The sequence below is a fragment of the Streptomyces sp. NPDC048504 genome (assembly GCF_043200035.1).
Lineage (GTDB): Bacteria > Actinomycetota > Actinomycetes > Streptomycetales > Streptomycetaceae > Streptomyces.
Map to the genome: position 1 here is coordinate 115,073 of NZ_JBICXA010000024.1, position 57,671 is coordinate 172,743.

The 57,671-nt window shown below is 70.4% G+C and carries 45 protein-coding genes (2 of these 45 running past the window's edge); 7 read left to right on the plus strand and 38 right to left on the minus strand.

The features are described from left to right. The 15 genes from ACGFY9_RS43975 to ACGFY9_RS44045 form a co-directional block, all read right to left on the minus strand. Positions 1-616, minus strand: partial view of an LLM class flavin-dependent oxidoreductase gene (locus ACGFY9_RS43975; RefSeq protein WP_393763985.1) — the 5' portion only. Its footprint begins 605 nt before the window's first position; 616 of the gene's 1,221 nt are visible here — the first part of the coding sequence; it begins with the start codon at positions 614-616; its stop codon lies beyond the left edge, outside the window. A 74-nt stretch (positions 617-690) separates the two neighbouring features. Next, positions 691-810 (minus strand): putative leader peptide, encoded by a 120-nt coding sequence (locus ACGFY9_RS43980; RefSeq protein WP_366433536.1) that lies wholly within the window; start codon positions 808-810, stop codon positions 691-693. A gap of 17 nt (positions 811-827) precedes the next feature. Continuing rightward, positions 828-1,571 (minus strand): GNAT family N-acetyltransferase, encoded by a 744-nt coding sequence (locus tag ACGFY9_RS43985; protein ID WP_393763987.1) that lies wholly within the window; start codon positions 1,569-1,571, stop codon positions 828-830. Between the two features lie 79 nt (positions 1,572-1,650). Continuing rightward, positions 1,651-2,679 (minus strand): ABC transporter substrate-binding protein, encoded by a 1,029-nt coding sequence (locus ACGFY9_RS43990; protein ID WP_393763989.1) that lies wholly within the window; start codon positions 2,677-2,679, stop codon positions 1,651-1,653. A gap of 79 nt (positions 2,680-2,758) precedes the next feature. Further along, positions 2,759-3,556: an amino acid ABC transporter ATP-binding protein gene (locus ACGFY9_RS43995; RefSeq protein WP_393763991.1), complete on the minus strand. Its 798-nt coding sequence runs from the start codon at positions 3,554-3,556 to the stop codon at positions 2,759-2,761. Beyond that, positions 3,553-4,533: an amino acid ABC transporter permease gene (locus ACGFY9_RS44000; RefSeq protein ID WP_393763993.1), complete on the minus strand. Its 981-nt coding sequence runs from the start codon at positions 4,531-4,533 to the stop codon at positions 3,553-3,555. Before ACGFY9_RS44000 ends, ACGFY9_RS43995 begins: the two co-directional genes overlap by 4 nt. A gap of 405 nt (positions 4,534-4,938) precedes the next feature. Further along, positions 4,939-5,823: a glutathione S-transferase family protein gene (locus ACGFY9_RS44005; protein ID WP_393763995.1), complete on the minus strand. Its 885-nt coding sequence runs from the start codon at positions 5,821-5,823 to the stop codon at positions 4,939-4,941. A 68-nt stretch (positions 5,824-5,891) separates the two neighbouring features. Continuing rightward, positions 5,892-6,002, minus strand: a complete 111-nt coding sequence (locus ACGFY9_RS44010) for a putative leader peptide (protein ID WP_393763997.1) — start codon at positions 6,000-6,002, stop codon at positions 5,892-5,894. A 118-nt stretch (positions 6,003-6,120) separates the two neighbouring features. Beyond that, a complete protein-coding gene (locus tag ACGFY9_RS44015; RefSeq protein WP_393763999.1) occupies positions 6,121-7,371 on the minus strand; it encodes an alginate lyase family protein in 1,251 nt (416 codons plus the stop codon). A 27-nt stretch (positions 7,372-7,398) separates the two neighbouring features. Continuing rightward, entirely contained in the window at positions 7,399-10,641 is a 3,243-nt protein-coding gene (locus ACGFY9_RS44020; protein WP_393764001.1) for an alginate lyase family protein, read from the minus strand. A gap of 218 nt (positions 10,642-10,859) precedes the next feature. Then, positions 10,860-12,389, minus strand: a complete 1,530-nt coding sequence (locus ACGFY9_RS44025) for a glycosyl hydrolase family 28 protein (RefSeq protein WP_393764003.1) — start codon at positions 12,387-12,389, stop codon at positions 10,860-10,862. A gap of 34 nt (positions 12,390-12,423) precedes the next feature. Then, positions 12,424-13,281 (minus strand): carbohydrate ABC transporter permease, encoded by an 858-nt coding sequence (locus tag ACGFY9_RS44030; protein WP_393764005.1) that lies wholly within the window; start codon positions 13,279-13,281, stop codon positions 12,424-12,426. Then, the gene (locus ACGFY9_RS44035; protein ID WP_393764006.1) at positions 13,278-14,276 is read right to left on the minus strand and encodes a carbohydrate ABC transporter permease; all 999 of its coding nucleotides are present in this window, start codon (positions 14,274-14,276) and stop codon (positions 13,278-13,280) included. Before ACGFY9_RS44035 ends, ACGFY9_RS44030 begins: the two co-directional genes overlap by 4 nt. Continuing rightward, positions 14,273-15,622 carry an extracellular solute-binding protein gene (locus tag ACGFY9_RS44040; RefSeq protein WP_393764008.1) on the minus strand — a complete coding sequence of 450 codons (1,350 nt, stop codon included), beginning with the start codon at positions 15,620-15,622 and terminating at the stop codon, positions 14,273-14,275. The genes ACGFY9_RS44035 and ACGFY9_RS44040 overlap by 4 nt, the downstream gene beginning before the upstream one ends. A 225-nt stretch (positions 15,623-15,847) precedes the next feature. Next, positions 15,848-17,665, minus strand: a complete 1,818-nt coding sequence (locus tag ACGFY9_RS44045) for an ABC transporter ATP-binding protein (RefSeq protein ID WP_393764010.1) — start codon at positions 17,663-17,665, stop codon at positions 15,848-15,850. A gap of 142 nt (positions 17,666-17,807) precedes the next feature. Between ACGFY9_RS44045 and ACGFY9_RS44050 the strand changes: the two genes are divergently transcribed. Further along, positions 17,808-18,836 (plus strand): glycoside hydrolase family 43 protein, encoded by a 1,029-nt coding sequence (locus ACGFY9_RS44050; RefSeq protein ID WP_393764012.1) that lies wholly within the window; start codon positions 17,808-17,810, stop codon positions 18,834-18,836. 42 nt (positions 18,837-18,878) lie between these two features. Here ACGFY9_RS44050 and ACGFY9_RS44055 read toward each other — a convergent pair whose 3' ends face one another. The 3 genes from ACGFY9_RS44055 to ACGFY9_RS44065 all read right to left on the minus strand — a co-directional run bounded on the left by ACGFY9_RS44055 (position 18,879) and on the right by ACGFY9_RS44065 (position 22,393). Continuing rightward, positions 18,879-19,748, minus strand: a complete 870-nt coding sequence (locus ACGFY9_RS44055) for a carbohydrate ABC transporter permease (RefSeq protein ID WP_393764014.1) — start codon at positions 19,746-19,748, stop codon at positions 18,879-18,881. Positions 19,749-19,903: 155 nt separating this feature from the next. Further along, on the minus strand, positions 19,904-20,893 hold the full coding sequence (locus ACGFY9_RS44060; RefSeq protein WP_393764016.1) for a carbohydrate ABC transporter permease: 990 nt from the start codon (positions 20,891-20,893) through the stop codon (positions 19,904-19,906). 9 nt (positions 20,894-20,902) lie between these two features. Continuing rightward, positions 20,903-22,393, minus strand: a complete 1,491-nt coding sequence (locus ACGFY9_RS44065) for an ABC transporter substrate-binding protein (RefSeq protein ID WP_393764017.1) — start codon at positions 22,391-22,393, stop codon at positions 20,903-20,905. A 312-nt stretch (positions 22,394-22,705) separates the two neighbouring features. Between ACGFY9_RS44065 and ACGFY9_RS44070 the strand changes: the two genes are divergently transcribed. Both ACGFY9_RS44070 and ACGFY9_RS44075 read left to right on the plus strand, forming a co-directional pair. Next, the gene (locus tag ACGFY9_RS44070) at positions 22,706-23,743 is read left to right on the plus strand and encodes a LacI family DNA-binding transcriptional regulator (protein WP_393764018.1); all 1,038 of its coding nucleotides are present in this window, start codon (positions 22,706-22,708) and stop codon (positions 23,741-23,743) included. Beyond that, positions 23,740-25,701, plus strand: a complete 1,962-nt coding sequence (locus ACGFY9_RS44075) for a DUF2264 domain-containing protein (RefSeq protein ID WP_393764019.1) — start codon at positions 23,740-23,742, stop codon at positions 25,699-25,701. Before ACGFY9_RS44070 ends, ACGFY9_RS44075 begins: the two co-directional genes overlap by 4 nt. A gap of 54 nt (positions 25,702-25,755) precedes the next feature. Here the strand turns inward: ACGFY9_RS44075 and ACGFY9_RS44080 are convergent, their stop codons facing one another. Together ACGFY9_RS44080 and ACGFY9_RS44085 are read right to left on the minus strand one after the other, a co-directional pair. Beyond that, the gene (locus ACGFY9_RS44080; protein WP_393764021.1) at positions 25,756-26,745 is read right to left on the minus strand and encodes a glycoside hydrolase family 6 protein; all 990 of its coding nucleotides are present in this window, start codon (positions 26,743-26,745) and stop codon (positions 25,756-25,758) included. 116 nt (positions 26,746-26,861) lie between these two features. Continuing rightward, positions 26,862-29,123 (minus strand): glycoside hydrolase family 9 protein, encoded by a 2,262-nt coding sequence (locus ACGFY9_RS44085; protein WP_393764023.1) that lies wholly within the window; start codon positions 29,121-29,123, stop codon positions 26,862-26,864. 353 nt (positions 29,124-29,476) lie between these two features. Here ACGFY9_RS44085 and ACGFY9_RS44090 point away from each other — a divergent pair, with 353 nt between their 5' ends. The 4 genes from ACGFY9_RS44090 (at position 29,477) to ACGFY9_RS44105 (ending at position 35,170) form a co-directional block, all read left to right on the plus strand. Further along, the gene (locus ACGFY9_RS44090; RefSeq protein WP_393764025.1) at positions 29,477-30,820 is read left to right on the plus strand and encodes a GH1 family beta-glucosidase; all 1,344 of its coding nucleotides are present in this window, start codon (positions 29,477-29,479) and stop codon (positions 30,818-30,820) included. 69 nt (positions 30,821-30,889) lie between these two features. Beyond that, positions 30,890-31,891 (plus strand): LacI family DNA-binding transcriptional regulator, encoded by a 1,002-nt coding sequence (locus ACGFY9_RS44095; RefSeq protein WP_393764027.1) that lies wholly within the window; start codon positions 30,890-30,892, stop codon positions 31,889-31,891. A 122-nt stretch (positions 31,892-32,013) separates the two neighbouring features. Continuing rightward, positions 32,014-33,687 carry a glycosyltransferase gene (locus ACGFY9_RS44100; RefSeq protein WP_393764029.1) on the plus strand — a complete coding sequence of 558 codons (1,674 nt, stop codon included), beginning with the start codon at positions 32,014-32,016 and terminating at the stop codon, positions 33,685-33,687. An 808-nt stretch (positions 33,688-34,495) separates the two neighbouring features. Beyond that, positions 34,496-35,170 (plus strand): phosphatase PAP2 family protein, encoded by a 675-nt coding sequence (locus ACGFY9_RS44105; RefSeq protein ID WP_393764030.1) that lies wholly within the window; start codon positions 34,496-34,498, stop codon positions 35,168-35,170. A gap of 7 nt (positions 35,171-35,177) precedes the next feature. On the opposite strand, the gene ACGFY9_RS44110 is transcribed toward ACGFY9_RS44105, so the two are convergent. The 18 genes in view from ACGFY9_RS44110 to ACGFY9_RS44195 are tightly spaced (at most 15 nt apart) and all read right to left on the minus strand, a layout consistent with a single transcriptional unit that may run on beyond the window. Continuing rightward, positions 35,178-36,503 carry a glutamate-1-semialdehyde 2,1-aminomutase gene (locus tag ACGFY9_RS44110; RefSeq protein WP_393764032.1) on the minus strand — a complete coding sequence of 442 codons (1,326 nt, stop codon included), beginning with the start codon at positions 36,501-36,503 and terminating at the stop codon, positions 35,178-35,180. 7 nt (positions 36,504-36,510) lie between these two features. Further along, entirely contained in the window at positions 36,511-37,062 is a 552-nt protein-coding gene (rfbC, locus tag ACGFY9_RS44115; RefSeq protein WP_393764034.1) for a dTDP-4-dehydrorhamnose 3,5-epimerase, read from the minus strand. Beyond that, positions 37,059-38,297 (minus strand): polysaccharide pyruvyl transferase family protein, encoded by a 1,239-nt coding sequence (locus ACGFY9_RS44120; protein WP_393764036.1) that lies wholly within the window; start codon positions 38,295-38,297, stop codon positions 37,059-37,061. The genes rfbC and ACGFY9_RS44120 overlap by 4 nt, the downstream gene beginning before the upstream one ends. Continuing rightward, on the minus strand, positions 38,294-39,241 hold the full coding sequence (locus ACGFY9_RS44125; protein WP_393764037.1) for a glycosyltransferase family 2 protein: 948 nt from the start codon (positions 39,239-39,241) through the stop codon (positions 38,294-38,296). Before ACGFY9_RS44125 ends, ACGFY9_RS44120 begins: the two co-directional genes overlap by 4 nt. Beyond that, entirely contained in the window at positions 39,238-40,536 is a 1,299-nt protein-coding gene (locus tag ACGFY9_RS44130; RefSeq protein ID WP_393764038.1) for a hypothetical protein, read from the minus strand. The genes ACGFY9_RS44125 and ACGFY9_RS44130 overlap by 4 nt, the downstream gene beginning before the upstream one ends. Further along, a complete protein-coding gene (locus ACGFY9_RS44135; protein ID WP_393764040.1) occupies positions 40,533-41,816 on the minus strand; it encodes a DUF4910 domain-containing protein in 1,284 nt (427 codons plus the stop codon). Before ACGFY9_RS44135 ends, ACGFY9_RS44130 begins: the two co-directional genes overlap by 4 nt. After that, entirely contained in the window at positions 41,804-42,829 is a 1,026-nt protein-coding gene (locus tag ACGFY9_RS44140) for an NAD-dependent epimerase/dehydratase family protein (protein ID WP_393764110.1), read from the minus strand. The genes ACGFY9_RS44135 and ACGFY9_RS44140 overlap by 13 nt, the downstream gene beginning before the upstream one ends. Positions 42,830-42,834: 5 nt before the next feature. After that, positions 42,835-43,482, minus strand: a complete 648-nt coding sequence (locus ACGFY9_RS44145) for a PIG-L deacetylase family protein (RefSeq protein ID WP_393764042.1) — start codon at positions 43,480-43,482, stop codon at positions 42,835-42,837. Next, on the minus strand, positions 43,479-44,273 hold the full coding sequence (locus ACGFY9_RS44150) for a glucose-1-phosphate cytidylyltransferase (RefSeq protein ID WP_393764044.1): 795 nt from the start codon (positions 44,271-44,273) through the stop codon (positions 43,479-43,481). The genes ACGFY9_RS44145 and ACGFY9_RS44150 overlap by 4 nt, the downstream gene beginning before the upstream one ends. Beyond that, on the minus strand, positions 44,270-45,520 hold the full coding sequence (locus ACGFY9_RS44155; protein WP_393764046.1) for a class I SAM-dependent methyltransferase: 1,251 nt from the start codon (positions 45,518-45,520) through the stop codon (positions 44,270-44,272). The genes ACGFY9_RS44150 and ACGFY9_RS44155 overlap by 4 nt, the downstream gene beginning before the upstream one ends. Continuing rightward, positions 45,517-46,758 carry a glycosyltransferase gene (locus tag ACGFY9_RS44160; RefSeq protein WP_393764048.1) on the minus strand — a complete coding sequence of 414 codons (1,242 nt, stop codon included), beginning with the start codon at positions 46,756-46,758 and terminating at the stop codon, positions 45,517-45,519. Before ACGFY9_RS44160 ends, ACGFY9_RS44155 begins: the two co-directional genes overlap by 4 nt. A 2-nt stretch (positions 46,759-46,760) precedes the next feature. Continuing rightward, positions 46,761-48,050: an O-antigen ligase domain-containing protein gene (locus ACGFY9_RS44165; protein ID WP_393764050.1), complete on the minus strand. Its 1,290-nt coding sequence runs from the start codon at positions 48,048-48,050 to the stop codon at positions 46,761-46,763. Position 48,051: 1 nt separating this feature from the next. After that, positions 48,052-49,596 (minus strand): right-handed parallel beta-helix repeat-containing protein, encoded by a 1,545-nt coding sequence (locus ACGFY9_RS44170; protein ID WP_393764052.1) that lies wholly within the window; start codon positions 49,594-49,596, stop codon positions 48,052-48,054. After that, positions 49,593-51,551 (minus strand): alginate lyase family protein, encoded by a 1,959-nt coding sequence (locus ACGFY9_RS44175; protein WP_393764054.1) that lies wholly within the window; start codon positions 51,549-51,551, stop codon positions 49,593-49,595. The genes ACGFY9_RS44170 and ACGFY9_RS44175 overlap by 4 nt, the downstream gene beginning before the upstream one ends. Then, positions 51,548-53,737 (minus strand): bi-domain-containing oxidoreductase, encoded by a 2,190-nt coding sequence (locus ACGFY9_RS44180; protein WP_393764056.1) that lies wholly within the window; start codon positions 53,735-53,737, stop codon positions 51,548-51,550. The genes ACGFY9_RS44175 and ACGFY9_RS44180 overlap by 4 nt, the downstream gene beginning before the upstream one ends. 15 nt (positions 53,738-53,752) lie before the next feature. Beyond that, the gene (asnB, locus tag ACGFY9_RS44185) at positions 53,753-55,687 is read right to left on the minus strand and encodes an asparagine synthase (glutamine-hydrolyzing) (RefSeq protein WP_393764058.1); all 1,935 of its coding nucleotides are present in this window, start codon (positions 55,685-55,687) and stop codon (positions 53,753-53,755) included. 2 nt (positions 55,688-55,689) lie between these two features. Beyond that, positions 55,690-57,210: a Wzz/FepE/Etk N-terminal domain-containing protein gene (locus ACGFY9_RS44190; RefSeq protein ID WP_393764060.1), complete on the minus strand. Its 1,521-nt coding sequence runs from the start codon at positions 57,208-57,210 to the stop codon at positions 55,690-55,692. Then, on the minus strand, positions 57,207-57,671 hold the final stretch of the coding sequence (locus ACGFY9_RS44195; RefSeq protein WP_393764062.1) for a Wzz/FepE/Etk N-terminal domain-containing protein. 918 nt of this gene lie beyond the right edge of the window; only the last 465 of its 1,383 coding nucleotides appear in the window; its start codon lies beyond the right edge, outside the window; the stop codon is at positions 57,207-57,209. The genes ACGFY9_RS44190 and ACGFY9_RS44195 overlap by 4 nt, the downstream gene beginning before the upstream one ends.

Below are 57,671 nucleotides of genomic sequence, written 5' to 3' on the forward strand. Positions count from 1 at the left end.
GGTCGACGAAGCGGCCGGTGGCGACGTCCCGGATCTCGGCGTCGTCCTCCCAGCTGTCCCAGAGGCGGCGCACGACCTCGATGTAGTCGGCGGCCTCGTCGAAGTGCTCGGCGAGGCGCTCCTGCCCGGCCTCGGTCCGCAGACTGTCCAGGCTGATCGGCGGGAAGGTGCGGCGGCCGAAGTGGTCGGCCTCGTGCGGGCGGGCGGAGAGCTGCACGCGCAGGCCCGCGCGGCCGGTGCTGACGTAGTCGAGAGTGGCGATCGCCTTGGATATGTGGAACGGCTCTGTGTGCGTGGACACCACCGTCGGGACCAGACCTATGTGGCTGGTGAGCGGTGCGATGCGGGCCGCGATGAGCACGGCGTCGAGGCGACCGCGGACCTGGTCGGTGCGGCCGTCCAGCTCGCCGTAGTGCGAGGACTGGAGGCCGAGGCCGTCCTCGAAGGTCACGAAGTCGAGCAGGCCGCGCTCGGCCTCGGCGACCAGGTCGGCCCAGTAGCCGGCGGTGAACAGGTCCCGGGGCCGGGCCACCGGCTCGCGCCAGGAGGCCGGGTGCCAGCCGGTGCCGTCGAGGGCGACGGCGAGATGCAGGGGGGTGGAGCTGGTTGGGGACACGGTGGTGCCTTCCTGGAGATCCGTACGAGATCGCCGAACCGGTCAGATGCGGGTACGGCGGCTGGGGCAACGGGTCAGGAGCAACAGAGCGCGCCTGCTGTGCGCAGCAGGTCGATGTGGGGCCGCGTGGTGAGACGCACATGGATCATGGATGCGCCACACATGTGCTCCACCTCCACGGAATCCGGCTTCATAAGGGGCAACGGCACGGCTATGCCGTTTCTTCCGGATCGGTGGCGGCAATCGGGCCGGTGCGCCGGACGAGCGAGAAGACCGTACGGGCGCGCAGCGTGAAGCCGATCGCCTCGTACAGCCGGATCGCGTTGGTGTTGCTGGCCGCCGCGTGCAGGAAGGGGTGCTCGCCGCGTTCCTTGATGCCGGCGGCGACCGCGCGGACCAGTCGGGTGGCCAGGCCCCGGCCGCGGTGGTCGGGGTCGGTGCACACGGCGCTGATCTCGGTCCAGCCGGGCGGGTGGAGGCGTTCACCGGCCAGGGCGATGAGGCGGCCCTCGTGCCGGATGCCGAGATAGGTGCCCAGTTCGACGGTGCGGGGCAGGTAGGGCCCGGGTTCGGTGCGGGCGACCAGGTCGAGGATCTCGGGTACGTCGTCGAGGCCGAGGCGTACGGCCTCGGGGTCGGGCTCGGCCCGCAGCCCGGTGTCCACGAGTTGGACACCCTGTCCGCTGCGGACGATCTCCCAGCCGTCCGGGGTCTCGCTCACCCCGCGCACCGCGGCGGTGCCACCGGGGCCGACGAGGGTGGCCAGGTCGGCCCAGGCGCGCGGGTCGTCGTTGTCGGTGATGGCGTTGAAGCCGGCCACGTCGGCGGGGTAGCGGGCGGCGCGGCCGACGCGCTCTGCGAAGTGGGCGTGCGGACCGGTGAGCGCGGCCCAGGCGGGGTTGTCCAGAACGTGGGACGTGGAGGTGGTGGTTTCGATACTGGCGGTGGAAGACATCGGGTGACGGCTCCGGTACTGGTCGCACGGGCGGGGACCCCGCCGTGACGCGGTGGGGTCCCCTTGCGGAGAGGGTGGGTCAGGAGTCGCTGAGCGGCAGTCCGGGCGGGTTGACCTCGGACTTGGCGACGGCCTCGTTGGAGAGGTTCCAGGCGGCCAGCCACTTGGCGTACTGCCCGTTCTTGATCAGGTAGTTGATGGCGTCCGCGAGGGGCTTGGCGAGGCCGCTGTCCTTCTTCGCGGTGGCCGCGATCAGGCCCTGGAGGGAGGATCCGGCGCCGGAGTAGGTGCCGGCGTTGCGGACCGCCTTCGCCGTGCCCTTGGTCGAGGAGACCTGGTAGGCGACCGAGGGGTTCGGGGCGAGGTAGGCGTCGATCTTCCCCGAGGCCAGCGCGAGGTAGGTGCTGTTGTTGTCCTGGAAGTACTTGACGGTGAGCGCCTTCTTGCCTTCGCCGGCCAGCTTCTTCTTCCACTCCAGGAGGATCCGCTCCTGGTTGGTGCCCGCGCCCACGGCGACGGTCTTGCCGGCGAGGTTCTCGTAATCGCCGTCGAAGTTCCAGGAGTTGCTCGCCTTCACCGCGAAGCCGAGGTTGTCCTCGCGGTAGGAGGCGAACTCGTACTTCGCCTTGCGCTCCTCGGTGTCGGTGACGTTGGAGAAGGCGACGTCGACCTTGCCGCTGTCCAGGCCGATGAAGAGATTTTCCCAAGTGGAGTTCTTCAGCTCCGGCTTGAGACCGAGGACTGCGGCGACCAGGCGGGCGATGTCGGCCTCGGAGCCGGTGAGGGTCTTCTGGTCGGAGCCGACGTAGCCGAGCGGCGGGGATCCGGCGGGCAGGAAGCCGACGCCGATCTCCAACGTGCCGCTCTTCACTATGGACTTGGGCAACTCGGCGCTGATCGACTTCACTTCGGCGACCTTGAGCGTCGCCTCCTTGGCGGCACCGTTGGAGAGAGCACCCACGGTGACCGTGCCGGAGGCGGCGCTGCCGGACGTGGTGGCCGCATCGCTGTCGCCGCCGCAGGCCGCGAGCCCGCCGGCGAGGGAGGCGAGGACGGTTCCCGCGGTGAGTCCGCGAGTGATTCTGCCGCGAAGGCTGGGAGTGGGCATGGCTGTTCCTAGGCTCGGTGTTGAGGGCTGCTGAAGGTGGACGTGCGGTGCTTCTGAAGGGGCCACGGACGAGTGGGGCTCAGAGGACCTTGCTGAGGAAGTCCCTGGTCCGTTCGTGCTGTGGCTTGTCGAGGACCTCGTGGGGCGGGCCCTGCTCGACGATCTTTCCGCCGTCGATGAAGACGACCCGGTCGGCGACCTCGCGGGCGAAGCCGATCTCGTGGGTGACGATGACGAGGGTGGTGCCGCTGGTCGCCAAGTCCTTGATGACGGCGAGGACTTCGCCGACGAGTTCGGGGTCGAGGGCGGAGGTCGGTTCGTCGAAGAGGATGACGCCTGGCCGCAGGGCGAGGGCGCGCGCGATGGCGACGCGCTGCTGCTGGCCGCCGGAGAGTTGGCGGGGGTAGGCGCCGGTCTTCTCGCCGAGCCCGACGCGGCCGAGCAACTCCCTTGCCAGGTCGAGGGCTTCGGGCTTGGCGAGCCTGCCGGTGGCGACCGGTGCGGCGGCGACATTGTCGAGGACGGTCAGGTGCGGGAAGAGGTTGAAGTTCTGGAAGACGAACCCGATCCGGCTGCGCTGCGCGAGGATGGCCCGCTCGCTCAACTCCTTGAGCCTGCCGCCCTGTTGCCGCACTCCGATCAGCTCGCCGTTGACGCTGACGTAGCCGATCTCGGGTTTCTCCAGGTGGTTGATGACCCGTAGCAGCGTGGACTTGCCGGAGCCGGACGGGCCGAGGATCACGGTGACCTCGCCGGGCCGCACGGTCAGGTCGACGCCGTCCAACACCCGGTGCGCGCCGTACCACTTGTGCACGTCGTGCACCTCAACGGCGGCGGGTGTGATGTCCGCCGGCGGTTCGACGGTGTTCGTGGTCATACGGCGGCCTCCCTGCGGATGCGGGCCCGCAGGTCGGTGACACCGGTGCGGAGTTTCTGGATCGGGGTCGGCGGCAGGGAGCGGGTGGCGCCCCGGGCGTAGTGCCGCTCGACGTAGAACTGGATGACGGACACGACGCTGGTCAGGATCAGGTACCAGACGGTGACCACGAGGAGCAGCGGCACGATGTCGCCGGGGTAGGTGGAGCCCATCGTCTGCGCGGAGCCGAACAGGTCGAGCAGCGAGACGTAGAAGACCAGCGAGGTGCTCTTGATCAGGCCGATCAGCTGGTTGACGTAGTTCGGGGTGATGGAGCGCAGCGCCTGCGGGAAGACGATCTTGCGGAACTGGTAGCCCTTGGGGAGACCGAGGGCGGAGGCCGCCTCGTGCTGACCCTGGTCGACGGAGAGGATGCCGCCGCGGACCACTTCCGCCGCGTAGGCCGCCTCGTTGAGGCTGAGGCCGACGACGGCGACGGCCATGTCGGTGGCCAGCTTCGACTCGTCGAAGGAGAAGAAGGCGGGGCCGAAGGGGACGCCGATGCTGAGTGTCTGGTACAGGGCGCTGAAGTTGTAGAGGAAGATCAGCACCACGATGAGCGGGATCGAGCGCAGCGCCCACACATAGGTCCAGCTCGTCGCGCGCAGCACAGGGCTCTTCGAGAGTCGGGCCAGGGCGAGCAGGATGCCGCCGAGGAGGCCCAACGCCGCGCTCAGGGCGGCCACTTCGAGGGTGATGACGAGTCCGTCGAGGATCGTCGGGCGCAGGAACCAGTAGCCGAAGCGGTCCCACTGGTAGAAGGGGTTGGTCGCCAGGCCGTGGAGGAACTGGGCGACCAGCACCAGTACGACCAGGGTGACGATCCACCGGCCGGGCCGACGCAGCGGCTGAACTCGCTGTGCTGTGAGGGGTTTTGACGGGGCGTCGGCGGATGGCGCGTCGGCCAGGGACACGGTGGTGCCCGGGGGTTCAGTCATGGAGGGCTCCGGCGGGAGAGGGAACACCCCGGACCACGGCACCTGGGCGTGACGGAAGAGACGCTCACGGCGAGGAACGCACGGACCGGGGGCTGGAATGACCAACGGAAAGAGCTGGGAAACGCTCGGGTGAAGTCGTCAGCCTCGACAGCGGGCACAGCCCGGTGCGGTACACAGTGCGCTGTTGACGCGCAGAAGATCGACGGCGCGGTTCTCGACGAGCGGCTTCGCGTACGGCAGTACGCAGCCGTGGAAGCGGCGCGTGGCCGTCCTCGAAGCTGCGTACATGTCCGTCACCGTTGCCGTTCCGGCCCTGAGGGCCTCGCGATCACTGAAGCGGTAGTAAGTCAGGTGCTTGTTCGAATGTCAACGACGGTCCACCAGATGGACGGCCCGGGACGCTTCTCAGCTGCGGCAAGCTCCCGTTTCGTCCGCCGCGTGGGCCGCCCAGTCCAGGATCTGGACAGCGGCGCCGGCTGCCTCCAGGCCCCGGCAGCGGGCGTGGTGGCGGCGGGCGATGCCGTCGAGGTCGAGATGGGTGCCGAAGGCCGGGTGGGCGGCCAGGCGGCGGGCGTAGGCCCACAGGTGGGAATGGTCGGCGATGCGCTGCACGGCGGCGGCGTCCAGGTGGTTGCGGTGCACCGTGTCCAGTTGGACCAACGACACCCACAACTCGACGTCGGCGGCGGTGAGTTCGTCGCGGATCATGTGCTCGCGTCCCTCCAGCCACCGGTCGAGCGAGCCCAGCGTCTCCAGCAGCCGTTCGACCGCCTCGTCGCGTTCCTCCTGCTCGACACCGGCCGCGCCGGCGCGCTGCGCGGCGTCCTCGATGCCCTGCGCGCACAGCCGCTCGACGGCCTCGATCTCCGACTCGGCGCCACACGGGTACAGCTGGGGTCCGCCCTCGCCGAAGTGCCGGGCGAGGTCGCGCATGATGTCGGGGGCGTGGGTGCTGACGATCCGGCCGGACCAGTCGTCGCTGAGCACCGGCGCGGCGGCCGGTCCCGAGTAGCGGTGCGCGCTCGCCTCGTAGAGCGGGCGCAGCGCGGAGTGTCCACCACTCGGACAGTCGGGTACGGCGGACAGGAACACGGCCGGACAGCTCTCGTCGAGGCCGAGCAGGCTGTGGGTGACGGCGATGCGCAGGCCGTCGGCGCAGGCGGTGGACAGATGGAGGCGGTAGCGGCGCGGCACGGCGTAGTGCCCGCTGCGCGCGTCGCGGCCGATCCGGCCCCGGAACGTGGGGGCGGACCGGGGTGCGGGGACGGCGGCGAGAGGCGTGCTGGACATGGGACTCCCCGGGTACGGGCGCGTGGACGTACGCGCGGCGGAAGCGTCGTCGAGCGGAGGACGGGGGCTCAGCGCAGGGGGTTCATCGCGCTGCAGACCCGCAGCAGGTCGATGTGACGGCGGGAGGTCAGAAGAGGCGAACGGCCCACGCGACGAGTGGTGACCGGCTCAAGCCCCATGTTTCCCTACCTGTTCACTAGGATTCCCTACTGGAGTGTCGATCCGCCGCGACCCGGGGTCAAGAGGGCGTCCACGGACCGGGCACCGACCGCCCGCCCCGTGGACACCCCGGCGCCGCTACTTCGCGTACATCAGCGTGCCGAAGCCGAGCTGGTCGTAGCCGCCGCTGTCGGTGCCGTAGTCACCTCCCCCGCCCTCGGGGGCGACAAGGTTGTAGTACATGGCTGAGATGTACTTGTCGTCGAGGCCGATGCGCCGGTTGTAGTGGAAGTGGAGCATCGCCCACACCGGGCGGATCTGGCCGCGCGAGGCGGAGGAGATCACCGTTTGGGACGACTGGGCGCAGCTCTGCCCGGTGCCCCAGGTGTAGGTGGTGTAGGGCACGTCGCTGCCGCTGTTGTACTTCGCCACGTACTGGGCGGCCTTCATGAAACGACGGCTGTCGTACGAGTACAGGTCGTCGCCCTGGTTCCAGGCCATCTCGCAGATCGCGCCCATCTGGCCCATGCCCATCACGGTGTGGCCCTGGTCGCGGCCCGACTCCTGCCACTGGCCCAGCGCGTAGCCGTCCGAGTCGGTGTACAGATACGGCACGGCGTGCGCGATGGAGCCGTTGCCCGCGCCGGACTTGAAGTACGTGACGGCCTGGTCGTACTTGGCGGAGTCCTCGTTGAGGATGCCGATGGCCAGGATCGAGGCCATGTTGCACAGGTCCCAGTTGGCCCAGTAGTTGGTGATGCAGGCGTCGTTGTGGTTGGTCAGGAAGCTGTTGTTGAGCGGGTAGAAGACGTTCGCCAGCATCTGCTGGGCGGCGGCCAGATTGAAGCCGCTGTAGTCCCGCATCAGCTCGCAGGCGTTGGCGAACTGCCAGCCGTAGAGGCCGGCAGCGAGGAACCGGTCGGCGTTGCCGGTGACCGAAGTCAGCGTCGACGACCAGGCGTTGAGGATGTTCGCGGCGCACACGGCGTTCGCCTCGGTGCCGCCGACCTTCCAGCGCAGGGCGTTCTGGTAGGCGGCGGCGATGTCGTTGTACAGCAGGCTGTAGTTCTGGCCGTCGCCGCCGCGGATGATCGTGGCGGTGGCCCGGTTCGTCCACGTCGACTGGGAGTGGGAGTTGGCGGTGAGCCTGTTCCAGCCGGACAGCCAGGGGTCGGTTCCCGCCGCGACCCTGACCTTGGCGCGGTTGATGTCGCCGGCGTTGTGCAGCATGCCGGGGTGGGTGAACGTGGCCGGGGCCGCGTGCGCGGTGGTGGCCACAGTGGCGCCGCCGAGGGCGACGGCTGCGGTGAGACCGCCGACGGTCTTCAGAAGACCACGGCGGCTCAACTCTGTTCTGCGGAGGTGCTCGTGGGGGGACGTGCGGCTCATTGCGGTGCATCTCCAATCCATGAAGGATCAGGTGGGCGTGATGCTCACCTCGTCGAACTCGGTGGTGCAGCGGACCAGTTGGCTGCGCGAGCAGACCACCAGGCCGACGTTGTAGGGGGCGTCACCGAAGCCGGGGATCTCTCCGTCGGCGAGGGGGGTCCAGGTGACACCGTCATCGGTGGACAGGGCGGCGCTGAAGGCGGTCCCGACGCGCTTCAGCCGCAGCAGGGCGGGGAGGGTGACAGAGGCTCCACCGGTGAAGGCGGAAGCACCGGCCACGGTCTTGCGGAGCATGAGCTGTGCGCTGGTCCCGCCGGTGACGATCGCTCCGGCGGCCTGGTCGAACGGCGACAGCGACTTCGCCATGAGCAGCCCGACCCGGTCGGTGGTCACGCCACTGCGGGAGACGATCCGGGCGACGACCTCACAGTCACCGCTGACGGGCCGCCGTACGAACTGCCCTGTCATTCCTTGGCCGTTGGCGTTGAGATCGACGCCCGCGCCCCGCACGGTGAAGGTCCCGCCGTCGTACGACGTGCTGCCCGGCGTGGTGATCGCCACCACGCCCAGCGTCCCGAAGGTACGGTCGTCGAGCACGGTGTCGCCGAGATCGCCGTACGTCCACGGCGCGGGCGGCGCGGTGCTGACCGTGAGGGCGAGGGTGCCGGTCGCGGTTCCGGAGGCGTTGGCGGCGGTCGTCGAGACCGTGAACTCGCCTGTCTCGGTGGGGGTTCCGGAGACCAGGCCGGTGCGCCGGTCGACACGGAGGCCGCCGGGCAGCCCGTCGGCGGTGAACCGTACGGGCTCGTGCGAGGCGCGCAGCAGATACCGGAAGGCGGCACCTTGGTTCGTGAACGCGCTGGCGGCGGAGGCGAGTTGAGGTTGTGCCGGGTTCGGCATCACGGCCTGCGCCGGCGTCGAACGCGGCCCGCGTCCACCGGCGTTGGTCTTCGCGACCGTGTAGTGGTACGTCGTTCCCGGCGATCCCGTCGCGTCGGTGTACCGGATGCGGCTGCCGAAGCCGACGGGGCCGACACGGGTGGCGAGCGTCTTGTACGGTCCACCGGCGTGCGTGGCGCGCAGCACCGTGTACTCGGCGGAGAGGTCCGGGTCGGTCCAGGCCAACTCGACGGCGTCGGCACCGGTTTGGGCCCGCAGGGCGGTGGCGGTGCGGGCCGGGCGGGGTACGCACCAGACCGTGCCGGACGAGGAGGTCACACTGACGTTGTCGAAGGCGCCGGTGCCGGTCTCGGCATAGTCCTCGTCGACGCCCAGGCATGAGGTGAGGGCGAGACCGGCATACGCGGTGCGGCCCAACTCGACCTCGGTGGAGCCGACTTCGGTCCAGTGGACGCCGTCCGGAGAGATGGCGCCGGTGCAGCGCGCGCCCTTGCGGGTCACCCGCACCCAGTAGGGCTTCCGCAGCCGGTAGCCGTCACCTGCGCCTTCCACGTAAGGCGCCTCAAGCGGTGTTGCCGACTCGGGCAGTGTGCCGAGGCTGGAGATCGGGAAGGCGGCGTTCACCGTGATCGCCTGCTGCTGGGAAGGCGGTACGGGAGTGCTGCCGGTCGCGGAGATCTCCGCACCGGTCGACGGGCGTACCGTCCACACCCCGCTCCAGGTGTGCAGCGGCAGCCCCTGGATCAGCATCGATGCGTGCGCCGCGTCCACGCCGAGCGAGGCCCGCACGGTGACTCCGATCTTGGAGTACTGCGAGCTGAGCGGCCACACGATCCGCGCGGTGACTGTGCCGTCGCCGCGCAGTGGAAGGTGGACGAGACGATAGGTGTCGGCGGTGCCGCTCGCCTCAAGGACGAAGCGTTCGCCGTCGAAGGCGGCGGAACCGGGGATCCTCACGTCCCCCACGTCCCGGGTCGACCAGGGCGAGGGGAGGCCGGCGGAGGCGGCCGCCCACGGTGAACTGCCGCTTCCACCAAGGGCGTTGAAGGCCGCGACCGTGTAGTAATAGGTCCGTCCTCTGTGCACGTTCCGGTCGGTGTACGTCGGCCGGTCGACGCCGGACGCGATCTTCTCGTAGCGGCCGTCCACGTCGGTCGCGCGCAGGACGGTGTAGGAGTCGGCCCACGTCGACGGCAGCCAACTCACCGTCACAGAGCGGTCGTTGCCGATCGCCGTGACGCCGGCCGGTGGTGTCGGCACGGTGGACGAGGGGGTCGTAGCACCGGCGTAGGCGAAGGTGCCCCAGCTCGGCAGGTCGTCGTTGCTGCCCTCGATGACGCGGGTACCGCCGTTGCCGCGGAAGACGGCGTTCTTCGTGTACGGGGTGTCCAGGCCACGCACACCCGCGTAATGGGCGTACGCCATCTCGTAGATGGGCGGCAGACTGCCACGTGACGTGGCCGAGACGGACAGCTTGATGTACTTGCCGGTGCGGTCGAGGTCGGGGACGAAGGGGACGTCGCCGCCGAGGTTGTAGCGGGCGGCGTACTCGACGTTGGCGAGGATGCGGTTGTCGTCGAAGCCCCAGAGGTCGACGCCCTGGTTCCAGGCGACCTGCGCGGCGTCGGCCAACAGGCCTACCGCGAGCTGCTCGTGGCCCTGGTCCCGGCCGCTCTCCTGGCCCTGGCCGGCGTCGGTGACGATGCGGTGGAGGACGCTGCCGTTGCCGGCGCCGGCCGCGGCGAAGCGGAGCGCGTCGTAGAAGAGGGTCGGCTCTTCGCAGAACACGCCTATGGCCAGCAGGGATTGAAGGGACGTCAGGTCCCAGTTGCCATTGGCGTAGAGCATGTAGGAGGACAGGGCGGGATACCAGACGCGGAGGAAGGAGTCCTCGCAGCGGACGATGTCGGCGGCACTCCAGCCGTCGTAGCCGGTGTGGCGGAGGAGTTCGGCGGCGTTGACGAACTTGAAGGCCTGGAGGCCCGCGCCGAGGGGGCCGTCGGCTCCGGTGATGGCGGTGAGGGAAGCGGCCCAGGCGTTGAGGATGTCGCGGGCCTTGTCGGCGTGCGCGGTGTCTCCGGTGACGGACCAGATGAGGGCGTTCTGGTAGGCGGCGGCCGAGTCGGCGACGGCCTGGTTCTGGTAGTTGGCGGGGCCACGGCCCCAAGTGGTGATCTGGCCGGTGTTCTGCACGGCGTACGCCGAGGAGGAGCGGGCGTGTGCCGCGAGCGCCAAGTAACCGTCGTAGACCGGCGATTGCTTGGCGGCGACCGCCGCTTTCATACGGGCGAGGTCATCGGCGGTGTGCAGCAGGCCGGGGTGTGTGAAACCTGCCGCAGGGTCGTCCTGGGCCGCCGCTCGGCCGGGCACGAGCAGTCCGCTCGCACCCGTAGCCAGCAGGAGGGCCGCGGTGCCGCCGAGAAGGCCACGGCGGCTGAGCGGGGCCGGTGCAGTCGACTCCGGTTCGGCAACACCCTTAAGGGGCGCGGGGCTGTATTCATCAGCGGCTCCGCCGCGGGGCGCGCCCAGCCACAACGACGCCGCAGCCGACCGACAGCCCCTCCCCGCCCTTCCAGCGGAGCGCTTCGTCATGACGCCGCGGCCGCCTCGGCCTCGGCGGTGGTGAGGAACTTCAGGTTGGTGACGTGCTCGTTGTAGAACCACTGGATCTCGTCGGTGGTGTAGTACCAGCTCGGCTTCTTCATCGAGTCGGCGACGACCAGCCCGTTGATCACCAGGTTCTCGAACGTGACGTTGTTGATGGCGTGTTCGGCGTCGTAGCCGAGGAAGAGCGACGGGTTGGCGCGCGTGCCCGTGTAGCTGAGGTTCTTGACGTAGACGCCGTCGATGCCGCGGCCGACCGAGGTGTTGTACTTCGTGTTGAACATGACCTTCATGTAAATGACCTGGCCCCAGCGGAAGTCCTCGATCCGGACGTCCTCGATGCGCACGTTCTTGATCAGGTTGGAGTCGCCGGGGTTGAGGGCGATGCAGCCCTGGTAGTTCATCTGGGGTTCGCGGTGGTCGAGGATGTCGATGTTCTTGATGACGAGGTTCTCGATCGTCTCGGGGGCGTCGGAGTTGCCGTGCGTGCCCACGTTGATCGGGTGGGCGACGTCGGCCCACAGGGTGCTGTTCTTGACGGTGATGTCGCGGGTGTCGCCGTAGTAGTCCCAGCGATGGCAGTAAATGGCGATGCAGTCGTCGGAGTTGCGCATGAAGCAGCCGTCGAAGGTGATCCCGGTCGAGGAGAAGACGTCGAAGCCGTCGCCGTTGCCCTTCGAACTGAACGCGCGCGCCTTGGTGATGTGGACGTTCTCGCTCTCGCCGAACGTGCCCGCGTAGCCTGCCGGGTTGAGCATGATGACGTCCTCGATGCGGATGTTCTTGCTGCCCTCGCTGAGGATCGCGCCGCCGGGGTTGTTGTAGAGCACCCCGCGTCCGATCAGGCGGGACTTCTCCACGTCCTTGAAGTAGACCTGCGCGGTGAGGACGGCGCCGCCCGCGAGGTAGACGGTCTTGCCGCTGGGGACGGTGAGGACGTTGCCGGTGACGGTGTGGACGCCGGGGCCGAAGTAGAGGACGTTCGGGTCGTCGGCGGACGGGACGTGGTGCTCGACGCGGTTGGTGATCAGGTGCAGGGCGTCGAATATCTCGTCGTTGATCTGTACGACGACGTCCTTGGGCTCGTCGAGGGTGAACCGCAGGGTGTCGCCGAGGAGTTCGGGCGTGATGCCCAGCGCGTCCGGTCTCACCCGGGCCTTGGTGGTGCCGCCCTTGAGGTACGTCACCTCGATCTCGACAGAGCCGTCGAAGTCGAAGTACGCCATCGACGAGTTGTAGACCTTGCCCGACCCGGTGGAGGCGTTGATCTCCTCGAACTGCGGCCGGTAGATGTCGAGGGTCTGCCAGGTGCCCTGCGGGGTGCTGCGGACCCGCACCTGGAAGCTGGTGTTGGTCGGCATGGTGGTCGGGCGCGGGTAAGTGACCAGCTTGGGGCGGGAGTTGTGGTCGCCGGAGGCGTGGGCCGCCGTTGCGGTCAGGCCGGAGAGGCCGGCGGCGAGCGCGGTGGCACCGGCCGCCTGGAGGGCCGTACGACGGGACAGGGGTGTGTTCATGGTGCGACTCCTTGCAACAGACGGAAACCTGGGCTTACTTGAGGCCGCTCGTCGACATCCCGGCGACGAACCCGCGTTGGGCGACGAGGAAGATCAGGAGGATCGGGACGACGTACATCACCGAGGCCGCCGCCTGGAGGTCGGCGACCGGGGTGCCGGCCGAGGTGACGTAGGTGGACATGACGGCGACCGCGAGGGTGGTGCGGTCGGTGGACAGGAGGAGTTGCGGGGCGATGTAGTCGCCCCAGGTCCAGGTGAAGGCGATCACGAAGCTCGCGCTCAGGACCGGCCAGGACTGCGGCAGGAAGATCCGCCAGAAGATGGTGGCGTACCCGCAGCCGTCGACGATCGCGGCCTCCTCCAACTCCCTTGGCAGGCCCGCGAAGAACTGCCGGAAGAGGAAGACGAGATACGGCGCGGCGGCCAGCCCCCACAGCACCCACGGCCAGTAGGTGTCGACCATGCCGAGCTTGGCGAAGATCAGGTAGGTCGGCAGCAGGGTGATCATCTGGGGCAGCATCATCGAGCCGAGCAGGATGCCGAACAGGGTCTTCTTGCCGGGGGCGGAGAGGCGGGCGAAGCCGAAGCCGACCCAGGCGGAGCTGAGGGTGACGAGGGTGGCGTAGATCATCGCGATGATCAGGGAGTTGCGGGCGTAGCCGAGGAAGTCGATGAGTTGGTAGGCGTCGGCGAAGTTGTGCCACTGGAGGTGCTGGGGCAGCCAGTGCACGGGCGAGGCGGCGAGTTCGGCCGGGGTCTTCAGACCGGCGAGGACGAGCCAGCCGAAGGGGCCGAGGAACAGGCCCGTGACGGCGACGAGGACGGTGTAGAGAGCCAGCCGGCCTGCTCGCACCCGGACCGGGGACTTCACCAACGGGCTGACGGCGCTCACTTGTTGGCCTCCGGGTCGACGTTGTAGAAGACCACGCCGGACGTGAACCTGAAGATGAGTCCGGTCACGGCGAGGATCAGGACGAAGAGCACCCACAGCAGTGCGGAGGCGTAGCCGTAGCGGCCGAGCGCGAAGTACTCCGCGAACACGTGCATCATGTAGAGGTAGTTGGACTGCGGGATCGCGGTGACGCCGCCCGTGGTGCCGTCGGGCGCGAGCAGCAGCGGCATGATGGTCTGCACGGAGGCGATCACGCCGGTCACGGTCTGGAAGAGCAGCACCGGCGAGAGCAGCGGCACGGTGATGCTGCGGAAGGTCCGCCAGGCGCTCGCGCCGTCGATGCGGGCCGCCTCGTGGAGTTCGCGGGGTACGTCCTGGAGCCCGGCCAGCGAGATGATCATGACGTTTCCGGCGCCCCACAGGACGCTCATCAGCAGCACGTAGCGGGCGTAGGGATCGGCGAGCCAGCCCAGGGCGTTGATGCCGAAGATGTTCAACACCCCGTTGGCGGCACCGGAGTTCTGGTCGAAGAGCTGCTTGAAGGCGATGCCCGCGCCGACCGGCGGCACCACGGCGGGCAGATAGAGCAGGGTGCGGAACAGTCCGCGTGCCTTGAGCGGCCGGTTGACCAGGACCGCGAGCCCGAGCCCGGCCGCGATCGACAACGGCACGGAGGTCACCGCGAACAGCCCTGTGCGGCCCAGCGCGTGCCAGGTCACGGAGTCGGAGAACAGCTCGCGGTAGTTGCCGAGGCCGACGTAGCGCCAGTGCGGGGAGATGCCGTCGAACGTGGTGAAGCTCAGCCACAGCGCGTACGCCATGGGGACGATGGTCAGCAGCAGGAAGCCGATGATCCAGGGCGAGGTGAACATGTAGAACGCGCGGTGTCTGCGCCCGGTCGCGGTGGTCCGCGGCTGCCGTGCCGCCCGCGCCCGTTCACCGCTCGCGGCCGAGCCTGGGCGGCCCGTGACCGTGGTGACCTGATCGACCGTCATCCCACTTGCTCCTTACCGCGCTTGAGCTGCTCGTTCATGGACGAGTTCAGCCGGCCCGCGAGGGTGTCGACGGATATCCCGCCCGACATGGCGGCGGGGGCGGCCTGGTTGAAGAGAGCGGCGAGCGCGTCCGCCGTGGCGTACGGCGTGAAGGCGGTCACCGAGAAGTGCTTCAGCTCGGCCTCCTGCACCCGCAACGCCCGCTTCTGATACGGCTCCTGACCGGGCATCAGGGACCGCAGGGACTTCAGGCTCGGGATGCCCCAGCCGCTCGACGCGCGCTCCTTGGCCGGTGCCTCGCCGAAGAACCACTCGAAGACCCGCCAGGCGGCGTCCTTGTTCCGGGCCTTCTTCGGCATCCACAGGCCGGTGCCGCCCTGGCAGGGGCTCAGGCGCGGGCCGCCCGCGAAGACGGGGGCGGGGGCGAGCCGGGACACCCGGGCCAGCTTCTTGTCGGTGTCGATCATGCCGCCGAGCCAGTAGCCGCTGCCCGTCATGGCCATCCGGCCGGCCTGATAGGTGGGCCCGTCCCAGCCGTTGGGGTCGGGCTGGATCAGGCTCGGGCCGACCTTGGCCCGGCAGTAGTCGATGTACCAGGCCAGTGCCTTGCGGGCCTCGGGGGTGGTGAAGTCGACGCGGGAGAAGTCCTCGCTGAACAGGCTGCCGCCGGCGGCGGCCGTCAACCCGGCCAGCAGACCTGGGGCGTTGAGCCCGTTGTAGCTGCCGCCGAAGACGGTCGTCTGCCCGTTCTTGCGCCGGGTGAGCCGCTTGGCGTCCTCCAACCACTGTTCATAGGTGACCGGTTGGGTCTCCGGCGGGTAGGCGACGCCCGCCGTGTCGAAGTGCGCGGTGTTGTACCAGTACATGGAGTCCTGGGAGAAGTCCTTCGCCATGCCGTAGCGCGGGCCCTTGCCCTGGGTGTGGCCGTCGTAGCGCCACAGGTCGTTGACCGGGTCCAGGTCGTCGACCTTGAGGACGCCGCTCCCGGCGAAGTAGGGGTCGAGGTTCTCGACGACGTCCCGGGCGACGAAGTACGGGGCGTCCACGGCGCCGACGCCGCGCACCAGGTCCGGTGGTGCGCCGGTGGTCATCATCGCGATCAGCTTGGTGAGGTCGTAGCGCACCAGGTGGATCTTGACGCCGATGTCTTTGTGGGCCTGCGTGATCTGGTCGGTGGTGATGTCGCCGTCCTTGACCATCACCGTGACGGTCTCGCCCGCTCCGCTCACCCCGGTCGACACCTGGAGGGCGCAGCCGCCCAGCACCGCCGCGCCGGCCGCCGCACCCGCCCCCGAGAGGGCGAGAAATCGTCGGCGGCTCAGGGGCGCACCAGCACGTGGGGGCATGACCGCACCACCTCCAATAGAAACCGGTTGTCACGCGTTGGGGCAGAGCTTCTTCCGGCTCGGAAACGGCGTCAAGACCTTGGGCGAACTTTCGAAAAGACTGGGTAACCTCGGCGAGACGGCGCTGGAACGTGGTCGACTAGAAACCGGTTGTCCGACAGGGATGGCCGAAGTCCCGGGAATCCGATGGCTGAAGTCCCGGGAATCCGGCCGGTGTTCGGTCCGTCAGTGCAGGTCGGCGGCCTGCTCGGGGCTCTCGTCGAGGAAGCCGCCCGACTGGTGCTGCCACAGCTTCGCGTAGGCGCCCTCGGCGGCCAACAGCTCCTGGTGCGTGCCCTGTTCGACGATCCGGCCGCGGTCGAGGACGACGAGCCGGTCCATGCCGGCGACGGTGCTCAGCCGGTGTGCGACGACGAGCGCGGTCCGGCCCTCTATGAGCCGCCACAGCGCTTCCTGTACGAGGATCTCGCTCTCCGAGTCGAGCGCGCTGGTCGCCTCGTCGAGCAGCAGGATCGGGGCGTCGCGCAGGATCGCGCGGGCGAGGGCGACGCGTTGGCGCTGGCCGCCGGAGAGCTTGATCCCGCGCTCCCCCACCATCGTCTCGAAGCCGTCCGGCAGCGCGTCGGCGAACTCCGTGACGTGCGCGGCCTCTGCGGCCCGGCGGACCTCGGCGTCGGTGGCGTCGGGCCGGGCGAAGGTGAGGTTCTCGCGCAGGGTGCGGTGGAACATCGCCGGGTCCTGCGGGACGTAGGCGATGAGGCTGCGCAGGTCCGCCTGGCGCAGTTTGCTGATGTCCTGGCCGCCGATCAGGATGCGGCCGGCGTCGATGTCCGTCATCCGCAGCAGCAGCCGGCTGAGGGTGGTCTTGCCGCCGCCGGACCGGCCGACGAGGCCGATCTTCGTGCCGCTGGGCACGGTCAGGTCGAGTCCGTCGAAGAGCGTGTCGGCGCCCGCGTGGGCGAAGGTCACGTTCTCGAAGCGGACGTCGGTGGCCCGGGACCGCAGCGGCTCGGGCGAGGCCGGGTCGACCACGGTGGGCGGCGCCATCAACAGCTCGGTGAACTGGGCGGCCTCGGTCATCGAGCTTTCCAGGCGCCGGTAGATCTGGTTGAACTCGAACATGATCCGGGTCGCGTTCGTGTAGTACGTGAAGGCGACCACGACCGCCTCGACGCCGTGTTCGCCGCCGCCGAGGGCGACAGCGAGGAGCAGGCCGAGCGCGTTGGTGAGCACGGAGAGCGGCGCGACCAGGGTGTCGATGCGCAGGTTGCCGTAGTCCCAGGAGCGCAGCGTGAGGCGCCTCGACTGGGCGACGCGGGAGCGGTGTTCGGCGGCCTCGCGTTCCTCGGCGGCGAACGCGCGGACCGTGTCCATGTTCATCAGGCTGTCGGCGACATGGCCGGACACCCGGGCGATCGCCTCCTCGCGGAGGTCGACGAGTGCCTGGCGGCGCCGGATGAGAGGCGCGACGACCAGGGCGGTGAGCGCGATCATCGCCAACAGGCCTACGACGAGCAGCGGTTCGTAGCGCCACAGCACGACCGAGCCGAACAGCAGCGGGACCAGGCTGCCCACCACCTGGAACGTCATCGTGTCGACGAACTCCTCGAAGCGGGAGGCGAAGCTCAGCACCCGCTTGGTGAGCGACCCGGCGAAGTTGTCGTGGAAGAACGCGGCGTCCTTGGCGAAGAGTTCGTCCATGCCGATCACATACAGGTGCTCGATGCCGAGCGCGTCCAGCCGGTTCAGACAGTGCAGTCCGAGCCGCCAGAACACCTCGGCGAGCAGCAGCACCCCGGCGAACCCGAGGACGTACGGCAGCGTCGTGCGGACGCTGATGCCCGCGTCTCCGGCGATACGGCCGACGAGCTTGGCGACGATCAGCGGCGCGATGTAGTTGATGCCGATGTTGCCCACCGCGGGCAGCAGTGTGGCGGGCGCGGTCCAGCGGCGGAGCCGGGCCAACTCCCGTCCGTAATAGCGAAGTGCGAGTAGCACCGAGCCTTTGCGCGGCCCGATGTCACGCGATTCAGGCGATCCCATCCCCACCCCGTGGTGTCGTCCGGCGCCCGGCATACGGACTGGCCAGGACTGGCAGTGTCCCGCGACGGCGTCCGTGCAGTCCAAGCGTTTTTCCCTCAACAGCTGTGATGCGCACGGGGTTTGCGGGCCCTACGGTGACACCATGGCGACCGATCCCGTGGGCGAGCCGATGCGGCTGCCCGACATGCCGTTGCACGATCCGTTCGTCGTCGCCGACGACACGACCCGCACGTATTGCCTCTACACGTCCAACGACCCTTCCGTGTCGGGCGTGGAGGGCGTCGGCACGATGGTCTACCGCAGCCGGGACCTGCGTGACTGGACGCGTCCGGCGGTGGTGTTCCTGGCGGCGGAGCAGAGCAACCTCTGGGCGAGCGACGGGGGTTGGGCGCCGGAGGTGCACGCGTGGCAGGGCAGGTACTACCTGTTCACCACGCTGCACGACGAGGACAGTCCGCTGCCGGTGCCCCCAACTGGCCGCTGGGGCACGCCGTTTCAGCTCGCGAACCACCGGCGGGGCACGATCACGACCGTGTCCGAATCCCTGCTCGGCCCCTTCACGTCGGTCGACCCCGCACGCCCGACCCCGCCCGAGCACCTCATGACCCTGGACGGCACGCTGTACGTCGACCCGTCCGGGCAGCCGTGGATGGTGTACGCGCACGAGTGGCTGCAGACCGTCGACGGCACGATGGAGGCCATCCGGCTGACCCCGGACCTGACCGGGACGACCGGCGACCCGGTCTTCCTCTTCAAGGCCTCGGACGCGCCCTGGATCGGCGAGGAGATCCCGCCCGGCGTACCGCACCAACTCCCGCCCTACGTCACGGACGGCCCGCAGCTGTACCGCATCCCCGACGGATCGCTGCTCATGCTGTGGTCGACGTACGAGAAGAACGTGCTCGGCGCGGACGGCAGCCTCACCGGGGGCTACGTGCAGACCTATGCCGTCTCCAAGTCCGGTGAGATACAAGGGCCTTGGTTGCAACAGCGGCCGCTGGTGCGGGAGGACAGCGGGCACGGGATGCTGTTCCGGACGTTCGAGGGCCGGCTGATGATGATCCTGCACCGGCCGTTCGAGAACGCGCGCGGGAAGCTGTACGAGATGGAACTCGTCGGTGACGAACTGCGGGTGCTGCGGCAGTGCGTCGACCTCGACGGCGGCGGATGAACCGGCGGCCGCTGCTCTCAACTCCTCGGCAGCCGCTCCTCGTTACTGCTTGACCGCGCCCGCCAGCCCGTTGATGAAGAAGCGCTGCAGCACGATGAAGATCAGGACGATGGGCAGCAGGGTGATGACCGACCCCGCGCACACCAGCGTCCACGCGGTGGAGTTCTGGCCGATGAAGTTGAACATGCCCACGGACAGGGTGTGGAGTTCGGGGCGGGACAGGGTGAAGACCAGCGGGATGAAGAAGCTGTTCCAGGCGTTGATGCAGGCGAACAGGCCGACGGTCGCCAGCATCGGTCCGGACAGCGGGAGCATGATCCGCCAGAAGATCTGGTGGAAGTTCGCGCCGTCCACGCGGGCCGCGTCCTCAAGGCCCCGGTCGATCGTCGTGAAGTAGCCCATGAACAGGAAAGTGCCGAAGACCATCCCGCCCGCCGACTGGACGATGACCACCGACCAGAGGGTGTTGAGGAGATGGAGGCGCTGGATGAGGTCGAAGACCGGGATGATCGTGTAGCCGTGCGGCAGGAACAGCGTCACGCCGACCAGACCGAGCCAGACCTTCTTGCCGGGGAAGTCGGTGCGGGCCAGGACGTAGCCGGCCATGGAGGTGGCGAGCAGGGTGACGATGACCGTGCCGGTCGCGAACAGCACCGTGTTGACGAAGAACTTGCTGAAGTCCGCCTGGGTCCAGGCCTCGCTGTAGTTGGACCAGTGGAACTCGGACGGGATCGGGTTCAGCCCGCCGGAGAAGAAGCCGTCGGTGCTCTTGAGTGAACTGCCGAGCGCCCACAGGAACGGGTAGAGCCAGACGAGGCCGCCGCCGAGCAGTGCGAGGTAGAGCAGACCGCGTCGCCCTCTGCGCAGGCTCAACTGCATGCGCAGGCGCGGGTGTTGGGACGGTGTGGACATCGGCGTGACCCTTTGCTGGTTGGCGACTAATAAGCAGGTCGGGGCGAAGTCCGCCGCGGCTCGGCAGCGCCCTCAAGGGGCGCGGGGAACTGCGCGACCAGCCACGACGGCGCTGCAGACGATGGACGGCACCTGGCCGTACATCCGCGGAGCACTTACGCGGCCGTGCGGCGTCGGCTGATCCCGCGCAGGGCGAGGACCTGGAGCGCGGAGAACACGATGAGCAGCAGTCCGTAGAGGAACGAGGCGGCGGAGGCCAGGCCGATGTCGGGCTGGGCGGCGGCGCCGGCGGAGCCGCCGAAGGCCAGGTGGTAGATGTACGTGTTGACGACCTCGGTGGCGAAATACGGTCCGCCGCCGGTGAGGACCTGCACCAGGTCGAAGACCTGGAAGCTGCCGATGAACGCCAACACCACGATGACGACCCCGACTTGGCGCAGCATCGGGATGGTGACGCGGAAGAAGGACTGGACCGGTCCACAGCCGTCGAGCTTCGCCGCCTCGTACAGCTCGGCCGGGATGGTCTGCAGTCCGGCGAGGAAGTAGACGAGGTTGTAGCCGAGGGTGTGCCAGATACCGATGGCGATGATCACGGCGAGCGCGGTGTGCGGGTCGCCGAGCCAGTCGATGTGCCCGTCCGTCATGCCGGTCCTGGCGAGCAGACTCCCCGCCGAATCACCGAAGTTGGCGAGCATGAGCTGGATGACGACGCCGACGACCGCGGCCGAGGTGACGACGGGGATGAAGTAGACGGTCCGGAAGAACAGCGCGAACTTGAGCTTCGGGTTGTTCAGCACCAGCGCGAGCGCCAACGCCAGCAGGAGCTGCACCGGGACCAGGACGAAGGCGTAGACGAAGGTGTGCTCGACCGCGCCCCAGAAGATGCTGTCGCTCAGGATCTGCCGGAAGTTGGCGAGGCCCACGTAGTTGCCGGGCTCACCGATGCCGTTCCAGCGGTAGAAGGTGTAGCCGAAGGACGCGAAGATCGGGTAGACCACAAAGGCCAGCAGGAGTACGGCCATGGGGGCGAGATAGAGGTACGACCACTTGGCGGCGCGGATGCGGCGGCCGAGGCCGGGGCGAGCGGCGATCGGGGGTGGCGTCGGGGACGTTCGCCGGCGCTCGCGGGTGTCGAGGAGTGACATGGTGACGGCTCACGCCTTCTTCTTCGTGGTGTACGGCTTGGTCGGGTCCCAGTCCGCGAAGACGTAGTCGGACGTGCTGACCTTCTTGCCCTGCTTGGCCACCGCGGCGACCGCCTCGGACTGGAGCTGGTACTTCTTGTCGGCCAGGCTGCTCAACGCGCCCTGTACGTCCTTGATTTGACCGGTGTAGACGCCGGTCACCACATCGCTGATGTCCGGCTTGGGCACGCTCGGGGCGACGCCGGCCAGCTCCGGGTTGCGCACGAGGGGCACCGGGCCGCGCAGTACCTGCTCGGTCATGCCGATGAACGCGGCGAAGGGCTTGGAGTCGATGCCGTCCGGGTCGTTGTCGGCGGGGTGGGCGGAGACGCCGTTGAGGTCCTCGACCCAGCGGCGCCCGGCGGCGGGGGACGTCAGCGCGTCGAGCCACTGGAACCCCTCGTGCGCCTTCTTGCTCTTGGCGGAGACCGCGGCGAAGGTGCCGTTGCCGACCGGGTCGGCGTAGTAGAAACCCTTCGGGGTCGCGGTCGGCGAGGGCAGGGTGACCAGGCTGTAGTCGGTGAACTTGTGCTGGGTCCACTCGGGTTGGTTCCACACGCCGCCGACGGTCATGCCGAACTTGCCGCGCTCGAAGAACGCGCGGGCCGCTTCGTCGGACAGGCTCACGGAGTTGGGGTGGAAGAAGCCGCGCTTCTTCCATTCCACGAACAGCTCCAGGAAGTCGGCGTACGAACGGTCCGTGCCGAACGTCCACTTGCCGACGCGGTAGTCCATGCCGGCGCCGGGCACGGTGGGGGCGCCGCCCGGTGCGCCAGCGCCGCGGACGAACAGGTCCAGCCACCAGGCGAGGACGCCGATGCCGTCGGCGTTGCCGAAGCCGAAGCCGTACGACTTGCCGCCGCTCTTCTTGGTGATCGTCTGGGCGGCGCTGGTGACTTGGTCCCAGGTGCGGGGGATCTTGACGCTGCCGTCGGGGTTCGTCAGGCCGACGGACCTGAAGACGCCGTGGTGGATGTAGAGCTGGAGTTGCGGGCCGGAGCCCTTGAGCGGGGCCGAATACACCTTGCCGTCGAAGACGTTGGCGCCTTCCAGGAAGGTGCCCTCGGGGAAGCGTGACTGCCACGCCGGGGTCGCCCACTCGTCGAGCGGGTGCAGCCAGCCCTTGGCGACCTGCTCGGCGACGCTGGGGACCTGCGGGATCATGAAGACGTCCGGCGGGTTGCCGCTGCGGTTGGCGAGCGCGACCAAGTCCGGGTACTTGGCGTTCTGTTGGGTGGTCTTCTTGACGCTGACGCCGCTGTGGCTCTTCTCGAAGAGCTCGATCTCCTTGTCCACCCAAGGGGCTTGGGTGACGTACCAGTCCCAGTAGGTGAGCGCGTCCGCCGCCGACGAGGGGGAGCCGGAGCCGCACGCGCTCAGACCGCCGCCCAGGGCGAGGGTGCCGGCGCCGAGTGCGGCGGTGCGCAGGAGGCCGCGTCTGGAGACGTTCGACGAAGTCATCTGATGTTCCTCCGAGGCGGAGAAGAGGGATGCGGTGGGATGCATGGAGATGCACAGAGGCTGCCGAGCGGCATGTAACGTTCACTGAACCGTTTACAGTAACCGGACGTTAAGGGGAGGTCTCGCGGTCGTCAAGGGGTTCGGCAATCCCGGAGAATTTCCAACAGCCACCTGCACCTGGGCCGTAGAGAAACCCTCGCCAGTTGTGTAACTTTTTCATCGGTGTTACTTACATCGGCTGTTCACCGGGGCGAGGAGAAGCAGAGCATGGCTCAAGGTCGGGGTTCCGCAGGTCGCGCGACGATCCGTGACGTGGCATCGCGCGCGGGCGTGTCCGTCGCCACGGTGTCGCGGATTCTCAGCGGGGCGTACACCGCTCCCCCGGCGACGCACGAGCGGGTCATGCAGGCCGTGCAGGACCTCGACTACGTGGTCAACGCCAACGCCCGCTCCCTGAACACGACTTCGGGGCTGATCGCGATGGTGGTCAACGACATCACCTCGCCGTTCTTCATGAACGTCGCCTCCGGGGTGGAGGAACAGGCCGTCGCCGACGGCCGGGTCTGCCTCGTCTGTTCCACTCAGGGCGTCCCGGAGCGCGAGCTGTCGGTGATCGACCTGATGCGCCAGCGCGGCGCGGAGGCGGTCATCCTGGTCGGCGGCATGGCCGAGACCGAGGAGCATCTCGCCCAACTCACCGCCGCCGCCGAGGGGTTGGAGCGGGCGGGCTCCCGTCTGGTGCTCTGCGCCCGGCCGTGGAAGGGCGGCGCGAAGGCGCCGGTGGACGTGGTGGAGTGCGACATGGAGAGCGGTGCCTTCGCCGCCACCAGCCATCTGCTGTCCGCAGGTCACACCCGGGTGGCCCATCTGGCGGGCCCGCACGAGTTCAGCGTGGCGGGCGAGCGCCTCGAAGGGTACGAACGAGCCCTGCGCGCACACGGCGTCAAGCCGGACCCGGCGCTCGTCGCCGAGAGCGACATGACGCGGGAGTCCGGCTACGAGGCCGCCTGCCGTCTCCTCACCGACACCGACGCCACCGCGATCTTCTGCGCGAGCGACATGAGCGCGGCCGGTGCCATCGCCGCCGCCCGCGACCTGGGCCGTTCGGTCCCGGACGACCTCTCCGTGGTCGGCTTCGACGACATCCCGCTCGCCGAGGACCTCTACCCCCGGCTGACCACCGTGCACGTCCCGCAGCAGGAACTCGGCCGCTCCGCGACCCGGTTGGCCCTGCACCGCCGCCCCATGGACCCGCCGAGCCGCCGCGTGGTGCTCGGCTCGCATGTCGTCGTACGCCAGTCGGTGGCGCCCCCGGCCCGCCTCAACCCCGTTGGAAAGGTGGACAGTTGATACCGGAGGACCGGCTCCTCTCTCCGCACACCGGCTGGACGCGTTCCCACTGGGAGGCGCTGGCCGACGTCCAGCTGACCGCCGTCCGCCCGTACGCCACCGATGGGCACGCCCTGCTCCATCTCCCCGGCCCCGCCAGCCGCAACGGCCGGCACAGCGACGGCCTCGAAGGCTTCGCCCGCACCTTCCTCCTCGCGGGCTTCCGCCTGGCCCAATCCGGCGACAACGACCCGTACAACCACGCCAGTTGGTACGCCGAGGGCCTGACCGCCGGCACGGACCCGCACTCGCCCGAACACTGGCCGAGCATGCGCGAGTGCGGGCAGGCGAAGGTGGAGTGCGCGTCGGTGGCGATCGCGCTGCACGAGACCCGGCGCTGGATCTGGGACCGGCTCGACGACGGCGTACGGCAACGGATCGTCGCCTGGATGACGGACCTGCTCGGCAGCGAGGTCCCCGACAACAACTGGGTCTGGTTCAGGGCGATCACGTCGGCGTTCCTGCGCTCGGTCGGCGCCCCGTGGAGCGCGCCCGACATCGACCACGCGATCGCGCGCACGGAGTCCTGGTACGCGGGCGAGGGCTGGTACTCCGACGGAGGCGGCACCGGCGGCCCGTTGCGCCACTTCGACTACTACTCGGGCTGGGCGATGCACTATTACCCGCTCTGGTACTGCCGCATCTCCGGCGCCGACGCGGACCCCGCCCTGCTCCCCCGCTACCGGGCCCGGCTGCGCCGCTACTTGGACGACGCCCAGCACCTCGTGGCGGCCGACGGCGCCCCGCTGTACCAGGGCCGCTCCCTGACGTACCGCTACGCGATGCTCTGCCCGCTGTGGGCCGGCGCCGTCTTCGACTCCGCTCCCCTGCCGGCGGGCCGTACCCGCCGCCTGGCGAGCGGAGTCCTACGGCACTTCACCGAATCGGGCTGCTTCGACGGGCGCGGGCTTCAACCGCTGGGCTGGCACGGGGAGTTCACGGCCATCCGGCAGCCGTACTCCGGCCCCGGCTCGCCGTACTGGTCGAGCAAGGGCTTCGCCGGACTGGTGCTGTCGGCGGAACACCCGGTGTGGACGGAGAAGGAAGAGGCCCTGCCGATCGAGACCCGGGACGTGCGGCGGACGTTGACCGCCCCGGGATGGCTCGTCTCCGGCACGGCGGCGGACGGCGTCGTACGCGTCGTCAACCACGGCAGCGACCACGCCTTCGGCGACGGCACCACCCCCGAGGCGGACGACCCGCTCTACAGCCGCCTCGCCTACGCCTCCCATGCCGCCCCCGACAGCGCGGAGTCGAGCCTGGACGACCCGATCGACTCGCACATCGCGCTGCTCAACGCCGGGGGGCGGCCCTCGCATCGCCGCCCGCTGACCCGCCTGCACCTGGGTGTGCGTACGGCGGTCTCCCGCCATCGCGCGCACTGGCCGGTCGGCCCGGTGCCCGCCCCGTACGCCCACGATCCCGCGTCCGACTTCCGTACAGGGCCGTGGATCACGACGGCGTCCGTGCTGAACGGCCCGCTGGAGATACGGCTCGCGCGCGTCGACGGCCCGGTCCAGGAACCGCTGCGGCTGCGCCTCGGCGGCTACTGCCTGGCCGCGGCCGAGCCGCCGTACATGCACCTGGAGCCCCAGCCGGCCGCATGGGCGCGCCGCCCGACCGGCCTGTCCAGCACCGTGGTCGGGCTGCGCGGCTTCGACGAGGCGGGCATCGCCACCGCGCGGGACGCCAATGCCTTCGGGCCGCATTCGGCGACACCCTGGCTCGCCACCACCGCGGAGGTCCAACTGGGCACAGTCTACGCCGCGTTGGTCTGTCTCTCCGGGGCGGTCGAGGGGCCGGGTGCCGCCGAAGCCGTACGTCTGGAGGTCTGTTACGACGGTGACGGCACCGCCCTCGCCTCCGTCACCTGGCCCGACGGAACCGTGGACAACGTCCGCTTGGAGCAGCCGAGTTGATGAGCGGAACGGCGTGGGACGCGGGCTGTCAGGGGCCCACGCCCCACACCGCGATCACGTGCCGCCGATGAGCCTGACGGCGAGATCGGGACTGAACTGCCCGGCGGGCACGGTCGGCGCGATGCCGCACTGCCCGTCGGAGTTGCCCGGTGTCTTGACCCACAGCAGGAGGTCCTCGGCGCCGCCCACCCGTGGAGTGACGCCGAGTTCGCGTCCGGCGGGGTTGCACCATTCGCCGTTGGAGCCGTTGCCGTTGCGGCTGGTGTCGACGGCGAAGTGGGAGGTGCCGCCGAGCGCCGAGTTGATCGAGTTGCCGTAGGTCTCCGAGGACGGGGTGGTGTAGAAGTTCGAGACGTTCAGGGAGAAGCCTCGGATGTTGGCCACCCCCGCTGACCTCAGGCGGCTCGCCATGGTCGCCGGGTCGACCCAGTTGGTGTGTCCGGCGTCGAGGTAGGCCCAGGTGTTGGGTGCCTTCTGCTGGAACATCTGGGTGGCGTAGGAGAGCATCGCGAGGCGGTCGCTGATCTGTGCGCTGGTCAGGCAGCTGAAGTCCGACAGGGCGTCCGGCTCGATGACGACGACGGCGGGGTGGGTGCCGACCGCCGCCGCGAAGGTGGAGATCCAGGTGCGGTAGGCGGCCACGCTGCCCGCGCCGCCCGACGACTCGCCGCCGCACGCGTCCCGGCCCGGGATGTTGTACGCGACCAGGACCGGCAGTTTGTCGTGGCTGTCGGCGGTGCCGACGTAGCCGGACACGGCCGGTCCGATGCCCGTGCTCTCGTTGGCGAACCAGCGGGCGATCGGCTGGGACGCGATCGCCGACTGGATGCGTGCGGCGCGGGAGTCGGAGGGGTTGTCGCGGACCCAGACAGCAGGGCCGGAGTCGGGGTTGGAGTAGAAGCCGCTCGTCAAGGAGACCGGGCCGGCCGCTGCCGCCGAACCGGTCGCCCCGAGCGACAGCGGCGCAACGAGCAGACAGATCAGGGCGGTTCGGAACGAGGCGGTCTTCAGCGAGTCGGATGTGAGCAGGGCTTTCCAGCGCATGATGCGTCCCTATCTCTCGGGGCGGGGCTGCCGTGGGCCCCTCGGCTCGGCTCCCGCCCGCGCTCGTCCAGGCGCGGGCGGAGCCACGGCGGTGCATACCGTTCGATCAGCGGTGCTCAGCGCGCGGAGTCGGCTGCGAAGGTCGCCACCCAGGCGAGCGCGGAGTTCCAGTTGATGGCGACCTCGTTGGTCGAGTACGAGTAGATGTCGTCGATGTAGCAGGTGGCGGGGGCGCAACCGACCAGGTTCTGTTGCGCGACCGGGTCCTGGAGGGCCGAGTCGGGGCCGCCGGCCAGCGAACCGGCAGGCGGGCTGGGCAAGTTGGCGTTGATCTGGTGGGCCCAGATGCGGTTGTGCTGGTTGTGGCTGAACTGGGTGCCGTAGCCGGTGACGAAGGACTGGTTCAGGGCGTTGCGGCCGAGGAGGTAGTCCAGCGACTCCAGGACGGCACTGCGGTAGCTGTCCCGGTGGGTGAGGTCGTAGGCGGTCGCGATGACCATGGCGTTGTTCGCGGTGACGCTGTTGGAGCCCCAGACGTAGGCGCCGTCGGTGGGGAGGTTGGGGTTCGGGTAGCCCTGTGACCGCTCGTCGCGTACGAAGCCGTCGGCGACGGCGAGGACCCGTTTGCGGGCGGCGGCCACCATGCGGGCGGGGAAGCGGCTCGGCAGCCGGACGACGGTGAGGTCGGCCAGGGCGCCGGTGTCCCGCCAGGAGAACCCGGCCGGGGTGATCTCCGTGTCGATGCGGGACAGGTAGGCGCGGTCGTGCGTGGTGGCGTACAACTCCGTTGCGGCCCAGGAGAATTCGTCGGTCACGTCCGTGTCGGCGTACGCTCCGCCGCCGACGCTGTCGCCGCTCGGGGCGTACAGGTCGGGGTGCGCGAGCGCGGCCTTCCAGGCGGTCTCGGCAGCGGTCAGGCACGTGTGCGCGAAGGCGGCGTCGTAGCGGGCCCACACCCGGGCGCACTGGGCGCCCGCGGCGGCCAGGTTGAGGGTCGCGGCCGTGGACGGCGCGTGCAGGTAACGGGGTTGGGAGTCCTGGTCGGGCCGGGTGGGCAGGGCGGTCCAGGCCAGGTCGTGGACCTTGTGGTGGACCATGCCGGCCAGCGGTTCACCCGCGGGCACCTGCATGCTCAGCAGGAACTCCGTCTCCCAGCGGGACTCGTCGAGGACGTCCGGGACGCCGTTGTGGTTCTCGGGGATGCTCAGCAGCCCGTCGCGCAGGCCGGTCAAGTCGCCCTGGGCGCGGGAGCGTTCGTAGGAGTCCATCAACTGCCAGTCCGCGAGGGCCCCGTTGACGACGTACTTGCCCTGGTCGCCCGCGTCGTACCAACCGCCCTGGACGTCAAGGGAGTAGTCACAAGTGCCGGGCAGGCACGGGACGTTGGTGTCTCCCTTGTTGGGGGCCACGCCGACATGCCCTGCGGGCCGGGCGTAGGAGTCGCCCGCGTACTGCGCCTCGATGGGCGTGCCGCTGCGGACGTCGTAGAAGTAGCCCAACGCGTCCTCGCGCAGGGCGGTGTAGGGGTTCTCCACGATGGCGAACGGATGGCTCGTCGCGTCGCCGACCACGAGCGTGTAGCCCGTACCGGCCTTGCGCACCGAGCTGAAGTCGGCGATGTGCACATGGTCGCCGGAGGCGGCGTCCGTGCCCTGGACACGGGTGCGTCCTGACGTCACGACCGCGCCCGAGGCGTCGAGCAGGCGCCAACTCACCGGCTTCGTCGAGGCGTTGACGATCGACGCCCTCTTGGGGCCGTGGACCGCGTAGCCGTACTGGTTCGTCCGCACCGGGGAGCCGAAGTCGCGTCCGCCGCCCGGAGGTGTCGCGCCGCCGGTGAGGGAGACGTCGCCGAGGCAGAGGGTGAACGGCTGGGCTGCGCCGCCCTGTTGGAAGGAGAGCTGGGCGTGCAGGTCGGCGGCGGTGGAGGTGCCGGTGAACTGGAAGGTCTTCGGTGTGGTGGTGACGGCCGCGGTCTTGTTGAGGGTGGTCGTGAACGGGGCGGCGGGCAGCTGCAGTACGGCGTGGATCGACACGTCGCGGGTGGCTGAGGCCGTGAAGCGCAGCGTATAGGGCTGGCCGGCCTCCAGCGGAATGTCGTTCTGGCCGATCATCGAGTCCCACACGTTGACTGTCCCGCCGGGGACATCGGCGCACAGGCGGCCCGAGTTGACGGTGGACGGCGTGTTGCCGCTGCTCCACCACGAGGTCCTGCCGTTGTCGAACGTGCCGTTGAGCACGCGTTCGTAGGGCGCGTCGGCGGCCTGCGCGGACGTCACGGGAAGCATGGGGGTCGCCGCCAGGGTGGCGACGGTCAGGGCGGGCGCGAGGAGGACCGCGCCCCATCTGGTCCTGCGGAATGCGGTTCTGCGGAACATACCGGGCCCTTCTCGGTGACAGGGTTCCCGGCTCGGTGCGGCGTCAGTGCCAGATGGTGGGTGGGGGCGGCGAGGCTGTCAAGACTTCACACACAGCAGTCCCTTCCCCAGCCACTTCCACAGTCTTTCCGCGTCCGGACCCTTCACAGACAGAACGTTCCGCTCTTAGTCTGCGACTGTTAGCGCTTCCAGTTTCTTACGGAGGCATCGCACAGGAACCGGCCGGGCTGTGGCGTCAACCCAGTTCCATCCCAGGTCAGCAGCGGCATTCACATCGCGGACGAGGGTGCTCTGATTGTCATCGCTCTCGGAATGTCCCGTAGACGGAGGTTCAAGTCAGTGAGGTCGAGTCAGTGAGCACGTTCGAGCCCGGCTTCCTGTGGGGCGCCGCCACATCGGGCTATCAGATCGAGGGCGCGGTCGCGGAGGACGGCCGGGGTCCCTCCATCTGGGACACCTTCGCGGCCACCCCGGGCGCCGTCCGGGGCGGTGACACCGGAGCCGTCGCGGCCGACCACTACCACCGCTTCCCCGGGGACATCGCGCTGATGGCCCAACTCGGCCTGCGCGCCTACCGGTTCTCGCTCGCGTGGCCCCGGATCCAGCCCACCGGCTCCGGCCCGGTGAACCAGCGCGGCCTGGACTTCTACCGCCGTCTCACGGACACCCTCCTCGACCATGGCATCCAGCCCTGGCCCACCCTCTACCACTGGGACCTGCCCCAGCCGCTGGAGGACGCCGGCGGCTGGCCGGTGCGGGACACGGCCGAGCGGTTCGCCGAGTACGCGGCCCTCGCGCACGAGGCGCTGGGCGACCGCGTCACCCACTGGACCACGCTCAACGAGCCGTGGTGCTCGGCCTTCCTCGGCTATGCCACGGGTCGCCACGCCCCCGGCCGACGCGAACCGGACGCAGCCGTACGCGCCGCCCACCACCTGCTGCTCGCCCACGGGTTGGCGACGGAGGCGATGCGCGACGGCGACGCGCACATCGGCATCACGCTCAACCTCACCCATGTCACCCCGCTCAGCACCGAGCCCGCCGACCTGGACGCGGCCCGCCGTGTCGACGGCATGCAGAACCGGCTCTTCCTCGACCCGCTGCTGCGCGGCGCGTACCCCGACGACGTGCTCGACGACCTCCGTGAGGTGACCGGCACCGGCCACATCCGCGACGGCGACCTGAAGCGGATCGGTGCGCCCCTGGACCACCTGGGCATCAACTACTACGCGCCGATGCTGGTCGCGGGCAGCGCTGCACCGGTCCAATCCGCCTACGTGGGCTCGCCGTCGGCCCGTGTCGCCGACGGCGGCCGGCCCCGGACCGCGATGGGCTGGGAGATCGACGAGCGGGGACTCCTGGACCTCCTCCTGCGCCTCAAGGCCGACTATCCGGCCGTACCTCTGTACATCACGGAGAACGGTGCCGCCTTCGACGACATCGTGGAGGACGACGGTGTGCACGACGCGGACCGGATCGCCTACCTGGACGGCCATCTCCGCGCCTGCACACAGGCGATCGACCGCGGCGTTCCCCTCAAGGGCTACTTCGTCTGGTCGTTCCTCGACAACTTCGAGTGGTCCTTCGGCTACGGGCCCCGCTTCGGCATCGTGCACGTCGACTACGCGACCCAGCGCCGTACGCCGAAGGACAGCGCCCGCTGGTACGCCGAGGTCATCCGGCGCGGCGGCCTGTGACGCCGTCAGCGCTTACAGTGCTGCTACTGCCCCCTCTTCCGCACTCCGTACGAACGGGAGCCGCCCCACATGACCACACGGCCGCCGACGCTCGACGAGGTGGCGCTGCGCGCCGGGGTGTCCGTCGGCACCGTCTCGCGTGTGATCAACAACCGCCGTCACGTCAGCCAGAAGGCGCGGCAGGCGGTGGAGAGCGCCGTGGCGGAGCTGGGCTATGTGCCGAACGTGGCGGCCCGTTCGCTCGCCTCGCAGCGCCGCGGCGCGGTGGTGCTGGCGATCTCCAGCGACGACCCCGCGCTGTTCGCCAACCTCTTCTTCGCCGAGGTCATCACCGGTGTGAACGCGGTCGTGGAGGAGACCGACCTCGAACTCCTGCTGATCCTGGCCGCGGGCGAGCGGGGCCGGGCGCGGCTCACCCGCATCCTTCAGTCCCGGGGTGCGGACGGCGTCATGCTGCTGGCCCTGCGCGAGAACGATCCGCTGGCGAAGGTCGCCGAGGCGGGGAACGTCCCCGTCGTCCACGGAGGCCGCTCCCTCGAACGGCCCCCGCGCTGGTACGTGGACGCCGACAACCGGGGCGGGGCCCGCGAGGCCGTGGAGTACCTGATCTCGACGGGCCGCCGTGCCATCGGCACCGTCACCGGCCCGCTCGACATGCACGCGGGTGTCGCCCGCTACCTGGGCTTCCGCGAGGCGGTCGCCCTGGCCGGTCTGGCGGACCACCGCGTGGCGCACGCCGACTTCAGCGAGCTGGGCGGGGCCACGGCGACCGCCCGTCTCCTCGACGAACACCCGGACCTGGACGCGGTGTTCGTCGCCTCGGACGCCATGGCGGCGGGCGCCCTGCACGTCCTGCGCGAGCGCGGCCGGTCCGTCCCCGGGGACGTCGCGGTCGTCGGCTTCAACGACATCCTCACCGCCCGGCACACCCAGCCCGCCCTGACGACGATCCGCCAGCCCATCGTGGCCCTCGGCAGCGAGATGACCCGGATGCTGGTGCGCGTACTGGCCGGCGAGGAGCCGACGCCCCTCATCCTGCCGACGGAGCTGGTGATCAGGGAATCCGCGTGACGCGGCGGCCGTGCCCGTCCGGCCCTTCGCACATTCGGTAAGGCGCACACCAACGGCCGTACAACTTATCCCCAACAACAAGTGTCTCGTAGGGCAACAACACTTGTCCCGGGGGGGATGTTTTGATCAAGGTAAGCGTTGTCGTACCCGTCTACAACGCCGGTTCCTACATCGACCGTTGTGCGCCGTCGCTGGTCAACCAGAGCATGGGGGCCGATGCCTACGAGGTCGTGTACGTCGACGACGGCTCGACGGACGACTCGGCCGAACGCCTCGGACGGCTGGCCGAAGCCCATGCGCATGTCCGGGTGTACCGGCAGGAGAACTCCGGCTGGCCGGGCAAGCCGCGGAACGTGGGGGTGGACCGGGCCAAGGGGAAGTACGTCCAATTCGTCGACCAGGACGACGAGTTGTCGTACGAGGCGCTGGAGCGGCTGTACGCGCTGGCGGAGCGCAACGGGTCGGACATCGTGCTGGGCAAGGTGCACGGGACGATGCAGGGGCCCAGCAATGTGTTCAAGCGGACGGTCGAGCGGTGCACCGCCGCCGACGCCCCGCTCTTCGAGAGTCTGACACCGCACAAGATGTTCCGCCGGGACTTCCTGCGCGACCACGGGATCCGCTTCCCGGAGGGACGGGTCAGGCTGGAGGACCAGCTGTTCATGGCGCGCACCTACGTACGGGCCAAGACGGTGTCGATACTCGGCAACTACCCCTGCTACCAATGGAATCGGCGTGAGGACGGCGGCAACAACAGCAGTCGCCGGATCACCGCCGACGACTACTACGGCCACCTGGACAAGGTCGTGGAGGCGATCAAGGAGGGCACACCGCCGGGCGACCTCCAGGACCGGCTGCTGCGCCGTTCGTACCGTGTCGAGCTGCTACGGCCGGTGAGCGAACCGCGCGTTCTGCGGCGCACCGGCAAGGACTTGGAGGAGTACTTCACCACCGTCCGCCGGATGGCGATGACGAGTTATCCGCCGGGGGTGAGCGAAGGGCTCCCGGCGATCAGCCGGCTGCGGGCGGAGCTGCTCGTGCAGGGCCGGCTGGACTCCCTGGTCGAACTCGCCCGCCGCACCGAGCAGATCAGGGCGCACGTCGAGGTGGACGACCTGCGCTGGCGGAACGACAAGCTGGTGATCCGGACCCGCGTCGGCATGGTCCGGGGCGACGGCGAGCCGCTGACCGTCGTGGAGCGCGGCGGCCGGATGCTGCTCGACCCCCAACTCCTCGACGGCATAAGGGGCGCGGAGAACTGGGAGATCCCCGACCCCTTCTCGCACGCGTACGGGGAACTCATCGTGCACGACACCGCCGGCAACCACTGGTGGTACCCCGACGGGGAGTTGACGCCGACCCTGGAACCGCTCGGCGGAGACCGCCACCGGGTCGTCGTCTCCGGCGAGACGGTCATCGACCCGCTGACCCTCGCCGGTGACGCGCCCATGAACGCCGGCGCCTACCAAGTCTGGGCCAGCGCACAGCTGTTGGGCGTCGGTCGCCGCCCCCGGCTGGCAGCCACCCCGGGCAGCACCCGCATCCTCCTCGGCACCGTCGCCGTCGGCTCACCGCCGCGCCTCGTCTCCCCCACGTGGGCAGGCCCGGGCGGCCAACTCCGGCTCACCGTCGGCGAACCCGGCCGGATCGGCACCACCCGCCGCGTCCTGCTCCGCACCACCGCCGACCACCGCCTCCGCCACGGCGTCCGCGAGGTGCTGCGCCGCCTGCCACCCGGCGCACGCAAGAACATCCGCGCCACGGCACGACGGGCGGAGGGCTGGATGCTGGGGTAGCGGGGGCGGGGCCGACCTCGGATCCGCGGCCGGTCCCCGGGAACGATCAGGGGCCGCTTCAGATTGATGTGGAGAGCGGGCTGATCCGCGCTCCAGCCGCCCGGCCCGGAACAGTTCCTCGGCCACGTCAAGGGTCACCTCCGCCAGGCGGGTCAGTACGGCGGCCACCGGTGCGGAGATCTGGCCGGGGGCGGTCAGGCCGCCGGACTGGACCATGGTCTCCTGACACCCGACCTGTCCGCCGAGGTAGCCGCCCTGGCCGGGATCGTCGTAGACCGCCTCGACCGCGCTGCCGGTGATGCCGAGCTCGGAGGCAGTGCGGTCGAGTGCCTGGGTCAGCTTCGCGACCTTGGCGGCGGACGGCCGGAACCGCGCCAGACCGGCCGCCGACGCCGGCGCGGTCAGCGTCCAGCGCTTCCGGGCATGACGACTCCTGGGCAAGGCGGGCGATGGGTGGGGCGGCAGCGGGTGGACGTTGATGATCCGGCCGCCCTCGCGGGCCTTCTGGGTCAGCGCGTCCACCCGGAGGCAACTGCCCTGGCGCGGCTTGGACATGGCCGGCTCAGAGGCAGACCGGCAGGTGCGGTCGTCGTGCTGATCTCAACCCCCGGATCAGGTCGGGCCCGTACACCATCCCCGCCGGATTGCGGCTAGGGTGCTGACGGTTCACGCCCAGGCGTACAGCCCAGGAGCCGGTGTCCGCGGGGCCGTGGAGAGTGAATCGGACACGACGGGGGCTCGGGTTGGACAACGGCGGGCGGCAGCGGAACAAGGGCACCACCCCAGCTCGACCGGACGCGGTGAACATGTGACCGGCCGGCCGGCGCCAGCGGTGCTGCCCCCGTCGCTGCGCCCGTGGCTCGGGCTGATCGCGGTCCTCGCCGCGCTGGTGGTCGTCGCGCTCGGGGTCCTGTACTCCGGCCACAGCGAGCCCGGCGGGGTGGACAGGTGGATCATCCAGCCGACGGCGGACAGTCTGGGGCCGCCGTGGCGGCGCGTCGCCCTGGCCCTGGACTTCCTGGGGGAGCCCGCGGGGTCGGCGATGCTGATCGTGGCCGGCGCGGTGGGCTGTCTGCTGCTTCGGCGTCCCCACGCGGCGGTGCTGGTCGTGGCCGGCGTCGGCACGACCGTGGGAGCGACCATGCTCATCAAGCATCTGGTGGGACGTACCATCCACGGCCCCGGCAACCTGTCGTACCCGAGCGGGCACACCGCCTTCGCCACCGCGCTCGCCCTCATGGCGGCGCTGCTCGCGACCCGCCGACTCGGCCTCGGCAGGACGGCCGGCACGTCACTCGTGCTCGCCTCGGCGCTGGTCGCCGGCGCCGCCATGGGCTGGGCGCAGGTCGGACTGGGCGCGCACTATCCGACCGACGTCCTCGGCGGCTGGTGCACCGCGCTGGCGGTGATTCCGGCGACCGCGTGGCTGGTCGACCGGATCGCCGACCGGCTGGCCGAGCCCGGTCGGCGAGATCACCGCTGACGTCACGTCACGCCGAGCGGCGGAACACGGGCCGCACGGGCCGCCCGGCCAGCCAGGGGGTGGGGTCGGCGGCGTCAAGTGCCTTCCGGTACACCGCACATGCCTCGGCCACCACGTCGACGGTACGGTCGATGTCCGCGTCGTCGAGTGCGCTGCTCACCACGAAGGAGGGGGCCAGCACTCCGCCCGCGAGGAGCCGGCGCAGGAACAGGGTGCGGTACTGCTGCGACGGCCGCCCGTTCTCGTCGAGGGTGGCGAAGACCAGGTTGCTGGCCCGGCCGTGGAGGACGAGGTGGTCGCCGACGCCCATGCCGGCCGCGGCCTCGCGGACCCCGGCGGCCAACCGCTCGCCGAGGGCGTGCAGCCGCGCGGTGACACCCTCTTCGACGTAGGTGGTCTGCACGGCCATCGCCGCTGCCAGGGAGTGCGTTTCCGCGCCGTGGGTGGTGGACAGCAGGAACACCCGGTCGCCGGAGTGACGCAGTCCGCCCCGCTCCATCAGATCGCGGCGCCCGGCCAGCGCGGAGACGGCGAATCCGTTGCCCAGCGCCTTCCCGAACGTGGAGAGGTCGGGGACGACGCCGTACAGACCCTGGGCGCCCGCCTCGGACCAGCGGAATCCGGTGATCATCTCGTCGAAGACCAGGACGCAGCCGTGCCGGTCGGCCAGGTCGCGCAGGCCGGCGAGGTAGCCGGGCGGCGGTTCCGTGTGGGTGGCGGGTTCGAGGATCAGGCAGGCGATCTCGTCCTGGTACCGGGTGAGCAGCTGCTCCGTGGCGGCCAGGTCTCCGTAGGGGAACGCGACGGTGAGTTCGTTGGTCGCCGCCGGAATTCCGGCGGACATCGGTGTGGTGCCGATGAACCAGTCGTCGACGGAGAAGAAAGGATGGTCGCCGCAGAGGGCCACCCGTGGGCGCCCGGTGGCGGCGCGGGCCAGGCGCACGGCGGCGGTCGTGGCGTCGGAGCCGTTCTTCGCGAACTTCACCATCTCGGCGGTCGGCACCGTGGCCAGGAAGCGCTCCGCGGCCGCGACCTCCACGATGGAGGGCCGGACGAAGTTGCTGCCGCGGTCGAGTTCCCGCCGTACCGCCTCGATCACGCGCGGGTGGGCATGGCCGAGGCTGACCGACCGCAGGCCCGAGCCGTACTCGATGTAGCGGTTGCCGTCGACGTCCCACACGTGGGCACCGTTGCCGTGGCTGATGACCGGGGCCAGGTTCTCGGGGTACTGGTCGTCGCCCTTGGCGTAGGTGTGAGCGCCCCCGGGGATCATGGCGTGCAGCCGCTCGTTGGCTGTCCGCGACAGGGGCAGGTCAAGCACTTCGGTGTCCACGGGGACCTCAGCTTTCTCTGTGCTTCAGGACCTCGGCGAGGCTCGGCGCCTCGCGGTCCCGTTGGGACATCAGTGCAACCGGCAGCGGCCAGGGAATGGCGAGCTCCGGGTCGTCGAAGGCGATCGTCACGTCCTCGGCCGGATCGTGCGGGCGGTCGATCCGGTACGAGGTGTCGGCGGTGTCGGTCAGTGCCTGAAAACCGTGCGCGCATCCCGCCGGAATGTAAAGAGTTGGTTGTGATTCTCCTGTGAGTTCAAAGGAGGCCCAATTGCGGTAGGTCGGAGAATCCGGCCGCAGGTCCACGACGACGTCGAAGATCCGCCCGTACGAGCACCGCACCAACTTGGCCTCGCCCGCGCCGGATCGCAGGTGCAGGCCGCGCACCACGCCCCGGACCGAGCGGGACAGGCTGTCCTGGACGAAGGCGTCCGGGTCGAGGCCCACCGAGCGGACCACGTCGGCGTCGAAGGTGCGGCAGAAGAAGCCGCGTTCGTCGGCGTACGGCGTCGGCTCGAAGAGGAACGCGCCGGCGATCTCCGGGACTTCGGTCGCTTTCATGGAGACTCCTGCCGAGCGTGGGCTTGGGTGTGGCCGGTCGCGGGGAACACGGCCGCGGTCAACGAGCTGAACTGGTCCTCCAGTTGGCGGGCGGCGGCCAGGTTCCGCTCGGTGAGGGTCTGCCGCAGTTCGGCCGATCGCTTCTCCAGCGTCCGGAACTGTTCGAGCAGCCGGTCGGCGTCGACCTCGCGCGCCGGGTGGCAGTAGGCGCCCAGCCCCATCCGGTCCATGAGCGCGTCGCTCTTCGCCGCATAGCTGAGGGCGAGCACCGGTGTGCCGGTCTTCAGCGCGCAGATCAGGTTGTGGTACCGGACCGCGACCACGGTGTCGGCGGCCGCCATCTCGTCCATCAGGTCGGCCAGGGAGGCCGGTTCGGCGGCGGTGACCAGCGGTGAGTCCACCGCGTCGAGGATCGCGGCGACCACCGTGGCGTCGCACGTGTCGCCGGTGAGCAGCCGGACCGGCCTGCCCTCCTCAACCAGCGTGCGGACGAACCGGATCGTCCCGTCGAGGTAGCGCCGGTATATCTCGTCGGCCCGGGCGCGGTCGTCGTTGCCGCCGTGGAAGTCCATGACGCCGACGCAGACCGTGCCGGGCGGGCCCGAGGGCGTGCTCGTCCGCGGCGCCGGCAGGGAGAACGCGAGGTCCGGGTAGACCTCGTCGCGCGCGGTGTCCACGCCCATCGCCCGCATCGCGTCCCGGGACTGGGCGTCCCGGTACGACCGGTAGGCGGCCAGCCGCCCCGACCAGCGGACCAGGGCCCGGGTGGGCCGGTTGCGGATCTCGGCGGCGCCGACGCTGACCAGCGCGACCCGGGTGCGCATCAGTCGGCCGCTCGCGCAGAGCAGGAACAACGAGTACGGGAAGCCCCACGGCCGTAGCGGCAGGGTGGCCTCCAGGACGCCCATGCCCGGCACGATCACCACGTCGTGCTTCCGTACCCAGGCGGCGGTGCGGAAGATGTCGACGAACTTGCCCAGCCCCTTCGACGCGATCGCGCCCGCGCGTGACGCGGTCCGGTACTCGGCGCGGTTCCAGTGCAGTCGTGTGGCGGGGATCCCGAACCGGGCCGTCACGGCCTCGGGTCCGCCGCACAGGGCGTCCACGACCGCGTCCGGGTGGTCGGCGCGGAGGTATCCGAGGACGGCCTGGAGCGACCCGTCGTTGCCGAGATTGCCGGAGCCGAGCAGGCCGAACACCCCTACGCGCACGGGAGTTGAGTCCGCGGACGTCATGCGCGCCTCCCCTCGCGGCCGGCGACGAGGGCGTCGACGGAGACCGTGAGCTGGGCGGGGTCGACCGGGGCGCGGTCCTCGACGCGCTCGCCGGCGCCCGGGCGGACCCGGCTGGTCATCCAGGAAGCCAGGTGGCGGTAGCAGGCGCGCCGGTCGGCCGGGGACAGCGGTGCCCGTCGGATCGCCGAGGCGAAGCCCCACACGTACTCGGCGAGCAGCCGGGGTGTCGGGTGCAGCGCGCCTGCCCGGCGCGGGTCCAGGTTGACGCAGCGGGCGCGCTTGGAGGGGTTGGCGCGTTCGGCGCGGGTGGGGTGGTCGCGGCGGAAGTACAGCAGTTCCGGCACCTGGTGGAAGCGGCCGTGCAGGGTGATCTCGGCGACGAACGTGCGGTCCGCGTGGTGGTAGCTGTCCATGGGTTTCACCCGGCGCAGCATGTCGGCGCGTATCACTCCGTAGAAGTCGTCGCCGCCCGGCTCGAACAGCAGACTGCGGAAGCGCTCGGGCGCGCTCGGGGAGCCGGTGGCGAGCGTGTACTCGTACGGGACCGTCACCTGGCCGTCGCCGTCGATGACCGCCTGGTCGGTGTGGGCGAGGATCACGTCCGGTCGCTCGTCCAGTGCTTCTATGCAGCGCGTCAGCAGGTCGCGGCCGTAGAGGTCGTCGTGCGAGGCCCACTTGAACAACTCGCCCCGGGACTCGGCGAAGACGTGGTTGTGGTTCGGGGTGGCACCGATGTTGCGGGGCAGCCGGAGGTAGCGGATGCGGGAATCCTGCGCGGCGTACTTGCGGCAGATGTCCTCGGTGCCGTCGGTCGAGGCGTTGTCGGAGACGACCAGTTCGAAGTCCTCGTAGGTCTGGCCGAGGAGGGCGTCGAACGACTCGGCCAGGTACTCCTCGCCGTTGTACACGGGCAGGCCGATGCTCAGCCTCGGTCGGTCGGTCATGAGGTCCTCACTTCGGGAAGGGGATCGCGGTGGTGCTCGCGCAGGGCGGAGCGCAGTTGCAGCCACCACACGGCCGAGCCGCTGATGGTCGCGGCGGCGACGCCCCAGGCCGAGCCGGCCGTACCGGCGAGGGCCGCTCCGCCGAGTCCGCCGCCGACATAGCAGGCGGAGGCGAACAGCTGGCATTTCAGGCTGCGCCGGGCGGCGCCGAGCGCGCGCAGTCCGGCCGCCGCGCCGGTGCCGAGGCCCGCTCCCGCGACGCTGAGGGTGATCTGCACGATGAGGTGCGAGGAGGAGTGCCAGACGTCGCCGAGCGCCAACTCGCCGAGCCTGCCCGGCATCAGCAACAGCGCCGAGCCCCAGAGCAGCGCTCCGGTGGCCTGTCCCCCGCCGAGGTAGAGGCAGAACCTGCCCAGTCGGTGCGGGGCCTGCCGCAGCACGCGGGCCGCCTCCGGGACGGTGACCAGCGAGAGCCCCATCAGTACGGCGAGGAAGGGGCCGAGGAGGAGTTCGGCGCCCCGCACCGCGCCCACCGCGCTCACTCCGACGATCGCGCCGAGGCCGTACGCCCGGAGCTGGCTCGCGCCGCTGAGGCTGACGTTCTCGACCAGGTACCGGTAGCCGAGGTCGCGCTGTTCGCGCAGCCAGCCGCGGGCCTGTGCCGTGCGGGGCCGGATGCCGGACTGGACGCAGCCGTATCCGGCCGCCACCGTGGCGGACGCGCCCCAGGCGAGCACGAAGGCGGCCACGGTGCCGACATGGGCCGCCACCACCATGGCCGGGACGAGCGCGACGCCCCACGCGATGTCGTTGAAGAAGGCCTTCCGCCCTTCACCGGCGGCGAAGAACGAGAACCGCCAGGCGTCCTGGAGCAGCAGCCCCGGCATCATGACACCGAGGGCCACGAACGCGGGCCCCACCCGGCCGCCGAGCCCGAGCCCGGCGGCCAGACACACCACTCCGAGGGCCGTGCCGACGCAGAGCGCGGTACCCGTCGAGCGGGCCACCGCCCCGCGCCAGGACGGCTCCGGCACGCCGCTGAAGCGCACCACGAGCGGATCGGTGGCGAGGCCGCGGGAGACGTTGAGCACCACGCCGTAGGTGACCCAGGCGAGACTGAACACGCCGAACGCGGTCACCCCCAGCGAGCGGGCCACGTAGATGCCCACCGCGAAGTTGCTGATGCTGGAGGCCGCCTGGTCGGCCAGTCCCCAGGAGAGCCGGCCGACGAGGGCGCGCTTGGCGGACCGGGCCGGTGCGGTCGCCTTCTCCCCGTCGGTGGTCGTCGGCGTCATGTCTTGATCAGCCCGGCCTCGTGCAGAGCGTCGGCCGCGCCGGCGACGGTGTCGAACGGCAGCCCGGACCGCTCGGCGACGTCCAGCAGACTGTGCTCGCCGTCGGAGAGGTTGAGCACCCAGAGCATGGCCATCTGCGCCTGCTTGGTGTCGCTGCGCCCGCCGAGCGCGTCGTACAACCCGCGCCGGCCCAGCTGGGGTTCGCCGTAGGGACTGAGGTTGAGATACCGCCGGTTGCGGTCGAGGACGGCGAACGCCTCGCGGCAGACGGCGAGAGTGTCCGCCATCGCCGTCGGGGAGACGTAGTCCAGGTTGTCCGCCGAGGTGTGGTACTCGGGGTAGCCCGCGTACGGGGTCCGGGTGAGCGAGCCCACGCCCAGGTTGAAGCCGGGCGAGCAGTACTGCCGCTCGTCGTAGCCGTAGGGGGTGAACTCGTTGACGCGGTGCGGGCGTTCGGACGCGGCCAGGACGTGCCGCAGCACCCGGTCGATCTCCGCGTCGCCGCGTCTGCTCTGTTTGTACGTCAGCTGTCCCGGGTCCCCGGCGCAGGCCAGCACGAGACCGTGCTTGACGCGGTCCACCCGCTCCGCGTTGCGGGCCAGCCAGGTGATCGCCCCGATGGTGCCGGGCGCGTAGATGAACCGGTAGGTGTAGTACGGCGTCTGCTTCGCCAGCTCCCGGGCGAGGAACGTCGCCACCGCGATGCCGGCCAGGTTGTCGTTGGCCAGCGACGGGTGACAGGTGTGGCAGGAGACGATCACCTCGTCGGCGACCTGTCCGGGGACCACGTGCTCGGCGTAGGTGAGGTGGCCGTCCGCGAGCGTGGAGTCGACGCGCACCTCGTACTCGCCCTCGGGCAGCGCGTCCAGGGTCTCCTGGGCCAGGCAGAAGCCCCACTCCGGTTTGTAGTAACTGGTGCGGTACGGAACCCAGTTCGGGCGGTCCGGCAGGGTGTGCAGGTGCGCGCGCAGCTCGGACAGGGGCATGGTCCTCGCCACCGGCACGCTGTAGCCGAGCACGTGCAGGCTGGACGCGGCGAAGTCGACGACCCGCCGACCCGTGCTGTCGGCGATGTACGCGTCCCGGATGTTCCACTCCTGTGGAACGGTCCAGTCGAGGACCTGCGTCCCGGTCGGAACCTCGTGCACCTGGAGCGGGAGGTACTCGCCGACGATGTCCAGGGTGGCGCGCACACCGTCGCCGGTGATGCTCCGGCAGAGCGGGTACAGCCGCTCCACCAGCCCGTACATCTCTTCGCCGGTGTCGGTCATCGGCGCCACCGCAGGGTGTCGTCGACGGTGCCGGCGTCGGTCGCCGCGCGCAGCACGGCGAGGCGGGTGAAGCGCTGCTCGAAGTCCTCCCGGGTCAGGTCGAACTTCCGGTAGGCGTCGGCGAGTTCGAGCGCGCCCTGCTTCACCGTCCACTCGCAGTCGAAGCCGGGGATCGCGGTGCGGAAGCGGGAGAAGTCCACCCGGTAGGACCGGGGATCGGCGCCGTTCTCCCCGGTGATCACGACCTTCGCGCCGGCCACCGCCTCGGCGACCTGGTCGGCGATCTCGGCGACCGTGACGTTGTTGATCTCGCTGCCGATGTTGAACGCCCGGTCGTGCACCGCTTCGCGCGGCGCGGTCAGGGCGGCCGTGAAGGCGCGGGCGATGTCGGCGGCGTGCACCAGCGGGCGCCAGGGCGTGCCGTCGGAGAGCACCAGCACCTCACCGGACAGCAGCGCGTGGCCGACCAGGTTGTTGAGCACGATGTCGGCGCGCAGCCGGGGCGAGTAGCCGAAGGCCGTGGCGTTGCGCATGAACACCGGTGTGAAGTCGTCGTCGGCCAGCGCGTGTACGTCGTCCTCGACCCGCACCTTCGACTCCGCGTACGGCGTCACCGGGCGCAGCGGGGCGTCCTCCGTGACCAGGCCGTCGCCGCCGGAGGCGCCGTAGACGGAGCAGGTCGACGCGTACAGGAAGCGCCGGACTCCGGCGTCACGGGCCAGCTTTGCCAGTCGTACGGACGCGTGGTGGTTGATGTCGTAGGTGAGTTCCGGCGCGAGCGATCCCAGCGGGTCGTTGGACAGGGCGGCCAGGTGGATCACGGCGTCCACCCCGGCCACGTGGTCGGCGGTGATGTCGCGCAGGTCCACCCGCACCCCGGGCGGGTCGGCGGGCTGCGGGCCGAGGACGGAGTCGGCGAACAGGCCGGAGTCGAGGCCGACGACCTCGTGTCCGGCGGCGGTGAGGACGGGTGCCATCACGGTGCCCAGATAGCCCTGGTGTCCGGTCAGTAGTACGCGCAAGGTGTTCAACCCCCCAGGTTGAGCGTGAGTTTGGTGACGGCGAACGCCTCGGCGTATCGCTCGTGGCATTCGATGCCGCGGATCCGCGCGAGGCCGAGGAAGGCCTCCCGGTCGTACCAGGGCCGATGTCGCTGCGAGGGGTAGTGCTCCTGCAGCAGGCGCACCTTCTGTTCGGCGGTCTCCGGCGACAGCGGCTGGTACGCCGCCATGCGGCCGAGGTCGCCGTCCCACTTGACGATCTCGTAGCCGAGCACGAGGTGGTCGCGGAAGGCGGTGGGTATCAGCCGCGCCAGGCCGCGGTGGTCCTGGTGCGCGTCCTCCGTGCGCGGGGCCAGCACCAGGTCCGGGTCGGTCTGCGCGCGCAGTTCCTCGACCGCGGCCTTGGCCTCCTCCCAGTGCGCGGGCAGCCGGCCGTCGGGCAGCTTGTGCACGGTCAGCCGGAGGTCGGCGCCCGGGCAGAAGGCGGTGAGCGCGGCCTGTTCCTCCTGCTCCCGGTCGCCGCCACCGCCGGAGAGCACCAGCGCGTCGACGCGGATGCCCGGTCGGGCCTGACAGAGCGTCAGCAGGGTGCCGCCGGCGCCGATGGCGATGTCGTCGCAGTGTGCGCCCACCGCGACGATCCGGTCCAGGGGTCCGGCCCCGAGCCGGATCACGCTCTGGCTCCGGCGCTGTCCCGCTCCCACACGGCCCACGGGCGGTCGCCCCGGGTGTAGGCGTCGTCGAGCGCGGCCCGCTCCTTCACGGTGTCGGTCGGCTTCCAGAAGCCGCGGTGCTGGTGTGCCACCAGCCGTCCGCGCTTGGCCAGTTGGGCGCATCCGTCGGCGACCAGGTCACCGTTCTCCGGTATGTGGTCGAAGACCTCCTGGCGGAGCACGAAGTAGCCGCCGTTCTCCCACAGCGGCATGTCGCTCACCGCGGTGATGCCCCCTACGAGGCCGTCCTCGCCCAACTCCACGCAGTGGAAGGACGATTGCGGCGGCACCACCATCATCGACGCGCCGGCGTCACGCAGGGCGAACCGGTCGATCATCTCGGGCAGCGGGGCGTCGGTGAGCACGTCGGCGTAGTTGGCGAGGAACATCTCGTCGCCGTCCAGGTGGTGCCGCACCCTGCGCAGCCGCTCCCCGATCGGTGACTCGATGCCGGTCTGCGCGAACGTGATCGTCCAGTCCGCGATGTCGGTGGACAGCAACTCGGTGCGCCCGCCCCGCAGTACGAAGTCATTGGACGTCGTCTCCTCGTAGTTGAGGAAGAAGTCCTTGATGTGGTGGGCGCCGTAGCCGAGGCACAGGATGAACTCCGTGTGCCCGAAGTACGCGTAGTAGCGCATGATGTGCCAGATCAGCGGGCGCGGCCCGACCATCGCCATCGGCTTGGGCACGTCGTCGGAGGTTCCGTTGCGCATGCGCATCCCGTAACCGCCGCAGAACAGGACGACCTTCATGCTGTGACCTCCTTCAAGACGCCCTCGACAATGCTCAGTTCCGGGATCGGGAAGACCAGCCGGCCGCCCCACTCGTGCACGAACGACAGCTGCTCGACCAGCTCGGCCCGCAGGTTCCACGGAAGGACGAGGACGTAGTCCGGCTTGTCGGCGGCTATCTGCTCGGGCGGCAGGATCGGGACGCGGGTGCCCGGGGTGAACCTGCCGTGCTTGTACGGATTGCGGTCGACCGTGTACGCGAGCAGGTCGGGCCGGATGCCGCAGTGGTTGAGCAGGGTGTTGCCCTTGCCGGGGGCGCCGTAGCCGACGACCGTCTCGCCGCGCTCGGCAGCCTCGATGAGGAACCGGAGCAGGTCCCGGCGCACCTTGGCCACCCGGGCGGAGAACTCGGTGTACCCGGACAGCTCCTGCAAGCCGGCTGCCTTCTCCCGGGCCAGCACGTCGGCCACCCGCTGCGACGGCTCCCCCGCCACCTCGGCGGGCCGGGCCCACAGCCGGATGGAGCCGCCGTGCGTGGGCAGCAACTCGACGTCCACGAGGGCGAGTCCGCCGCTCTCGAGGGCCCGGATCGCGGAGGCGACCGTGTAGTACTGGAAGTGCTCGTGGTAGATCGTGTCGTACTGGTTCTCCTCGATCAGGGTCAGCAGGTGCTGCACCTCGATGGAGACCCAGCCGTCGTCGGCGACCAGTGCGCGCAGCCCCTGGGTGAACCCGACCACGTCGGGGATGTGCGCGTACACGTTGTTGGCCACGACCAGGTCCGCCGGGCCGTGCTCGGCGCGGACGGCCGAGCCGGTGTCGGGGCTCAGGAACTCCGTGAGCGTGGGCACCCCCGCCTCCCGCGCAGCGGCACCGACGTTCACCGACGGTTCGATGCCGAGGCAGCGGATCCCGCGGTCCACCACGTGTCTCAGCAGGTACCCGTCGTTGCTCGCGACCTCGACCACGAAGGCGTCGGGACCGAGAGCGAGGCGCTGTACGGCATCGGTGACGTACGTGCGCGCGTGCTCCACCCAGGAGGTCGAGAACGAGGAGAAGTAGGCGTACTCCTTGAACGTCTCCTCCGGCGTGATCAGCGGAGGGATCTGCGCGAGCCAGCAGTCGGTGCAGACCCGCAGGTTCAGCGGGTACGTCTGCTCCGGCCGGTCCAGTTGGTCCGCGGCGAGAAAGCTCTCGCACGGTGGTGTCGCCCCGAGATCGACGACGCTCGTCGTCGCCTCCGAGCCGCAGAGTCGGCATCGTGTCATCTGCTGTCCCCATCCCCCCTGCTCGCGCGGGTGTCCCCACCGCGAGCCAGTGCTGACCGACCCGCGATCGCGGTGCGGTACTCCTCCAGCAGGCGCTCCAGGCCGACGGCCGGGCTGAATCCCTGCTCGTAGCGGTGCCGGGCCGCCCGCCCCATCTCCCGGTTGCGGGCCGGCTCGGCCGCGATCCGGCGTATGCGGGACGCGAGCGAGGCGGGCTCGCCCGGCCGGTGCAGCAGCCCGGTGACGCCGTCCTCGACGAGTTCGACGAAGGCGCCGTGGCCGGCGGCGACGGTCGGGACGCCGGCCGCCATCGCTTCCACGACCACCAGCCCGAACGCCTCCAGCCATGTCGAGGGAGCCACCACGGCGACCGACCGCGCGATGGCCTTTTGGCACTCCCCCGCGTCCAACAGGCCGACGTAACGCACGTCGTCCCGGCCCGCGGCCCAGGCGGTCACCTCTGGCTCCAGCGGCCCGGTGCCTGCGATCACGAGCGGTACGCCGACACCGCCGCTCGCCGCGATCTCGTCCCACGCGGTCATGAGCAGCCGTACGCCCTTGGCCTCCGCGAGCCGGCCGAGATACAGCACGTGCTCGCCGTCACCCGTGCGGCAACTGCCCGGCTCCGGCACGAAGTTGTGCTTCACCGCCAGCCGCTCGGCCGGCATGCCGGACCGCACCAGGACGTCACGCTGGGCCGCCGAGATGCAGAGGAACCGCTCCACGCCGGACCACCACCGGCGCCGGTTGACCGACAGGCTGACCGCGAGCGGCACCGTCGCCAGGCGGGAGTCGCGGTAGCAGCCGTGCCGGACGGCGGGCAGCGGCGTCGAGCCGACGCACTCGGTGCACGGCCGGCCGTCCCGCTGCAGCGTGCCGGGCGGGCAGACCTGGGTGTAGTTGTGCAGCGTGGCGACGGCGGGCACACCGGCGTCGGCGCAGGCGGCGAGCACGGCGGGCGACAGGAGCGGGAAGACGTTGTGGACGTGCACCACGTCCGGCCGCTCGGCGCGCAGCCTGGCGGCGAGTTCCGTGCGCACCGCCGGGTTCCACGGCACGAGGAGCGGCACCGCGACCTTGCCGAGGAGGGAGCGGGCGCCGATGTCGTCGCTGCGACGCTCGAACACCTCGACCCGGTGGCCGGCCGCGCGCAGCAGCTCCACCTCCTGGTCGACGACCTTGTTCTCCCCGCTCGGCTGCGCCGAGTTGTAGCGGTTGTGCACCACGAGAACGTGCATGCTCAGTTCACCTCCGATCTACGGGCCCAGCGCGGGATGTGTCGTCGCGAGGCTTCGGGCAGCACGAGCGGAGCGGCCTGGGCAGGGGCCGCCAACAGCGCGGCGGCCAGGGCCAGATGGAGCAGATACGGCGAGGCGTCGCCGAGGCCGGCCTCGGTGTAGGAGGCGATCGCGCAGTAGCTGATCAGGAAGATCGCGCAGGCCCGCTCCAGCGACGGCGGCCGCAGCAGCGCGACGCCGCCCAGCACGACGATGATCGCGGCGACGAGGGTGACGCCGATCAGACCCTGCTCGTTGTAGACGGCCAGCCAGCTGTTGTCGATCGGCAGCCCGCCGAACGACTTGTCGCCCAGGCCCACGCCGAACACCTGCTCAGCGGTCGACCGGGGCGCGGCCAGCAGGGCGTTCCAGACCTTGGCCCGGCCGGTGAGACTGGAGAAGTTCTCCTGGCTCTGCCCGCGCAGGAACCAGGTCTGCAGCGCGGAGGCGAAGCCGACCGCGGCCACCACGGAGATCAGCACCGCCCAGGTGAAGAAGCGGCGGGCCGCGGCGCTGGTCAGGATGAGCGAGCCGATCGCCAGCGCCAGCCCGAGGAGCAGGCCGAGCGTGGCCGTCCGGGTGTGGGTCAGCGCGAGCAGCACCAGCGACGGCACGATGACCAGCACGGCGCTGGTCCGATCGACGCGGCGGCCCACGACCAGCAGCACGGTGAGGCCGATGATGACCGCCGCGTACTGCCCGATCTGCGGCGGGGTGAGGGGCCACAGCGCGCCGACGAGGCGTCCGCCGTAGAGGCCGGGCAGGGCCTTGCCCGGGGAGACGACCAGGCCGGCGGCCACCGATCCGAGCACAGCGAAGTACATCCGGATGTGGTATCGGACGAACGTCAGGCCGCCGTCCCACCAGCGGGTGAGCAGCCACAGTGTGCCGATGAAGAGGGCCAGCCGGAAGCAGCGGAACAGCGCGCCGAGCCCGGACTCCAGGCTAGCGCTGGAGATCACGCTCGACACCAGCAGCAGGGTGAGCAGGAGCACGTACGCGCTGGGCCGGATGCGCAGCCGTTGATTGGCCACGAGTGCCAGCGCGAACGCGGCGACCAGCGAGCCCATCGTGACCATCTGGATGAGGGAGCGGGGCAGCGGCACGATGGTCTTCGCCCCGGCGGAGCCGAGCGTGTTGAGGACCAGCAGCCCCCAGACGATCCCGACGATCTTCGGTGTGCCGGCCGGGCGCCGTTCGGCGCCGGGCGGTGTCCCCGCCGTGGCCGCCGCGCGCGTCAGGTTCTCAGGCATGTCAGCCACCGGCCTGAAGGTCGAGGGTGCTGCCCTTGTCCTGCTGGTACGGCGTCGCCTGCCACTGCCCGAAGTCGAGCACCCGGCTCTGGTCCTCGGCGACGAACTTCCACGGCCCGACGTAGACGTTGTCGTGCCAGCGGTTGTGCTGCTTCTCGGTGATGGCGTCGGCCACCTGCTCGCCCTTGTACGGCGACCAGTCCGGATAGGTGCCGTAGTTGGACAGCACGGCCATGCGGTCGCACATCTCCGTGCAGTTGACGACGGACTCGTCGAGCACGAAACGGTTGTCGTGGATGTCCACCCGCTGGGTCTTCCACCGGCAGTCGGAGTAGAGCGGTGCCTTGGCGATGGCCGGCTTCGAGCAGCTGGCGGTCTTCTTCACCAGCAGCGTGCAGTCGCCGGACGAGGTGTTGGCCGGGCTGTTGCAGAACCGGTCGGCGTTCTCCCAGAGGGTGATCCCGGACCAGTTGTTCTCCAGCACGTTCCGGTAGATCTCGATCCTGTCGGTGCGGGCCTTGATCCGTGGTTCGCCGCCGGACTCGGACAGGTAGACGGTCGCGTACGGGAAGTTGTCGCCGCCGTCGGCCGCCTTGCGGCCCTCGACCCAGTTGTTCCGCCGGATCGTGTTGTCCCGGATGACCGCGTTGTAGCTGGTCTCGTAGATCAGTGCTGCACCGTCGTTGGCCTCGATCACGTTGTTCTCGATGCGGAAGTCGTTGTTGTCGGTGTCCGCCCACAACCCGGTTCCGCGGTTGTCGTGCACCCAGTTCCCGCTGATGTCCGCGCCGTTGACCTCCCAGAACTTGATGCCTCCGGTGCAGCCGCAGCCCTCCTTGCGCCGCTCCCAGTCACCGGTGTTGTTGCCCGTGATCTCGTTGCCCTCGACCACCAGGCCGGTGATGCGGCCGTTGCCCTTGTAGGCGTTCATGCCGTACTGGCCGTTGTCGCGCAGGCAGCTGCCACGGACCTGCTGGCGGGCACCGGCCATCAGGCCGGCGCCGGAGTTGTTCTGGATCGTGGCGTCTTCGATCACCCATCCGTCGGCCGAGTCGTGGTTGACGACGCCCTCGTCCTGCGGCGCGACGAAACCCTGCACCGTCAGATAGCGGATGGTGACATCGGGGGCGTTACCGGTGAACGCGTACTGGTTCTTCTTCCGGCCGTCGAACACCGCGCCCGGCGCACCGAGGTAGCGGTCCCCCTTCTTGGGGATGACCTGGGCGTAGCGGTCCTTCTCAAGTCGGTGCGTGCCCGGCTTGAGCCAGAACGTGGTGTTCGGAGGGCTGCTCTTGGTCTTCGCCGCCAGGTCACCGACCACCGCGGGGTCGACGGTCACCGCGCCCGCCGGTGCCTTCGCCGGCCCGGCCGCGGGGTTGGCGCACACCCGGGCCACGGTCCGGGCGGCGGACGTGGACGTGGACGGCGCGGCGGTCGGCTTCGTCGTGGCCGGGGCGCTCGACGTGCTCTCGCAGCCGGTCGCCGTCAGCAGGGCCAGCGCCAGCGGTGCCGCCGCCAGCGCCCAGGGCCGCCTGTTGATCCTCACGCGCCCCCCTGGCCGCGGAACCCGAGCACGGTGGTGAACGCGCCCGCGCCGTCGGCGAAGCCGGTGCCGACCAGCGTGGTGGCGGGTTCCTTGCGCCCGAATCCGGCGGAGTACCAGCCCAGCGGCGGGTCCGTCTCGCCGCGATGCGCCTGCCAGGACAGCTGTTCGGGCAGGTCGAGCACCGCGGAGCGGTCCTCGCCGTCCCGGGTCCAGGTGAGCACCGCCCGGTGCCCGGCCAGGTCCGCGGCGATCGCCGGGCCGAGATGGAACGCCAACTGCACGTCCCGGCGAGGGCCTTGCACCTGGTCGACGATCCTCAGCTCCCGGCTCGCGGCCGTCAGTTCCACCCGGCGGCGGTGCACCGATCCCTGGTAGCCGTCGTGCTCGGCAGCCCAACGGGCCACCTCCGCACCGGAGTTGGCCACGTCCAGGACGCGGGTGCGGGCGTGCCGGGTCCACAGGAACGGGCCGCCGGAGACGGACTGGTCACCGCCGTCCAGTCGCAGGGTGTTGTGACCGAGGGTCGACCGGAAGTACTGCCGCCACGCCGGCTGCCCGTGGTAGCAGTACGTCCCCGGGTCGGCGAGCACGTCCACCCCGTCGTGCCGGACCTCCACGGACAGCGCGTCGGCGTGGGCGTGCGCGGCGATGGACAGGAAGCCGTGCGGACCGCCGTCGCAGCGGCACCAGATCTCCTCAGGACCGCGCAGGACGGTGAGCCCCGCGTCGGCGAAGTGGGCGGGCCTGGACGCCGGACGGGCGGTTCCGTCCTTCGCGTACGGCCGGACGAGCGCGGCCAGCAGCGGGGTGCGCACGTCGGTACCGGTCACCTTCGGCCACCAGTCGAGCCGACCGAACACGGCGTCTCCGGTGGCCAGCAGCGAACCCCAGCGGTCGGTGCCCGCGCCGTCCACGACCAGACCGAAGCCGTCGTCCGCGTCACCTTGGCGCGGCGGACGCAGCCGGTTGTCCACGACGGCCGCGAGCGCGTCGGTCATCCGCAGCAGCACCAGCCGGAGCGACTCGGGCACCGGCACGTCGGCGGCGTCGGCCTCGGCCAGCGCGGCCAGGCCCAGTTCCAGGACGAGTCCGTGGTACTCGGTGGCCAGCTCCCGGTTGAGGCCGGAGTCGAAGGTGTTGGCGCGCAGCTCCCGCTCCAGCGACCGCAGCGCGTCGGAGCGCCAACGCGCCGACGAGGGGAACCAGTTGAACGCGCAGGCCGCGGCGAACTGTCCGGCGGTCTCGGCGATGACGTGGTTGTTCGCCGAGGAACCCCGGCTGGGGAAGGCGGCCAGCCAGCGCTGGTGGTGCCAGATCTGGTTCAGGGCGACCGGATTGTCCTCGAAGAGTCCGGCCGCGCCCGGCCAGCCGTCGAGCAGCCGGCGGATCCACACCCAGGACAGCAGCCGGATGCCCAGCTCGATGCCGCTGATCCAGTGCACACCTCGCAGCGGCGGGTTGGCCGCCCACCACGACCGTAGGTGCGCGGCGACGCGCTCGGCGTACCGCTCGTCCCCGGTGACCGCGTAGGCGGCGGCGAGCACGGTGAGGTACTGGTGCCGGGACGGCTCCCAGATCTGCTTGATGTCCCCGGCCACGTTCTCGTCGCGGTACGGCACGTCGAAGGCGTAGCCCGACGGGGCCCGGCGCCCGGTCTTCGGGTCGTAGAACCAGTCCGGGTCGGTGAGGTCGTCGCGGACCAGCCCGAAGAACTCGGCGTGCCCGGCCATCAGTCGGTCCGCCTCGGCGACGAGCCGTTTCGCGGCGTCCGGCGGCACCTCGGCGATCGTCCCCGCGGGCAGGACGGCGGTGAAGCGGGCGCCGGTGACGCTCGGGCAGTCGGGCGGCGCCGACCGCCAACGCCGCCTGCGCACGGCGTCGCCCGCCCGGCCCGCTACCTCTCGCGGGCCCATCCGGGACAGTCGGCGCAGGTACCAGCCCGCGCTCATGGTCATCGCGCGCTCGCCAACGTCACCGGCGCGCCGCCGGCCAGGCCGGTGTGCACGGCGAGGGTGGCCGCCGTGGTGGCGACCAGCGACTCCAGCGGCACCGGCATCGGCCCGCCGGTCCGAACGGCCTTGATGAACGCGGCGAGTTCGGCGTTCTGGCCCTTGTCCCGGGCCTTGGGCAGCCGCGAACTGACCCACTTCTTGGAGCCGTGGACGGAGGCGCGGACGAAGTCGTCGAGCCGCAGCACCTTGCCGTCCCCGACCAGGTCCAGGGTCTCCTTGGGGAAGCCCGAGGCACCGGTGGTGACGTAGCTGATGGTGGCGGTGGAGCCGTCCGGGTAGCGCAGGACGACCTGGAGGTCCTCGTTGCCGGGCACGGCCGTCGCGTACACGGAGACCGGATCGGCGTCGAGGAGCCAGCTCGCCGTGTCGATGAAGTGGCCGCCCTCGCCGGCGAACCGCGAGCCCTCGGCGCCCTGTTGGAGGTACCAGCTGCCGTGCTGGAGCTTGCCCGCGTTGACGAGGTAGCGCAGGCTCGCCGGGCCGGTCCGGGCGCCGAGCCGCTCCTTGGCCTCCGTCAGCAGCGGCGCGAACCGGCGGTTGAAGCCCACCTGGAGCCGGTCGTTGCCGGACTCCTCCACCGCCGCGAGGACGCCGGCCAGCTCGTCCTCGGTGAGGGCCAGGGGCTTCTCCACGAACACGGTCTTGCCTGCCAGCAGGGCCTGCCGGGTCAGTTCGGCGTGCGAGCTGTGCCGGGTGACCACGAACACGGCGTCGACGGACTTGTCGCCGAGGACGGCGTCGAGGTCGGTGGTCGCCTTCGCGAAGCCGAACTTCCGCTGCGCGTTGGCCCCGGAGAGCGCCGTCGTGGTGACGACGGTCGACAGCTCGACGCCCTCGCGCCGGGCCAGGTGCGGCAGCAGCATCGACGTCGCGTAGTTGCCCGCCCCGACGAAAGCGAGCCGCACCGGCGTCTTGGCTGACCGGGCCGGGGCGACGGTCGTGCCGGTGCGTCGCACCTCGGGCACGGACACCTCCGGGGCCGCCGACTCCCCCTGTTCCTCCGCCTGTTCGGGGTAGCGGAACAGCACCGCCACGGCCTTCAGTTCGCCGTCCTTCAGGCTCCGGTACGTCTCGACGGCGTCGTCGAAGTCGGCGATGTGGGAGACCAGGGGCTCCACGTCGACGCGGCCGCGGGCGAGGAGGTCGAGGAAGCACGCCAGGTTGCGGCGCTCGGTCCAGCGCACATAGCCGATCGGGTAGTCGCGTCCCTCCAGCTCGTACGACGGGTCGTAGCGCCCGGGGCCGTAGGAGCGCGAGAAGCGGACGTCGAGCTCCTTCTCGTAGTACGCGTTCCACGGCAGGTCCAGGCGGCACTTGCCGATGTCGACGACCCGGCCGCGGTCCCGTGCGAGCCGGGCGGCCAGTTCGACGGGCTGGTTGCTGCCGCCGCCGGCGGCCAGGAACACCTGGTCGACGCCGTGACCGCCGGTGAGTTCGGCGACGGCCGCTTCCACGGCGGCCGAGGAGGGGTCGCCGCAGGCCGCGGCGCCCAGACGCTCGGCGAGTTCGCAGCGCGCCGGGTCCGGGTCGGCACCGACGACGCGGACTCCCGCGGCGGTGAGGAGCTGTACCACCAGCTGCCCGATCAGTCCGAGGCCGATGACCAGGGCCACCTCGCCGAGCTGCGGCTCGCCCTGGCGGACGCCCTGCATCGCGATCGAGCCGACGGTGCCGAAGGCCGCGTGCCGCGGGGCGAGTCCGTCGGGGACCGGGGCGTAGAGGTTCTTCGGCACCCAGTTCAACTCGGCGTGCAGCGCGTGCTCGTTGCCGGCGCAGGCCACGAGGTCGCCGACCTTCACGTCGTCGATCCCGGCGCCGACCTGCTCGACCACCCCGCACAGCGAGTAGCCCAGCGGAGTGTAGGAGTCCAGCTTGCCCATCACCTTGCGGTAGGTGGCGGGCACCCCGTTGGTGGCCACGCTCTGCATGACCTTGGCCACCTGGTCCGGCCTTGAGCGGGCCTTGCCCAGCATCGACATGCCGGCCTCGGAGACCTTCATGAGTTCGGTGCCGGTGGATATCAGCGAGTAGGCGCTGCGGACCAGCACACCGCCCGGCTTGCATCCCGGTACCGGAACGTCGAGCACCGCCAGCTCGCCGCTCTTGTAGTTCTGTACAACCTGCTTCACCGGAACTCCTGTTTTCTAAGCCGTCGTCCGAGCGCTCTGGGCGGAGCCAGAGGTCGCGTCGCGATACCAGTACTCAAGGGTCAGTACGTGCCACAGATGCTTGGAGTAGTCCGCCTGTCCGGCGGCGTCCTCGGCGACCATCCGGGCCAGCGCGTCGCGGCGCAGGAGCCCGGAGCTGACGAGCAGGCCGTCGTTGACCACCTCGCGCACCAGCGGTGCCAGGTCGCGGCTCATCCAGGCGCGCAGCGGAGCGCTGAACAGGCCCTTGGGCCGGTACACGATCTCCCGGGGCAGGATCGAGGTGGCCGCCTCCTTGAGGACCGCCTTGCCCTGCCGTCCGACGATCTTGCGATCGCCGGGCACGGCGAACGCCGCCTTGACCACCTCGACGTCCACGTACGGCACCCGCACCTCGGTCGACGCGGCCATGCTCGACCGGTCCGTGTAGGCGAGGTTGAGGCCCGGCAGGAACATCCGGGCGTCGGTCAGGCACATGCGGTTCACGAAGTCGTCGAGGTCGTTGTCCTGGTAGACGTCCGCGTGTTCGGTCAGCACGTCGTCGACCGTCCCGGCCAGGTCCGGATCGATCAGGGCGAGCAGCTCCGGCTTGTCGTACATGGTGTAGCTGCGCCGGAACGCGGTCTCCTCGGGAAGATCGGCGAAGGAGAGGAACCGCTTCGCGAAACGCACCGACCGGTACCCCCGGCGGGCCGTGGCGACCGGCAGCCGGTCCACGACCCCGGACACCCCGCGCCGCAGGGGCCGGGGGACGCGCTGGTAGCGCAGCGCGAGCAGGTTGGCCAGGTGTTTGCGGTATCCCGCGAACAGCTCGTCGGCACCCATCCCCGAGAGCATCACCTTGACCCCTGCCTCCCTGGCGGCCATGCAGATCAGGTACGTGTTGATGGCGGCGGGGTCGCCGATCGGCTCGTCCAGGCTGTACGTCATCTGCGGCAGCAGGTCGAGCACGTTCGGGGCGATCTCGATCTCGTGCAGGTCGACGCCGAACTGCTCGGCCACCTGCCGGGCGTAGCGCAGGTCGTCGGGCATCGCCTCGAACTTGGCGTCCTCGGCGCGGAAGCCGATCGTGTAGGCGGAGATCCCGGGTTGGTGGCGGGCCGCCAGCGCGGTCAGATAGCTGGAGTCGAGGCCGCCGGAGAGGAAGGTCGCCACGGGTACGTCGGAGAGCAGGTGGCGCCGGGTCGACTCCTCGACGACGGCGTCGAGGTCCGGCCGCTCGCCGGCCTGGGCCCGCTCCCGGCCCTCGGCGGCGACGTCCTTCAGGTTCCAGAAGCTGCCACGCTCCACCCGGCCGTCGGCCCGGCACCGCAGCCAGCTCCCCGGCGGCAGCTTCTCCGCCTCGCGGAACGCGCAGCGCGAGTCCGGCACCCAGTAGTACAGCAGCGAGGCCACAAGGGCCGCGTGGTCCACCTCCAGCGTCCCGCCGGTCGCGGCGGCGAGCGCCTTGAGCTCGGAGGCGAACATCAGGCCCTGGCCGCGCCGGAGCAGGAACAGCGGCTTGATGCCCAACTGGTCGCGGGCCAGCACCAGTTCACCGGTCCGCTCGTCGAAGATGCCGAACGCGAACATGCCGCGCAGCCGGGGCAGGCAGTCCGTGCCCCAGCGCCGCCAGGCCTCCAGGAGTACCTCGGTGTCGGATGTGCCGCGGAAGCGCACCCCGCTGGCCGCCAGCTCGGCACGGAGTTCGGGCGCGTTGTACAGCTCGCCGTTGTACGTCAGGACGAGGCCGTCCGAGACCATCGGCTGGGCGCCGGTCTCGGACAGGTCGATGATGGACAACCTGCGGTGCCCGAGCTGCACTTCGCCGTCACCCAGGGGGTGGCCGTAGCGGCCCGAGCCGTCCGGGCCGCGGTGGGCGAGGACGTCGGTGAGCCGGTCGGTGACGGCCTTTCCGTCCGGCCATCGGTACGTGCCTGCGATGCCACACACGTCTACCGCACCTCCTGGTCGTTGTCCGGGACCCGTGCGGCCCGCATCGGCTGCCGTTCCGTGAGCCGTCGGCCTGTCGTGTTCTGCCAGGTCGGCCGCTCGCTCCGGCCGCGCAGCGCGTTGGCCAGCCCGTCCCACAGCGTGCCGTCGGTCCGGTCGCGCGGATCGGGGTCGATCAGCACCACACCGATCACCGGGATGCGCTGGTCCGCGAGCTGCCGCGCCACGGTGTGCAGCCATGCGGCGCTGCCGTGCCCGGCACGCACGACGAGCACGGTCCGGGAGCCGAGGTGCTGGAGGTCGGTCCACGCCGTGCCGGGTGCCACCGAGCCGACGCCGATCCGCAGCTCCTGAGGCGACATGGCCGCGGCACCTTCGGCGCCGACCACGGTGGGGTCTCCCGGTTTCGGGCGGCGGCCCGAGAGCTGCGTGCCGGGGAGACCGTCGACGACGGTCACTGGCCCGTCCTCCCCCAACGCCCGGGCGAGACCGAGGGCGATCACGGCCGTGCTGCGCGCGCAGCCGAGTTCCAGCAGCGACAGCGGCTCCGCCGAGCCGCGCGCGGTGCGGGCCAGTGTCGTGGTGAGCCGTTCGCGTGCCACCCGGGTCCGCCGCCGCTGCCACAGCCTGCCGGAACGGCGGGGCAGTTCGGCGATGACCGAGGCGCCGAGGTTCGCCGCGATGTCCCGGCGCAGCACGGGGCGGTCCGCCACCACCACGCCCACCGCGGCCAGCGCGAGCCCGAGGAAGAGCCCGAGGACGAGTCCGATCACGGCGTTGGTGACGGCGGCCTTGGGCAGGGAGTGCCGTACCGCGCGCGGTGCGTCCACGATCTGCGTGCCGGCGACGAGCTGGGGAGCGCCGACGCGTGCCTCCTCGGCACGCTGGCCGAAGTCGGAGATCTGTGAGGTGAGTTCGGCCCGCCGGGCGAAGAGCGATTCGAGGTTCGCCGAGTCCTTCGGGTCGGTGTCGGGCGTCCGGCCGGCGATCGTCTTGTTTACGTCGGCGAGCTCCGCCTGTATCCGGGCACGCTGGTCGAGCAGGCCCTGGGCGTTGGCGTCGGCGATGGCCTGGATGCGCTGGGCGTGGTCCGCGACGAACGCCTCGGCCAGTGCCTTGGCCCGGGCCACCGCTTCCGCGTCGGTCTTGCCGGTCACATCGATCTCGAGGACGTTGTTGGTGAGTCCGGTGCCCCGGTAGTCCTTCATGAAGTCCTCCGGTTTTTCCGGGGACTTGAGGATCTTCAGGGCCTGGCCGGCGATCCGTGAGGTCGCCAGCAGCTGGGCGTCGGTGCGGATCAGCGTTCCGGTGTCGTTCGGCTGGTCCTCCTGGTGCGCGACCAGCACCTTGGTCACCGCGGCCGGTGCCGGCGGCAGCAGGACCGCCACGGCCGCGCCGATCAGCAGTCCGAGCAGGGCCATCGCGGACCAGAGCCGGCGGCGTCTGCGGACCGCGACCACCAGCGCCTGCACGTCGAGGAGCGGAGTGGTCGCCGAGGACTCCGAAGTCGTGCTCGTCATCACGCCGAACCTCCCGTCGTGTGGCCGTGCACCGCGAACGTCAACGTGGCCTCGTCCGCCGGACGGCCGGTGGTCCGCGCCGGACGGGTGGTGCGTACCGTGCCGGCGACGACGACGCCGACGACCTCGTGACCGCCGTCCGCGCACGCCTCGGCGATGTCCGCGAGTTCCTCCGCGGTCCGGCTGCCCGCGCCGAGGACGACCAGGGCACCGGACTCCGTGTCACGGTCGCGGTCCGGCACGACCGGCCGCTCCACCGTCACCTCCACCACCCGCAGCAGCGGATCGCCCGTGGCCTCGGCGACGAGCTGCCCCGCGGCCCGGCGGGCGACCTCGTCGCCTTCCGGTACGACGACCAGCAGCCGCCGGGGGGCGGGCAGTTGGTCCCTCACGCGAGCGGACACCCGCCGGTAGCGGATCCGCCTGTCGGCCTCGTCGCCGGACCTCTGCGGGATCGGTACGTC

Excerpts from the sequence above, each read along its gene's own strand:
- ACGFY9_RS43980 (WP_366433536.1), bottom strand. The coding sequence starts at position 810 with ATGAAGCCGGATTCCGTGGAGGTGGAGCACATGTGTGGCGCATCCATG.
- ACGFY9_RS43985 (WP_393763987.1), bottom strand. The coding sequence starts at position 1,571 with ATGTCTTCCACCGCCAGTATCGAAACCACCACCTCCACGTCCCACGTT.
- ACGFY9_RS43990 (WP_393763989.1), bottom strand. The coding sequence starts at position 2,679 with ATGCCCACTCCCAGCCTTCGCGGCAGAATCACTCGCGGACTCACCGCG.
- ACGFY9_RS43995 (WP_393763991.1), bottom strand. The coding sequence starts at position 3,556 with ATGACCACGAACACCGTCGAACCGCCGGCGGACATCACACCCGCCGCC.
- ACGFY9_RS44000 (WP_393763993.1), bottom strand. The coding sequence starts at position 4,533 with ATGACTGAACCCCCGGGCACCACCGTGTCCCTGGCCGACGCGCCATCC.
- ACGFY9_RS44005 (WP_393763995.1), bottom strand. The coding sequence starts at position 5,823 with ATGTCCAGCACGCCTCTCGCCGCCGTCCCCGCACCCCGGTCCGCCCCC.
- ACGFY9_RS44010 (WP_393763997.1), bottom strand. The coding sequence starts at position 6,002 with ATGGGGCTTGAGCCGGTCACCACTCGTCGCGTGGGCCGTTCGCCTCTT.
- ACGFY9_RS44015 (WP_393763999.1), bottom strand. The coding sequence starts at position 7,371 with ATGAGCCGCACGTCCCCCCACGAGCACCTCCGCAGAACAGAGTTGAGC.
- ACGFY9_RS44025 (WP_393764003.1), bottom strand. The coding sequence starts at position 12,389 with ATGAACACACCCCTGTCCCGTCGTACGGCCCTCCAGGCGGCCGGTGCC.
- ACGFY9_RS44035 (WP_393764006.1), bottom strand. The coding sequence starts at position 14,276 with ATGACGGTCGATCAGGTCACCACGGTCACGGGCCGCCCAGGCTCGGCC.
- ACGFY9_RS44040 (WP_393764008.1), bottom strand. The coding sequence starts at position 15,622 with ATGCCCCCACGTGCTGGTGCGCCCCTGAGCCGCCGACGATTTCTCGCC.
- ACGFY9_RS44045 (WP_393764010.1), bottom strand. The coding sequence starts at position 17,665 with ATGGGATCGCCTGAATCGCGTGACATCGGGCCGCGCAAAGGCTCGGTG.
- ACGFY9_RS44050 (WP_393764012.1), top strand. The coding sequence starts at position 17,808 with ATGGCGACCGATCCCGTGGGCGAGCCGATGCGGCTGCCCGACATGCCG.
- ACGFY9_RS44055 (WP_393764014.1), bottom strand. The coding sequence starts at position 19,748 with ATGTCCACACCGTCCCAACACCCGCGCCTGCGCATGCAGTTGAGCCTG.
- ACGFY9_RS44060 (WP_393764016.1), bottom strand. The coding sequence starts at position 20,893 with ATGTCACTCCTCGACACCCGCGAGCGCCGGCGAACGTCCCCGACGCCA.
- ACGFY9_RS44065 (WP_393764017.1), bottom strand. The coding sequence starts at position 22,393 with ATGACTTCGTCGAACGTCTCCAGACGCGGCCTCCTGCGCACCGCCGCA.
- ACGFY9_RS44080 (WP_393764021.1), bottom strand. The coding sequence starts at position 26,745 with ATGCGCTGGAAAGCCCTGCTCACATCCGACTCGCTGAAGACCGCCTCG.
- ACGFY9_RS44085 (WP_393764023.1), bottom strand. The coding sequence starts at position 29,123 with ATGTTCCGCAGAACCGCATTCCGCAGGACCAGATGGGGCGCGGTCCTC.
- ACGFY9_RS44095 (WP_393764027.1), top strand. The coding sequence starts at position 30,890 with ATGACCACACGGCCGCCGACGCTCGACGAGGTGGCGCTGCGCGCCGGG.
- rfbC (WP_393764034.1), bottom strand. The coding sequence starts at position 37,062 with ATGAAAGCGACCGAAGTCCCGGAGATCGCCGGCGCGTTCCTCTTCGAG.
- ACGFY9_RS44120 (WP_393764036.1), bottom strand. The coding sequence starts at position 38,297 with ATGACGTCCGCGGACTCAACTCCCGTGCGCGTAGGGGTGTTCGGCCTG.
- ACGFY9_RS44125 (WP_393764037.1), bottom strand. The coding sequence starts at position 39,241 with ATGACCGACCGACCGAGGCTGAGCATCGGCCTGCCCGTGTACAACGGC.
- ACGFY9_RS44130 (WP_393764038.1), bottom strand. The coding sequence starts at position 40,536 with ATGACGCCGACGACCACCGACGGGGAGAAGGCGACCGCACCGGCCCGG.
- ACGFY9_RS44150 (WP_393764044.1), bottom strand. The coding sequence starts at position 44,273 with ATGAAGGTCGTCCTGTTCTGCGGCGGTTACGGGATGCGCATGCGCAAC.
- ACGFY9_RS44155 (WP_393764046.1), bottom strand. The coding sequence starts at position 45,520 with ATGACACGATGCCGACTCTGCGGCTCGGAGGCGACGACGAGCGTCGTC.
- ACGFY9_RS44160 (WP_393764048.1), bottom strand. The coding sequence starts at position 46,758 with ATGCACGTTCTCGTGGTGCACAACCGCTACAACTCGGCGCAGCCGAGC.
- ACGFY9_RS44165 (WP_393764050.1), bottom strand. The coding sequence starts at position 48,050 with ATGCCTGAGAACCTGACGCGCGCGGCGGCCACGGCGGGGACACCGCCC.
- ACGFY9_RS44175 (WP_393764054.1), bottom strand. The coding sequence starts at position 51,551 with ATGACCATGAGCGCGGGCTGGTACCTGCGCCGACTGTCCCGGATGGGC.